Source organism: Kitasatospora misakiensis, from assembly GCF_042656005.1.
GTDB lineage: Bacteria > Actinomycetota > Actinomycetes > Streptomycetales > Streptomycetaceae > Kitasatospora > Kitasatospora misakiensis.
In genome coordinates, this window is record NZ_JBHSOF010000059.1 from 1 (window position 1) to 47367 (window position 47367).

45 protein-coding genes are annotated in these 47367 nt (G+C 73.0%); 20 read left to right on the forward strand and 25 right to left on the reverse strand.

The genetic code is table 11. The features are described 5' to 3' along the window. Positions 1–393 precede the first annotated feature (393 nt). On the reverse strand, positions 394–609 hold the full coding sequence (locus ACFP3U_RS31620; RefSeq protein WP_380229173.1) for a hypothetical protein: 216 nt from the start codon (positions 607–609) through the stop codon (positions 394–396). Positions 610–706: 97 nt separating this feature from the next. On the opposite strand from ACFP3U_RS31620, the gene ACFP3U_RS31625 reads away from it, so the two are divergent. Beyond that, positions 707–1282: an NUDIX hydrolase gene (locus ACFP3U_RS31625; RefSeq protein ID WP_380229174.1), complete on the forward strand. Its 576-nt coding sequence runs from the start codon at positions 707–709 to the stop codon at positions 1280–1282. Between the two features lie 65 nt (positions 1283–1347). On the opposite strand, the gene ACFP3U_RS31630 is transcribed toward ACFP3U_RS31625, so the two are convergent. The 5 genes from ACFP3U_RS31630 to ACFP3U_RS31650 form a co-directional block, all read right to left on the reverse strand. Continuing rightward, the gene (locus ACFP3U_RS31630) at positions 1348–1821 is read right to left on the reverse strand and encodes a carboxymuconolactone decarboxylase family protein (protein ID WP_380229175.1); all 474 of its coding nucleotides are present in this window, start codon (positions 1819–1821) and stop codon (positions 1348–1350) included. Between the two features lie 103 nt (positions 1822–1924). Beyond that, positions 1925–2170 (reverse strand): Rossmann-fold NAD(P)-binding domain-containing protein, encoded by a 246-nt coding sequence (locus tag ACFP3U_RS31635; RefSeq protein WP_380229176.1) that lies wholly within the window; start codon positions 2168–2170, stop codon positions 1925–1927. A 272-nt stretch (positions 2171–2442) separates the two neighbouring features. Further along, the gene (locus tag ACFP3U_RS31640) at positions 2443–2742 is read right to left on the reverse strand and encodes an SDR family NAD(P)-dependent oxidoreductase (protein WP_380229177.1); all 300 of its coding nucleotides are present in this window, start codon (positions 2740–2742) and stop codon (positions 2443–2445) included. A 74-nt stretch (positions 2743–2816) separates the two neighbouring features. Then, positions 2817–3926 (reverse strand): hypothetical protein, encoded by a 1110-nt coding sequence (locus ACFP3U_RS31645; RefSeq protein ID WP_380229178.1) that lies wholly within the window; start codon positions 3924–3926, stop codon positions 2817–2819. A 12-nt stretch (positions 3927–3938) separates the two neighbouring features. Beyond that, positions 3939–5309, reverse strand: a complete 1371-nt coding sequence (locus tag ACFP3U_RS31650) for a cytochrome P450 (protein ID WP_380229179.1) — start codon at positions 5307–5309, stop codon at positions 3939–3941. A 309-nt stretch (positions 5310–5618) separates the two neighbouring features. Between ACFP3U_RS31650 and ACFP3U_RS31655 the strand changes: the two genes are divergently transcribed. Next, a complete protein-coding gene (locus ACFP3U_RS31655; protein ID WP_380229217.1) occupies positions 5619–8138 on the forward strand; it encodes an ATP-dependent Clp protease ATP-binding subunit in 2520 nt (839 codons plus the stop codon). Between the two features lie 24 nt (positions 8139–8162). On the opposite strand, the gene ACFP3U_RS31660 is transcribed toward ACFP3U_RS31655, so the two are convergent. Then, positions 8163–9035, reverse strand: coding sequence for a metallophosphoesterase family protein (locus ACFP3U_RS31660; RefSeq protein WP_380229180.1), 873 nt, complete (start codon positions 9033–9035; stop codon positions 8163–8165). Positions 9036–9190: 155 nt separating this feature from the next. Here ACFP3U_RS31660 and ACFP3U_RS31665 point away from each other — a divergent pair, with 155 nt between their 5' ends. The 4 genes from ACFP3U_RS31665 (at position 9191) to ACFP3U_RS31680 (ending at position 14151) form a co-directional block, all read left to right on the forward strand. Further along, positions 9191–10102, forward strand: a complete 912-nt coding sequence (locus ACFP3U_RS31665) for a S1 family peptidase (protein ID WP_380229181.1) — start codon at positions 9191–9193, stop codon at positions 10100–10102. Positions 10103–10253: 151 nt separating this feature from the next. Continuing rightward, complete coding sequence (locus ACFP3U_RS31670; RefSeq protein ID WP_380229182.1) at positions 10254–11762, forward strand: S28 family serine protease; 1509 nt, start codon at positions 10254–10256, stop codon at positions 11760–11762. Positions 11763–11900: 138 nt separating this feature from the next. Next, positions 11901–12530: a TetR/AcrR family transcriptional regulator gene (locus ACFP3U_RS31675; protein WP_380229183.1), complete on the forward strand. Its 630-nt coding sequence runs from the start codon at positions 11901–11903 to the stop codon at positions 12528–12530. Then, the gene (locus tag ACFP3U_RS31680; RefSeq protein WP_380229184.1) at positions 12514–14151 is read left to right on the forward strand and encodes an acyl-CoA dehydrogenase family protein; all 1638 of its coding nucleotides are present in this window, start codon (positions 12514–12516) and stop codon (positions 14149–14151) included. The genes ACFP3U_RS31675 and ACFP3U_RS31680 overlap by 17 nt, the downstream gene beginning before the upstream one ends. A 43-nt stretch (positions 14152–14194) precedes the next feature. On the opposite strand, the gene ACFP3U_RS31685 is transcribed toward ACFP3U_RS31680, so the two are convergent. Both ACFP3U_RS31685 and ACFP3U_RS31690 read right to left on the reverse strand, forming a co-directional pair. Continuing rightward, positions 14195–14677, reverse strand: coding sequence for a DUF2269 family protein (locus tag ACFP3U_RS31685; protein WP_380229185.1), 483 nt, complete (start codon positions 14675–14677; stop codon positions 14195–14197). A gap of 136 nt (positions 14678–14813) precedes the next feature. Further along, entirely contained in the window at positions 14814–15518 is a 705-nt protein-coding gene (locus tag ACFP3U_RS31690) for a 4'-phosphopantetheinyl transferase family protein (RefSeq protein WP_380229186.1), read from the reverse strand. Positions 15519–15803: 285 nt separating this feature from the next. Between ACFP3U_RS31690 and ACFP3U_RS31695 the strand changes: the two genes are divergently transcribed. Further along, positions 15804–17264 carry a choice-of-anchor A family protein gene (locus ACFP3U_RS31695; protein WP_380229187.1) on the forward strand — a complete coding sequence of 487 codons (1461 nt, stop codon included), beginning with the start codon at positions 15804–15806 and terminating at the stop codon, positions 17262–17264. Positions 17265–17341: 77 nt separating this feature from the next. Here ACFP3U_RS31695 and ACFP3U_RS31700 read toward each other — a convergent pair whose 3' ends face one another. Next, a complete protein-coding gene (locus ACFP3U_RS31700) occupies positions 17342–17995 on the reverse strand; it encodes a TetR/AcrR family transcriptional regulator (protein ID WP_380229188.1) in 654 nt (217 codons plus the stop codon). A 74-nt stretch (positions 17996–18069) separates the two neighbouring features. On the opposite strand from ACFP3U_RS31700, the gene ACFP3U_RS31705 reads away from it, so the two are divergent. Further along, positions 18070–19023 carry a hypothetical protein gene (locus tag ACFP3U_RS31705; RefSeq protein ID WP_380229189.1) on the forward strand — a complete coding sequence of 318 codons (954 nt, stop codon included), beginning with the start codon at positions 18070–18072 and terminating at the stop codon, positions 19021–19023. A gap of 62 nt (positions 19024–19085) precedes the next feature. On the opposite strand, the gene kynU is transcribed toward ACFP3U_RS31705, so the two are convergent. Together kynU and ACFP3U_RS31715 are read right to left on the reverse strand one after the other, a co-directional pair. Then, positions 19086–20312: a kynureninase gene (gene kynU, locus ACFP3U_RS31710; RefSeq protein WP_380229190.1), complete on the reverse strand. Its 1227-nt coding sequence runs from the start codon at positions 20310–20312 to the stop codon at positions 19086–19088. A gap of 93 nt (positions 20313–20405) precedes the next feature. Then, a complete protein-coding gene (locus ACFP3U_RS31715) occupies positions 20406–21236 on the reverse strand; it encodes a tryptophan 2,3-dioxygenase (RefSeq protein WP_380229191.1) in 831 nt (276 codons plus the stop codon). A 248-nt stretch (positions 21237–21484) separates the two neighbouring features. Here ACFP3U_RS31715 and ACFP3U_RS31720 point away from each other — a divergent pair, with 248 nt between their 5' ends. Then, positions 21485–21919 carry an Lrp/AsnC family transcriptional regulator gene (locus ACFP3U_RS31720; protein WP_380229192.1) on the forward strand — a complete coding sequence of 145 codons (435 nt, stop codon included), beginning with the start codon at positions 21485–21487 and terminating at the stop codon, positions 21917–21919. A 99-nt stretch (positions 21920–22018) separates the two neighbouring features. On the opposite strand, the gene ACFP3U_RS31725 is transcribed toward ACFP3U_RS31720, so the two are convergent. After that, a complete protein-coding gene (locus ACFP3U_RS31725; RefSeq protein WP_380229193.1) occupies positions 22019–22654 on the reverse strand; it encodes a MarC family protein in 636 nt (211 codons plus the stop codon). A 181-nt stretch (positions 22655–22835) separates the two neighbouring features. On the opposite strand from ACFP3U_RS31725, the gene ACFP3U_RS31730 reads away from it, so the two are divergent. From ACFP3U_RS31730 to ACFP3U_RS31740, 3 genes are all read left to right on the forward strand, one after another. Further along, a complete protein-coding gene (locus tag ACFP3U_RS31730) occupies positions 22836–23396 on the forward strand; it encodes a DoxX family protein (RefSeq protein WP_380229194.1) in 561 nt (186 codons plus the stop codon). Between the two features lie 171 nt (positions 23397–23567). Continuing rightward, on the forward strand, positions 23568–24278 hold the full coding sequence (locus tag ACFP3U_RS31735; RefSeq protein ID WP_380229195.1) for an FxLYD domain-containing protein: 711 nt from the start codon (positions 23568–23570) through the stop codon (positions 24276–24278). Between the two features lie 321 nt (positions 24279–24599). Then, positions 24600–26411, forward strand: a complete 1812-nt coding sequence (locus ACFP3U_RS31740; protein ID WP_380229196.1) for a glycosyl hydrolase family 18 protein — start codon at positions 24600–24602, stop codon at positions 26409–26411. Positions 26412–26532: 121 nt separating this feature from the next. On the opposite strand, the gene ACFP3U_RS31745 is transcribed toward ACFP3U_RS31740, so the two are convergent. Continuing rightward, entirely contained in the window at positions 26533–27093 is a 561-nt protein-coding gene (locus ACFP3U_RS31745) for a MarR family winged helix-turn-helix transcriptional regulator (RefSeq protein ID WP_380229197.1), read from the reverse strand. A 171-nt stretch (positions 27094–27264) separates the two neighbouring features. On the opposite strand from ACFP3U_RS31745, the gene ACFP3U_RS31750 reads away from it, so the two are divergent. The 4 genes from ACFP3U_RS31750 to ACFP3U_RS31765 all read left to right on the forward strand — a co-directional run bounded on the left by ACFP3U_RS31750 (position 27265) and on the right by ACFP3U_RS31765 (position 32051). Beyond that, positions 27265–28608 (forward strand): MFS transporter, encoded by a 1344-nt coding sequence (locus ACFP3U_RS31750; RefSeq protein ID WP_380229198.1) that lies wholly within the window; start codon positions 27265–27267, stop codon positions 28606–28608. 172 nt (positions 28609–28780) lie between these two features. Further along, entirely contained in the window at positions 28781–30406 is a 1626-nt protein-coding gene (locus ACFP3U_RS31755; RefSeq protein WP_380229199.1) for a dolichyl-phosphate-mannose--protein mannosyltransferase, read from the forward strand. 3 nt (positions 30407–30409) lie between these two features. Then, complete coding sequence (locus tag ACFP3U_RS31760; protein WP_380229200.1) at positions 30410–31213, forward strand: ABC transporter permease; 804 nt, start codon at positions 30410–30412, stop codon at positions 31211–31213. A gap of 250 nt (positions 31214–31463) precedes the next feature. After that, positions 31464–32051 carry a TMEM165/GDT1 family protein gene (locus ACFP3U_RS31765; RefSeq protein ID WP_380229201.1) on the forward strand — a complete coding sequence of 196 codons (588 nt, stop codon included), beginning with the start codon at positions 31464–31466 and terminating at the stop codon, positions 32049–32051. Positions 32052–32135: 84 nt separating this feature from the next. On the opposite strand, the gene ACFP3U_RS31770 is transcribed toward ACFP3U_RS31765, so the two are convergent. Continuing rightward, positions 32136–33278 carry a peptidoglycan-binding domain-containing protein gene (locus ACFP3U_RS31770; RefSeq protein WP_380229202.1) on the reverse strand — a complete coding sequence of 381 codons (1143 nt, stop codon included), beginning with the start codon at positions 33276–33278 and terminating at the stop codon, positions 32136–32138. Positions 33279–33622: 344 nt separating this feature from the next. On the opposite strand from ACFP3U_RS31770, the gene ACFP3U_RS31775 reads away from it, so the two are divergent. Beyond that, complete coding sequence (locus ACFP3U_RS31775; RefSeq protein WP_380229203.1) at positions 33623–35719, forward strand: MFS transporter; 2097 nt, start codon at positions 33623–33625, stop codon at positions 35717–35719. A gap of 30 nt (positions 35720–35749) precedes the next feature. On the opposite strand, the gene ACFP3U_RS31780 is transcribed toward ACFP3U_RS31775, so the two are convergent. Further along, on the reverse strand, positions 35750–36238 hold the full coding sequence (locus ACFP3U_RS31780) for a MarR family winged helix-turn-helix transcriptional regulator (protein ID WP_380229205.1): 489 nt from the start codon (positions 36236–36238) through the stop codon (positions 35750–35752). A gap of 63 nt (positions 36239–36301) precedes the next feature. Here ACFP3U_RS31780 and ACFP3U_RS31785 point away from each other — a divergent pair, with 63 nt between their 5' ends. Then, entirely contained in the window at positions 36302–36673 is a 372-nt protein-coding gene (locus ACFP3U_RS31785) for a cupin domain-containing protein (protein ID WP_380229206.1), read from the forward strand. Between the two features lie 187 nt (positions 36674–36860). On the opposite strand, the gene ACFP3U_RS31790 is transcribed toward ACFP3U_RS31785, so the two are convergent. The 3 genes from ACFP3U_RS31790 to ACFP3U_RS31800 all read right to left on the reverse strand — a co-directional run bounded on the left by ACFP3U_RS31790 (position 36861) and on the right by ACFP3U_RS31800 (position 38735). Next, positions 36861–37025, reverse strand: coding sequence for a hypothetical protein (locus tag ACFP3U_RS31790; protein ID WP_380229207.1), 165 nt, complete (start codon positions 37023–37025; stop codon positions 36861–36863). A gap of 118 nt (positions 37026–37143) precedes the next feature. Beyond that, positions 37144–37986, reverse strand: coding sequence for a helix-turn-helix domain-containing protein (locus ACFP3U_RS31795; RefSeq protein ID WP_380229208.1), 843 nt, complete (start codon positions 37984–37986; stop codon positions 37144–37146). Beyond that, complete coding sequence (locus tag ACFP3U_RS31800) at positions 37983–38735, reverse strand: DUF6879 family protein (RefSeq protein ID WP_380229209.1); 753 nt, start codon at positions 38733–38735, stop codon at positions 37983–37985. Before ACFP3U_RS31800 ends, ACFP3U_RS31795 begins: the two co-directional genes overlap by 4 nt. 339 nt (positions 38736–39074) lie before the next feature. Between ACFP3U_RS31800 and ACFP3U_RS31805 the strand changes: the two genes are divergently transcribed. Beyond that, on the forward strand, positions 39075–39404 hold the full coding sequence (locus ACFP3U_RS31805) for an antibiotic biosynthesis monooxygenase family protein (RefSeq protein ID WP_380229210.1): 330 nt from the start codon (positions 39075–39077) through the stop codon (positions 39402–39404). 207 nt (positions 39405–39611) lie between these two features. After that, positions 39612–39938 (forward strand): hypothetical protein, encoded by a 327-nt coding sequence (locus ACFP3U_RS31810; protein ID WP_380229211.1) that lies wholly within the window; start codon positions 39612–39614, stop codon positions 39936–39938. A 200-nt stretch (positions 39939–40138) separates the two neighbouring features. Here ACFP3U_RS31810 and ACFP3U_RS31815 read toward each other — a convergent pair whose 3' ends face one another. From ACFP3U_RS31815 to ACFP3U_RS31840, 6 genes are all read right to left on the reverse strand, one after another. Further along, positions 40139–41137 (reverse strand): RICIN domain-containing protein, encoded by a 999-nt coding sequence (locus ACFP3U_RS31815; protein ID WP_380229212.1) that lies wholly within the window; start codon positions 41135–41137, stop codon positions 40139–40141. A gap of 71 nt (positions 41138–41208) precedes the next feature. After that, positions 41209–42141 carry an ECF transporter S component gene (locus ACFP3U_RS31820; protein ID WP_380229218.1) on the reverse strand — a complete coding sequence of 311 codons (933 nt, stop codon included), beginning with the start codon at positions 42139–42141 and terminating at the stop codon, positions 41209–41211. Beyond that, positions 42090–43706, reverse strand: a complete 1617-nt coding sequence (locus tag ACFP3U_RS31825; protein WP_380229213.1) for an ABC transporter ATP-binding protein — start codon at positions 43704–43706, stop codon at positions 42090–42092. Before ACFP3U_RS31825 ends, ACFP3U_RS31820 begins: the two co-directional genes overlap by 52 nt. Continuing rightward, positions 43703–44872: a CbiQ family ECF transporter T component gene (locus ACFP3U_RS31830; RefSeq protein ID WP_380229214.1), complete on the reverse strand. Its 1170-nt coding sequence runs from the start codon at positions 44870–44872 to the stop codon at positions 43703–43705. Before ACFP3U_RS31830 ends, ACFP3U_RS31825 begins: the two co-directional genes overlap by 4 nt. Before the next feature lie 52 nt (positions 44873–44924). Beyond that, positions 44925–45773 carry an SCO2322 family protein gene (locus ACFP3U_RS31835; RefSeq protein ID WP_380229215.1) on the reverse strand — a complete coding sequence of 283 codons (849 nt, stop codon included), beginning with the start codon at positions 45771–45773 and terminating at the stop codon, positions 44925–44927. Next, positions 45770–47047, reverse strand: a complete 1278-nt coding sequence (locus tag ACFP3U_RS31840; RefSeq protein ID WP_380229216.1) for a prenyltransferase/squalene oxidase repeat-containing protein — start codon at positions 47045–47047, stop codon at positions 45770–45772. Before ACFP3U_RS31840 ends, ACFP3U_RS31835 begins: the two co-directional genes overlap by 4 nt. Positions 47048–47367 lie beyond the last annotated feature (320 nt).

Consider the following 47367-nt stretch of genomic DNA (forward strand, 5'->3'; position numbering starts at 1 on the left):
CAAAGCAGATGTCGGCGGTTCGAAACCGTCCGCGCCCACCTCGTGAACAGGTGAACGCAGGCTGCGGCCCAGGCCAGGACAGATGTCCTGGCCTGGGCCGCAGTCGTGTATGCAGGTTGCCTGTAGGGCATCTGGGCCTGCTTGATGGCTCGCTCGGGGGAGTCGGCCCCTGAATTTCCCCCAAACGATCATGGCGTTCCCGCAGGTCAGGGGTCGGGCGGACATGGAAGCGCCCCCGGCCGGTTGGACGGCCGGGGGCGCTCACGTCGAGGGGGAGGGGTGGTCGTGGGCCACCTCGGCGCGCTCTTGGGCCCCGATGGTCAGATTCTCGAGGCGCGATCAAGGGTGTACGTGCGATCCTGGCCGGCGCTTCGCCAAGCGCCGGCCAGGGAGTCACTGGCCGCCGACGTGCCTCGACTGGATCCCGGCCGGCGGTTCACCGCCGCTGCCGACATTAAGGGCTGAGCTGTCCTCACCCTTGACCTCGCCGAGGTGCGGATCGCCCAAGGAGACCTCGACGCCGCGTGCGCCACCGCGCACACCGCCCTCGACCTCGCCGGAGCCACTGTCGTCCAGCCGCTCATCCTCCGGGCCCGGACGCTCCAGCAAGCCCTCGCTCCGTGGGCGGCAGAGAGGCCCGTGCAGGAGCTCGCCGCGCGCGTGAGAGAGTCGAGAAAGCAACTCGCACCTAGGTGAGGAGGGCCCGGTGGCGGCAGCGGAGTGGCAGGTCTACGGCCGACGGCAGGTCTACGGCTCGCCCTGGGTCGAGGTCTGGCTGGACGATGTCGAGATCCCCGGTGTCGGCCGGGTCGACCATCACGTGCTGCGGATGCCCCGGGCCTCCACCACCGCCGTCGTCACCGACGGCGAGAGTCGGATCCTCCTCATCTACCGGCACCGGTTCATCACCGGGCGGTGGGGCTGGGAGGTCCCGGCGGGCTGGGCCGAGCCCGGTGAGGAGCCCGCCGCGGCGATCGCGCGCGAGGTCGAGGAAGAGACCGGCTGGCGGCCCGGTCGCGTCGAGCTGATGACCGAGTACGACGCCATGGCCGGCATCTCCGACGCCCACTTCCGGAGCTACCACGTCACCGGCTGCATCCACGTCGGCGAGCCGCAGGACATCTCGGAGGCGGCTCGGGTGGAGTGGCTGCCGGAGTCCGAGGTGATCAAGCTCCTGGTCGGAGGAGAGGTCTCCGACGGCCCGTCACATGCGGCTCTCTCCTACTACCTGGGCCCGCGTCGGCTCGCCGCCGCCGACCGCTCTCGTACGCGGGAAGGTTGAGGGCCGACCCGGTAGGGGGGCGGCCCTCAACGTTGAGTGGCGCGGCGAGTTTGCGCCGTCCCGGGTTAGCCGAACTGGCCGGGCTGGTAGTCGCCGGCGGGCTGCTGGTTGATGACGTTGATGCGGTTGTAGGCGTTGATGACGGCGATCAGGGAGATGAGGGCGACGAGTTGGTCCTCGTCGTAGTGCTTGGCGGCGTTCGCCCAGGCCTCGTCGGTGACGCCGCCGGCCGCGTCGGCGATGCGGGTGCCCTGTTCGGCCAGCTCCAGGGCGGCGCGCTCCGCGTCGGTGAACACCTTGGCCTCGCGCCAGGCCGCGACCAGGTGGAGACGTTGCGCGTTCTCCCCGGCGTGCAGGGCGTCCTTGGTGTGCATGTCGGTGCAGAAGCCGCAGCCGTTGATCTGGCTCGCGCGGATCTTCACCAGTTCCTGGACCGTGGTCGGCAGGGTGGAGTCCGAGACCACCTTGGCGGCCGAGTTGATGTGCTTCAGGACCTTCCCCGCGAGGGGGTGGCCGAAGTAGTTGAGACGTGATTCCACGGTGATCTCCCTTGCCGTGTGGAGCGGATGCACCCTATTGACCGAGCGGGCCCACGATTTGTGACAGGAGAGTGGGTGTGACGTGTGACGTGTGGCGGACCGGTCAGGCGGTTCCGAACGCCGCCCCGGTCAGCCGCTCGGAGAGCTGCCAGAGCCGTGCCGCGTCCGCCTCGCTCCGGGCCGATCGGTAGATCGTCAGCTCGGTCGGGCCGCCGGTGAACTGGCCGAAGCCGTCAGGGCCGTAGAGGAGTCCGCCCTTGGCGTCGGGGCTCGTGGCCGCGTACAGCGGTGGAAGCGTCCCGGCGTCGGCCGAGTGGACGAAGACGCCCCAGCCGGCGAGTCGTCGCATGATCGCTTCATGGGGGGCGGGGCGGGGCGGCTGCGGCCGAGGTTCGGGCCGGACGCGTAGAGGTTCGTCAAGGTGGTCCCGGGGTGGGCGGCGTTGCTGACGATGCCCCAGTCGTTCGCGGTGCTGCGACGGTTCAGTTCGATGGCGAAGAGCAGGTTGGCCAGCTTGGAGAGGTTGTAGGCGCGTACCGGTGAGTGCCGCGTGGCCGAGATGGTTGGTCCCGAACTGCAGCTCGTGGCCGTCCGCGGTCGTGTGCCGGGTGGCCGGGGCCATCACTCCGCGTTGTTGATCAGCAGGTCGACGGGCCTTCCCTCCGCCAGCAGGGTGTCGGCGAGGTCCGCCACCGAGGCCAGGGAGGCGAGGTCGAGGACGCGGGTGGAGACCTTCGCCCCGGGCGCGTCGGCCCGGATCCGTTCAAGGGCTGCGGCACCTTTGGCCGCGTTGCGGACCGGGAGCACGACGTCGGCGCCGACGCGGGCGAGCCGTTCGGCCAGCCTGAGGCCGATGCCGTCGCTCGCGCCGGTCACCACGGCGAGTTTTCCGTGAAGATCGGGAACGGTCATGTCTTTCATCGCGCGCTCCTTGGTCGAGGTCCCGTCGGTACAGCCCTGTCGGTACAGGTCACCAGCGGCCTCCAGATGGCCTCCTAGCGGCCGCCGGTGAGGACGTCGTCCACGACGGTGGACAGGGTGTCGTTCATGGGGAGGCGGGCCATGTGGCGGCGTTCGATGTAGCGGTCCACGAGTCCGGCGTAGGAGAGGGAGACGCGGGAGTAGCGGTCGTAGACGGTGGCGGGGAAGTCGGTGGCGTCCTGGAAGTAGGCGGTCAGGCGCAGGAACGTGCGGTGGAGTTCGGTGCGGTGCCGTATGTTCTCCCGTTCGCGTCGGCCGGGGCGGACGCCGAAGTTGGTCGGTTCCTTCACGCCGACGCCGTACTGGTCCTTGGAGATGTCCATACCGAGGGTCTGGGCCACGCTGGCCGAGATGAAGGCCGCCCAGTCGCAGTCGTCGAAGGGGAGCCTGAAGTAGTACGCGATCAGGTGCATGACGGGCAGGGTCTCGGCCGCGTAGGTCCGTACGATGCTCGCGCGCAGCGTGTCCGGCTCACGGACGTACGCCTGGATGGCGTCGAGGTGGCCCGGCGGTGCCATGCTCGGTGCGGCGGTGGACCACTTCTCGTGGAACTGGATCCGCGCGCTGAACAGCGTTTCCTGGTAGGCGTGGGCGAGCCACCGCGCGTCCCGGTCGCCGCCCAGCACCTTCACCCGGTCCAGTACCTCGCCCAGGCTCTCGTCCCCGATCCGGTGCACGCCGCCGGCCACGTCCTGGGGCGGGACGACGATGTCGTCCAGGACCGCCATCAGCGCCACCGCCTTGGCGATCGCGTGCCACAGCGGATCCCGGCGGTACCCGGCCAGCCACAGGGTGAGCCACTGCACGGCGTCCCGGACGACGTACCGGTGCACGTCCTCCAGTGACGTGTCGCCCTTGCGCGTGCAGATCAGCTCGGCCGGCCCGGCCACGGCCAGCCACGAGGCGAAGGCACGGCCCTGCGCGCTGCTCCGGTACGCCTCGTCGGTGGCGTCGAGCAGCGCGAGCCGCTCCCGGCGGCAGTCGCCCTCGATCTCCAGCAACTCCGCCTTGTCCAGCGGCTCGGGCGCGGTCTCCGGGCGGAACCGGGTCAGTCCCCGCAGGCGACCGTCCAGCGTCCGCGCGGTGTCGAACAGACCGATCTCACTCAGATGGAACTCCAGCATCGACTCTCCTGTTCAGCCTGCTGCTCGCGGGGTGACGGACATCGGCAGGGCATCGGGGTGGATCTGCGCGTCCGCCACCGCCCGCACCCGGTGCCCCGGCGCGGGGTGCAGATGCCAGCGCCTGGTGACGGCGGAGAGCGCGGCGAGCATCTCGGCCCACGCGAAACCGTCGCCGATGCACTTCCGGTTGCCGGCGCCGAACGGCAGGTAGGCGCCGCGGGGCAGGCTCTTCTCCGGCCTGGCCAGCCACCGGTCGGGGTCGAAGCGCAGCGGGTCCGGGAAGTGGGCGGGGTCGCGGTGCAGCGTCGCGGCGCTGTAGACCACCTCGGCCCCGCGCGGGATCTCGTACCGCCCGACGCGCACGGTCTGAAGGGCGCGCCGCCCCATGAACCACAGGGGCTGGTACAGGCGCAGCACCTCCTGGACGAACCGCGCGGTGTACGGCAGGACGGCGGGGGTGACGACGCCCGGCTCGGCCGCCCGCGCCTCCTCGCTCATCCGGTCGGCCATCCCCGGATCGCGGGCGAGGGCGTGCAGGGCCCACGACAGGGTGGTGGCCGTGGTCTCGACGCCGGCGACCAGGAAGGTGAGCAGCTCGTCGCACGCCTCCTCGTCCGACATGCCGCCCTCGTACGCGAGCATGAGCGCCAGCACGCCATGGCTCTCCGGGTTGCCGCGGGCCTGCCGTACGGCCGACTCGGCGAGCCGGCGCAGGGCCGCCGCCGAGGTCAGGAACCTCCGCCGCGCCGGCGTCGGCAGGACGGCCAGCGCCGGCGGCAGGATGGTGGCCCGAAGGACACCGCGGACGAGAACCCCGAGGTCACCGCTGACGCGCGCGCCCAGATCCTCGATGGCCCGCCCGGTCTCCGACCCCTCGGCGAACGGGAAGAGCGTCGGCATCAGCATCGCGACGGCCAGCTCGCGCATCTCCTGGCTCATGTCCATGCGCCGCTTCGCCTGCCAGCCACCCACCCGCGCCCCGGCGACCTCCGTGAACATCTCCGAGTACCGGGCGACCCGCTCCCGGTGGAACGCCGGCTGCAGAGCGCGCCGCTGCCGGAGGTGGAAGGGCCCGTCGGACGACGCCAGGCCGTTGCCGATGTACGGCCGGACCCGGTCGAACAGCATGCCCTTGCTGAACCTGCCGCTCTGCGTCACCAGCACGTCATGAATGGCCTCAGGGGCATTGAGCACGTAGAACGAACGCCGTCCCAGCCGCATCTCCACAACGTCACCGCACCCCCGCAACCCCTGCAGAAACACCGCCCGCCCCCGCGCCAGCCCGGGCAGATGCCCAACCACCGGCGCTCCACCGGGCGCAAGGGGGATCCCACTCGCCCCTGTCTCGTTCAACCTGAACCTCTCTCTTCCTCCGATGCTCAACTGCCTGCGGCCGGGTCCTTGCTGACGGCATGGTCGCTGCTACTTGAGGAGCGGTACCTGAAGACGTCGTCGGCGCGATGGGTCGCACCGTTCGGTCATCCCCTAAGACCGGACAGCGGCCCGACTTGTGACAGCCGCCCTGCTCCCTCGCCCCGCCTCGCACTCGTGGGAGCGGGAGGCGGCGGGGCTGCCCCGAGGGTGCGGGAGTGGTTGTGGGGGTGGTGGGGGTGGTGGTGTTCGGGAGGCGGGGTGGGGTGGGGTGTGTTTGTGTGGGCGCACCACGCTTGGGAGAGGTGATCCTCCGTGACCATGCCGCCGTTCGGGTCGAACGACCCGTTCTCCGATCTGCTCAGCCGGTTCTTCGGGATGAGTCCGCTGGCCTCCCCGCCCGCGGTGCAGCGGGTGCCGATCGGGCGGTTGCTCAGTGAGTCGGCGCAGGAGCTGTTGGCGTCGGCGGCGCGGCGGGCGGTCGAGGACGGGAGCAGTGATCTCGACACCGGGCATCTGATGTGGGCGGCCACCCGGGTGGACCCGTCGCGGCGGATGTTGGAGCGGGCCGGGGTGGATCCGGAGCGGTTGGCGGGGGATCTGGACAAGGCGCTGCCGTCCGGGGCGCAGGGGTCGGTGGAGGAGGGGCGGCCGGCGTTGACGCCGGCGGCCAAGCGGGCGCTGCTGGCCGCGCACGCGCGCTCGCAGGCGGCCGGGGCCTCGTACATCGGGCCGGAGCACATCCTCGGGGCGCTGCTGGAGGAGGAGCGCTCGGGGGCGGGCGCGGCGTTGCGCAACGCGGCGCCGTCGCAGGACGCGCTGCGTACGGTGCTGGACGGGCGAGGGGTAGGCGGCGAGCGCGGTGCGGGCGGTGGTGCGCGGCCGAGTGCGACGCCGACGCTGGACGAGTACGGGCGGGACCTCACCGAGGAGGCCCGGGCGGGTCGGCTGGACCCGGTGGTCGGCCGGGCCGAGGAGATCGAGCAGACGGTCGAGATCCTCTCCCGCCGGACCAAGAACAATCCGGTGCTGATCGGCGAGCCGGGCGTCGGCAAGACGGCGATCGTGGAGGGCCTGGCGCAGCGGATCGTGTCTGGGGACGTCCCGCAGAGCCTCAAGGACAAGCGGGTCGTCACGCTCGACCTGACGGCGCTGGTGGCGGGCTCCAAGTACCGGGGCGAGTTCGAGGAGCGGCTGAAGAACGTGATCGACGAGGTCACGGCGGCCGAGCAGAGCGTGATCCTGTTCCTCGACGAGCTGCACACCGTGGTCGGGGCGGGCGGTGGGGGCGAGGGGTCGATGGACGCGGGCAACATCCTCAAGCCGGCCCTGGCCCGCGGCGAGCTGAGCGTGGTCGGCGCGACCACCCTGGACGAGTACCGCAGGCACGTGGAGAAGGACGCCGCGCTGGAGCGCCGCTTCCAGCCGGTGCTGGTGCCCGAGCCGAGTGTGGAGGAGACGGTCGAGATCCTCCGGGGCCTGCGCGACGCCTACGAGGCGCACCACCAGGTGCGGTTCACGGACGAGGCGCTGGACGCCGCGGCCGCCCTGTCGGACCGCTACGTCAGCGACCGCTTCCTGCCGGACAAGGCGATCGACCTGCTGGACCAGGCCGGCGCCCGGGTCCGGTTGCGGAGCCTGAGCGGTTCGACGGTCGCGATGCCGGTGCGGGACCGGATCACCAAGCTGCGCCGCGAGCTGGAGGAGGCGGTGGCGGACGAGGAGTTCGTCCGGGCCGCCAATCTGAAGACCGAGCTGCGGCAGACCGAGGACGAGCTGGCCGCGGTCGCCGAGGACCGGGAGGGGGTCGTGGAGGTCACCGCGGACGACATCGCGCAGGTGCTCTCCGGCCGGACCGGCATCCCGGTCGCCGAGCTGAACGCGACCGAGCGCGAGCGCCTGCTGCGGCTGGAGGAGCACCTGCACGAGAAGGTGATCGGGCAGGACCGGGCGGTCACCGCGGTCGCCCAGGCGGTGCGGCGCGGCCGGGCGGGGATGGGCGACCCGGAGCGTCCGACCGGCTCCTTCCTGTTCCTGGGGCCGACCGGCGTCGGCAAGACCGAGCTGGCCAAGGCGCTGGCCGCGCTGCTGTTCGGCGACCCGGACCGGATGATCCGCTTCGACATGAGCGAGTTCCAGGAGAAGCACACCGTCTCCCGGCTGGTCGGCTCCCCGCCCGGGTACGTCGGCTACGACGAGGCCGGCCAGCTCACCGAGGCGGTGCGCCGCAAGCCGTACAGCGTGCTGCTCTTCGACGAGGTGGAGAAGGCCCACCCGGACGTCTTCAACCTGCTGCTCCAGGTGCTGGACGACGGACGGCTGACGGACTCCCAGGGGCGCACGGTCGACTTCCGCAACACCGTGGTGATCATGACGAGCAACATCGGCTCGCAGCGGATCCTCGACCACGGGGGCGACGTCAGCGAGATCCGTGACGATCTGATGCGGGACCTGCGCGCGCGGTTCCGGCCGGAGTTCCTCAACCGGATCGACGAGGTGATCGTCTTCCACGCGCTCACCCGCGAGGACCTGCTCCGGGTGGTGGATCTCATGCTGGACCGCACCCGGCGCCGGCTCAAGGCCCAGGACATCGGCCTGGAGGTGACCGACGAGGCCAAGGAACTGCTGGTGAACCTCGGCTACCAGCCGGAGTTCGGGGCCCGGCCGCTGCGCCGCACGATCCAGCAGGAGCTGGACAACCGGATCTCCGACCTGCTGCTGGAGGGCACCGTCCGGGAGGGCGACACGCTGGTCGCGGAGGTGGCGGACGGTGAGCTGACGGTGGTGCCAGCAGGCAAGGACCCGTCGGAGGCGGGGACGGCGCCCCCGGAGGCGGAGTAGCCCCGGGAGCGACGTCCGCGCGCCTCACGCGTCCGGGAACACCTCGCGCAGCAGCGGGTCCGGCAGGCCGCGGCGGCCCCACTCGCGCGGGTAGCCGAGTGACACCTCCTCGAACGGGACCCCGTCGTAGCTGGTCCGCCGGGGGATGTGCAGGTGCCCGTAGATCATGGTGGCGGTGTTGAACCGGCGGTGCCAGTCCGCCGTCAGCACGGTGCCGCACCACTGGGCGAACTCGGGGTACCAGAGGATCTCGGTGGGCTGCCGGACCAGCGGGTAGTGGTTGACCAGCACCAGCGGCAGCTCGGGGTCGTGCGCGGCGAGGCGCTTCTCCGTCAGCCGGACGCGCTCGCGGCACCAGGAGTCGCGGTCCGGGTACGGGTCCGGGTGCAGGAAGCGCTCGTCCGCGCAGACCACGCCGGTCTCGTAGGCGACGGCCAGCGACTCCTCCTTGGTGGTGGTGCCGGGGGCCCGGAAGGTGTAGTCGTACAGCAGGAACAGCGGGGCGACCGCGACCGGGCCGCCCGCGCCGGTCCACACCGGGTAGGGGTCCTCGGGGGTCACCACGCCGAGTTCGCGGCAGATTTCCACCAGGTGCTCGTAGCGCTCGACGCCGCGCACCTGGACCGGGTCGTTGGGGTGGGTCCACAACTCGTGGTTGCCGGGCGCCCAGATGACCTTGGCGAAGCGCTCGGCGAGCAGGCCGAGCGCCCAGCGGATGGTGGTGGTGGACTCGGACACGTCACCGGCCACGATCAGCCAGTCCTCGGGTGAGCCCGGGCGCAGTTGTTCCACCAGGTCGCGGTTCTGCTGGTAGGAGACGTGCAGGTCGCTGACCGCGAGCAGCCGGCCTCCGGTCCGTTCGTTCCGCGCGTCGTCCGCGTGGGTGTCACCGGTCATGTCAGCCCCCCAGATGGTCTTCTCGCCGTTCCGGTCACAGTACCGGGGTCCGGCGGCCGGATCACGGTGCTCCTGCCCACGAGCGGCTGCCCGGCTCTTGACAAGGCGTCATGTCCGCGCCAGCTTTGGGGCACCCCCACACCGAGAGGTCTCTCATGAAGAAGCCGCTCATAGGCACGTTCGCCGCGCTCCTGCTCGCCGGGGCGACCGCCCTCGCGGGAGCCCCTGCCGCGACCGCCGTGACCGCCGCCCAAGCCGCCCCCGCCGCCGTCGCCGAGACCGCCGCCGTCGGCAGTGCCGCCGACGCGGCCTCGCCGCAGGCCGGCAAGCTCGCCGCCGTCACCTTCGCCGGCACGGTGGCGCTGAGCAACTGCTCCGGCTCGCTGATCCGGTTCGCCAGCTCCACCGCCAACGACCCGGCGCTGGTGCTCTCCAACGGCCACTGCCTGGAGTCCGGTATGCCCGGCGCCGGCCAGGTGGTCGTCAACCAGTCCTCCAGCCGCAGCTTCACGCTGCTCAACGCGAGCGGCGGATCGCTGGGCACCCTGCGGGCCAGCAAGATGGTCTACGGCACCATGACCGACACCGATGTGTCGATCTACCAGCTGAACACCACGTACGCCGCGATCCAGTCGCGCTACGGCATCGCCCCGCTGACCGTCGCGGCCACCCACCCCGTCCAGGGCAGCTCGATCAAGGTCGTCTCCGGGTACTGGAAGAAGATCTACTCCTGCTCGGCCGACGGCTTCGCCTACCGGCTCAAGGAAGCGGACTGGACCTTCAAGGACTCCCTCCGCTACACCTCCACCTGCGACATCATCGGCGGCACCTCCGGCTCGCCGGTGGTCGACGCCAACAGCGGGCAGGTCGTCGCGGTGAACAACACCTCCAACGAGGACGGCCAGCGCTGCACCCTGAACAACCCGTGCGAGGTGGACCAGAGCGGCGCGGTGACCGTCCGCAAGGGCATCGGCTACGCCCAGGAGACGTACACCATCCCCGCCTGCTTCACCACCGGGAACAAGCTCGACCTCACCAAGGCCGGCTGCACCCTGCCGCGCCCCTGACCGGCACTTCCTCCCCGATGGGCCATCCGCGACCGGCGGGTGGCCCATTCGGCCGTCTACCGGACGGCCGGTCCGCCCGGCGGCCGCGCGCCGACTGCCGGAGAGTACGGACCACAGCACCGCACAGTTCCGTTGACCCGATGGAGAGTTGATGACCACCTCGATCAGAAGACTGCTGGTCGCCGTTCTGCTCATACCGCTGCTCGGCCTCGGGCTGGCCCCGACCGCCCTCGCCCGGGGCGGCGCGGAGGGCACCGCGCAGGGCACTGCGGAGGCCACTGCGGAGGGCACCGCGGAGGGCACCGCCTCCTCGCTCGCCGACGACCCGTCGGCGGACATCAAGGTCCGCCTGGCCGGGATCCCCGGGATGACCGTCACCGAGGAGCAGCCCACCACCACCGGCCACCGCTACTTCCTGCTCACCTACACCCAGCCGATCGACCACCTCCGCCCCTGGCTGGGCACCTTCCAGCAGCGGCTGAGCGTGCTGCACCGCGGCTACGACCGGCCGACGGTCTTCTACACCAACGGCTACACGCTGCGGACCACGCCGTCCCGCACCGAGCCGGCCCGCCTGGTCGACGGCAACCAGGTCTCCATCGAGTACCGCTACTTCACGCCGTCCCGGCCCGAGCCCGCCGACTGGAGCAAGGCCGGCATCCGGCAGGCCGCCACCGACGCGCACCGGCTGATCACCGCGCTGAAGCGGATCTACCACCAGGAGTGGCTGTCCACCGGCGGCTCCAAGGGCGGCATGTCCTCCACCTATCACCGCCGCTTCTTCCCGGACGACGTGGCCGGCACCATCGCCTACGTCGCCCCGAACGACGTCGACGAGCGCGAGGACTCCGCGTACACCCGGTTCTTCCAGAACGTCGGCACCCCCGAGTGCCGGGCCGCGCTGACCGCCACCCAGCGCGAACTGCTGGCCCGCCGCGACCGGCTGGAGCCCCGCTACGCCGCGGACAACGCCGTCGCCGGCTCCACCTTCACCACCATCGGCAGCGCCGACCGGGCGTACGAGCTGGCCGTGCTGGACTCGGTCTGGGCGTTCTGGCAGTACAGCATGGCGGCCGACTGCGTGAACGTCCCGGGCGCCGCCGGCACCGACGACGCGCTGTACGCCTGGCTCGACACGCAGTCCGGCATCACCGGCAACAGCGACCAGGCGCTCGCCGGGTACACCGCGTACTACTACCAGGCCGGCACCGAGCTGGGCTCGCCCTCCTTCGACGTCTCGCAGCTGAAGGGCCTGCTGCACTACGACTACAAGGAGCTGTACGCGCCGCGCACCTACGTGCCGCGCAGCATCCCGATGCGCTTCGACCCCTCCGCGATGCGCGACATCGACCGCTGGGTGCGCACCTCGGCCGAGCGGATCATCTACGTCTACGGCCAGAACGACCCGTGGGGCGCCGAGCCGTTCCGCCTCGGCCGGGGCAGTGAGGACAGCTACGTCTACACGGTGCCCGGCGGCAACCACGGCTCCAACATCGGCAAGCTGCCCGCCGCCGAGTCCGCGGCGGCCACCGCCAAGGTGCTGGAGTGGGCCGGCCTCGGCGCCGACGCCTCGGCCCGCGCGCTGACCGGGCGGTACCAGGTGCCGCCGATCGGCCCGCTGGACGAGGAGGGCCTGAAGCAGGACCGCGTCCGGCTGTAGTCCGGACCGACCCCTTCCCGTACGCGAGGGCCGCCCGTCCACCGGGCGGCCCTCCGGCATTCCTGAGCGCGCAGGCCGCCGCGCCCGGAGCCGGCGCGGCCCCTCCCCGAAGCAGTGAATCAGTGCTTCAATACTTCCATGGCCTACCGACGCACCCCCGCCGTACAAGCCCGCCTGGACGCCCAGCGCGAGGCGGTGCTCCAGGCCGCGGTCGGCCTGCTCGCCGAGCGCGGCTACGGCGGCTGCAGCATGGCCGCCGTCGCCGAGCGGGCCGGGATCGCCACCGGCTCGATGTACCGGCACTTCGCGAGCAAGGCCGAACTCTCCGTCGAACTGTTCCGCCGGGTGGTCAACCGGGAGGTGGCGGCCGTCCACGATGCCGTCGCCCGGCACGACACCCCGCAGGAACGGATCGCGGCGGTCGTCGAGACCTTCGCCGCCCGCGCCCTGCGGGCCCCCAGGCTCGCCCACGCGCTGCTGGTCGAGCCGGCCGACACCGTGGTGAACGCCGAGCGCCTGGTCTTCCGCCGCACTTTCCGCGACGTGCTCGCCGCCGAGATCGCCGCCGCCCTCGCCGCCGGTCGACTGCCGCCCCAGGACCCGCAGCTGACCGCCGCCGCGATCGTCGGCGCGACCGCCGAGGCGCTCACCGGCCCGCTCGCCGCCGCACCCCCGGCCGACCCCCGGACCACCCCCGACGCCGTGGTCCCCGCCCTGGTCTCCTTCACCCTCCGAGCGCTTGGAGAACGCGATGACAGCGACGCATGAGGTCACCAACCAGGTCCCGCTCCCGTACGGGCACGACGCCGCCGCCGACCCCGCGCTGCTCGCCGCCCTGCACCGGGCCGGCGCCGGCTGGGCCGAGCCCGAGCTGCGCGAACTCGGCCGGCTGGCCGGCTCCGAGCAGGCCGCCGAGTGGGGGCGCCTCGCCAACGAGCACCCTCCGGTACTGCACACCCACGACCGCTTCGGCCACCGGATCGACGAGGTCGAGTTCCACCCGTCCTGGCACGAGCTGATGCGCACCGCCGTCGGCCACGGCCTGCACGCCGCCCCCTGGCGGGACGACCGGCCCGGCGCGCACACCGCCCGCGCCGCCAAGTTCCACGTCTGGGGCCAGGTCGAGGCCGGCCACACCTGCCCCGTCTCGATGACCTACGCCGCCGTGCCCGCCCTGCGCGCCACCCCGGCGCTGGCCGCCGAGTTCGAGCCGCTGCTCGCCGCCACCGCGTACGACTACGGGCTGCGCGAGCCGCACGGCAAGCGCGGTCTGATCGCCGGCATGTCGATGACCGAGAAGCAGGGCGGCTCGGACGTCCGCACCAACACCACCACCGCCGTCCCGCAGCCCGACGGCAGCTACCGGCTCACCGGGCACAAGTGGTTCACCTCGGCGCCGATGTCCGACCTCTTCCTCACCCTCGCCCAGGCGCCCGGCGGGCTCAGCTGCTTCCTGCTGCCGCGCGTCCTGCCGGACGGCAGCCGCAACCGGCTCCACCTCCAGCGGCTCAAGGACAAGCTCGGCAACCGGTCCAACGCCTCCGCCGAGATCGAGTACGACGAGGCCTACGGCCGGCTGGTCGGTGAGGAGGGCCGCGGCGTCCGGACCATCATCGAGATGGTCAACATGACCCGCCTCGACTGCACCATCGGCGCCGCCTCCGGCATGCGGCTGGGCGCCACCCGGGCCGTCCAGCACGCCCTGCACCGCCGGGCGTTCGGGAAGGCGCTGGTCGACCAGCCGCTGATGCGCAACGTGCTCGCCGACCTCGTGGTGGAGTCCGAGGCGGCCACCACCGTGGCGATGCGGCTCGCCCAGGCCACCGACGCGGCGCTCGCCGGGGACGAGCAGGAGGCGCTGGTCCGCCGGCTCGGCCTGGCCGTCGCCAAGTACTGGGTCTGCAAGCGCGGTCCGGCGCACGCCGCCGAGGCCCTGGAGTGCCTGGGCGGCAACGGCTACGTCGAGGAGTCCGGCATGCCCCGGCTCTACCGCGAGGCGCCGCTGGTCTCGATCTGGGAGGGCTCCGGCAACGTCGCCGCCCTGGACGCGCTGCGCGCCATGGCCGGGCGGCCGGAGACCGTCGACGCCCTCCTCGGTGAACTGGACGCCGCCGCGGGCGCGGACCGCCGGCTCGACGCCGCCGTCGCCGCCCTGCGCAAGCGGCTCACCGACCTCGACCAGCTGGAGTACCGCACCCGTCGGCTGGTCGAGGCGATGGCACTGGCGTTCCAGGGCTCGCTGCTGGTCCGGTACGGGGACCAGGCGGTCGCCGACGCGTTCTGCGCCTCCCGGCTCGGCGGCGACCACGGCGCCGCGTTCGGCACCCTGCCGCCCGGCCCGGACGTCGAGGCGATCATCGACCGCGCCCGGCCGGTGCCCGCCGCGTGAGCGGGCCCGGGGCATGACCTCGGAGGTGCAGGTCGCCGGGGCGTCAGGCGCCGGTGGTCGATCCCGGCCGGACGATCATCAGCACCACGACGGCCGCCCAGAGCAGGTTGAACACCCCGGCCGTCATCGGCAGCGGCTTCAGCCCGCGGACGGCCTTGCCGTGCTGCTCCGAGTCGGCGTCCAGGGCGAGGGCGTCCACCGCGGCCTGCTGCCCGGGCAGCACGAACAGCAGCAGCGCCAGGGCCGCGACGGCGGTCAGCACCATCGAGACGATCAGCCAGGACTGCCCGAGCACGTCCATCACCTGGGCCAGCCCGATGCCGAGCACCGGCACGGCGATCCCGAGCAGCGCGTAGACCTGGGTGATCCGGTGCAGCACCCGCAGCACGCCGGCGTCCGCCGCCTGCTCGGGCCCGCCGGCCAGCGCGGCCCGGGCCCGTCGCGGGAACATGCTGACGGCCACGGCCACCGGGCCGATGAACAGCACCGAGGCGAGGACGTGCAGGCTCAGCAGGAACTTGGCCATGGCGGGGCACCCTTGTGACTCAACGGGGGCGGCCCCGTCGGCGGTCGCGGCGCGGGCAGCCGGGGCGGACGGTTCTCCTCGCCCCGTCCAGGACGCTAACACCGCTTATCCGACCGGCCCCCACCCAGGTCAGGAGCTACAGGGAGGCCAGCTCCACCACCCGGGGCGGCAGCTCGCAGACCGCCGCGACGGCCGCGCCGTGCGGCTCGTCCACCCAGTCGAGCAGGTGCAGCCCCTCGAAGCGGCCGAGCAGCGGCCGGCCGCCGGGCAGGTCGAGCGGGAGCCCGGAGAGGTCGACGGCGGCGAGGCCGTCCAGGGTGGTCCGGCCGATCTTGATCAGCGCCTCCTTGCGGACCCAGAGCCGCAGGAAGGCGCGCGCCGGGTCGGTGTGCGCCTTCACCTGCCGCAGCTCCTCGGCGGCGAGCACCCGGGGGGCGACGTCCAGCAGGGTGCCGCCGCGGTCGGTCCGTTCGACGTCGACCCCGATCGGCCGGTGCCCGGCGGCGGCGGCGACCACGCCCTTGGTGTGCGAGAGGCTGACCGAGATCCCGGGACGGTCGGACAGGTACGGCTTGCCGTGGTCACCCTTGCCGCAGTCGGGGCACTGCTGTTCGAGGACCAGTGCGGCGGCCGGGACGCCGAGCAGCCGGGCGGCGCAGAGCCGGACCAGGACGTGCGCGGCGACGAAGTCGACCCGCCCCGACTCGTGCCGGAACCGGGCGGCGCGCTCCTTCTCCACGGCGGTGAGCAGGTGCTCGCCGGCCTCGGGGTGGCGCAGCACGTCGGCGCTCGTGGCGACGGTGGCGATCGCGTCGGAAGTCATGCCCGAGAAGGAAGTCATGCCCTCAACCTAGCGCCGCCGCGCGCGGCCCGGGAGGACACGGTCGGCTCGCCCGGCCGGAGGATTTTCGGCCGGGGTGCTGATGGTCTGTAGGGTGTGGATCGCCCGATTTGCTATTGGATATCCCGAATCTCTGGATTCTCCGGAAATGCACCGGGATGATCCAGGTCCAGGATCGACTGGAACCTGGCAGGTGCCGCTCCACCTGCCTTTTTCGCTGCGCGGAGGAATGTGTCGATGGGTCAGGGCCAGGCAACCGGTGCGCCGGGTCACAGCAGAACCGCCGTGGAGCGTCCGCCGGCCCCGCGCGGGCGGACGACCGTCCGGATCGCGGTGGCGACCGCCGTCGCGGTCCTGCCGCTGGCGGCGGTGCTGACGGTCGGTGCGGCCGCGCCGCTGGCCCCGCCGCTGGGCCCGTGCAGCGGGCCGGGCTGCTCCGGCACCTGGCTGTCGCCGCCGGACAACGGGGACTTCGGCGGCCGGGACGCCACCATCAACGTCTTCACCGGCGGCGACTACACGGTGACCGGCCGGGCCGCCGAGGCCGAGGGCAAGATCGTCGCCCTCGGGGACTTCACGGTCGACAAGAGCCAGGGCGGTGGCGCCTTCAACGTGGGTGTGGTCGGTGTCGGTTCGCGCGTCGTCCCGCCGAACGGCAGCGACTTCCTGACCGTCGGCGGCAGCGTCGCCGTGCTGCCCGGCAACCGCCTGCTGATCGGCGGCAGCGACTCCAAGGGCCAGGCCTTCGGCAACCTGCGGTACGCGGGCACGCTCACCGGCAGGGTCGCGATCGACCCGACCGGCCAGGAGATCCAGGACGCCGACGCCGCCGCGCCGTACCGGTCGGTGCTGACCCGGATCGAGGAGGTCTCGGCCTGCGTCGGCCGGGCCGCCGCCACCGGCACCGTCCTCGCCACCAGCAGCTCGGCGACCTTCCGTGGTGACGGGAGCAGCATGAAGCAGGTCTTCAACGTCGCCGGGAACCTCGCCTCGCCGACCGGCGGGCCGATCGGCCTGGTCTTCGACAACATCCCGGCCGGCGCCACCGTCGTGGTCAACATGCTGTCGGCCGCCCCGGTCATCAACACCTACACCGGCACCGGCCTCGTCGGCGACCAGACCACCGCGATGCGCTCCAGGCTGATGTGGAACTTCCCCACGTCGACCGGCGCGCAGATCCTCGGCAGCGCGCAGTTCCAGGGCTCGGTGATGGCGGGCAACCCCGCCGGCACCACGACGATCTCCATGCCGGGGATGAACGGCCGGGTCTACCTGGCGGGCAATCTGGTCCAGACCGGCAGCGGCGGCTACGAGATCCACAGCTACCCGTTCGACGGGGACCTGCCGGACTGCGAGGTGACGCCGAGCCCCTCGCCGACCTCGCCGACTCCGACCCCGACCCCGACTCCGACTCCGACCGAGACCACCAGTTCCGCGGCGCCGACCACGCCCACCCCGACCTCCCCGGCCCCGACCACCAGCTCCGCCGTGCCCACCGGTCCGACCACCTCGCCCAGTTCGTCCGGCTCGTCCAGCGCGGCGCCCACCAGCCACGGTCCGACCAGCCACGGTCCCAGCAGCCACCGGCCGACCGGTCACCACCCGGGGCCCGGCGGCGGGGGCGGTCAGCTGCCCTCGACCGGCGCGGGCAACGCCCCGGTGGTGTTCGGCCTCGCGGGCGCGGGCCTGCTCGCCCTCGGCGGCCTCGCCGTCCTGGCCGCCCGTCGCCGAGGCCGCCACAACTGACGGCTCACCGCGACCGCACTCGCCGTACCCCCGGGCCGCCCGGTCCTCCCGACCGGGCGGCCCCGGCGTCATTCCGCTCAGCCGCCCTGCCCGCCCTGCCCGTCCTGCCCCGCCGGCCACCCGGCGAGACCCGTGGCCAGCAGGCCGAAGGCCGCCGTCACCGCGGCCACCACCCGGTCCCGGACGGCGTCCACCGGTTCGCCGGCCACCACGCCCCGCCGGACCTCGGCCAGCGCCGCCCGGTGCGCCCCCGCGAGCGCGCCCGCCACCAGCCGGGCGAGCGGGTCGCCGGGGGCCGCGCCGGCCTCCTCGGCCAGGGTCGCCGCGAGCGCCTCCTCGGCCCGCTCGCCGAGCTCCAGCAGCCGGGCGCGCAGGGCCGGACTGTTCTCGACGGTCCGCCAGAACGCCGCGGCGTGCGGGCTCAGTCCGTACGTCGGCTCGTCGGCGTCGAGTCCGGCGAGGAGCTCCGCCCGGACGGCGCCGACGGGGGAGGCGCCCGCCGGCCGCTCCCGCACCACCCCGGCCAGCCGGGCGACCACCTCCTCCTGGCGGTCGAAGAAGAGGTCCTCCTTGGTCGGGAAGTAGTTGAACACCGTGTTGACGGCCACGCCGGCGGCCCGGGCCACGTCGGCCACCGTGACCTGCTCGAACCCGTGCTCGGCGAACAGTCCCGTCGCGGTGTCGGCCAGCAGGGTCCGGGTCTGCCGCTTCTTCTCCTCGCGAAGTCCCATACGGGAATCATAGGGAATCATAGTGCCGCACCAAACTTGCAGTGACACCAAAAATATCGGCTACGGTGGGGCCCATGACCTTCACCTTCGGCATCTACCCCGGTGGCCTGATCGGCGACGAGAGCCGCGTGATCGCCCCCGTCAGCCCGGACGACCCGGTGCGGATCACCGCCGCGCTGCGCGAACTCCAGGGCGCGGCACCCGCGTTACTCGTCCGCGCCTACCGCTCGTACCCGGCGGGGCCGGCCACTCCGCCCACCCCGGCCGAGCCGGAGCGGTACACGGGGGAGGGGCGCCGGCTCGACCTGGTGCTCCAGTTCCGCGCGCCCGGCGGCCGGCTGGACGGCTGGACGGACTTCGTCCGGCACACCGTCCGCACCGAGGGCGAGCGGATCGGCACGCTGCAGATCTGCGAGGAGCCGAACGTCGACTCGCCGATGCTCGACGGCTCCGTCCCGAACGTCCTCCGGGCGCTGGTCGAGGGCGTGGTCGCGGCCAAGGAGGAGGCGCTGGCGCTCGGCCTCGACCTCGCCGTGGGGTTCAACGCGGCCTTCAGCCCGGACCCGGCCGAGCCGTTCTGGTCCGAGCTGGGCGCGCTGGCCGACGAGCGGTTCCACCGCGCGCTCGACTACGTCGGCCTGGACTTCTTCCCGGACGTCTTCCGCCCGCTCCCCGGCGGGCAGCTCGGCGCGGCGGTCACGGCGGTGCTCACCGCCTTCCGGCGGGAGGCCGTCACCCGGGCCGGGATCGGCCCGGCGGTGCCGGTCCGGATCTGCGAGCACGGCTGGCCCACCGGCCCGGACCGCCCGGAGCGGCGGCAGGCCGAGGTGGTCGCGGAGGTGGTCCGGACGGTCGCGGGCCTGGCGGACGAGCTGAACCTCACCGGCTACGGCCACTTCGGCCTGCGCGACGCGGACAGCGCGGACCCCGGCCTGTTCCACCGCTTCGGCCTGCTCCGCGACGACTACACGCCGAAGCCGGCCTTCGCCGTCTACGGGCGGCTGGTCGAGGAGCTGACGGTGCTGTGACGCGGGCGGCCCCGCACCCGGGGGGATCGGGTGCGGGGCCGCTGTCACGGGAGCCGGAGGGCTCAGGTCACCTCGCCGCGGCGGGAGAAGCGCTCGTCCTTCCACTCGCCGCTCTCCAGCACCTCGGCCAGGTGCCGCGCGGCGTCCCACACCTCGGTGTGCGAGAGGTAGAGCGGGGTGAAGCCGAAGCGCATCAGGTCCGGTGCCCGGAAGTCCCCGATCACCCCGCGGGCGATCAGCGCCTGGACCACCGGGTAGCCGTCGGCGTGCCGCAGCGCCACCTGGCTGCCGCGCCGGTCGTGCTCGCGCGGGGTGACCACCTCGATCCCGTCGAGGTCCTCCACCAGGCTGATGAACAGATCGGTCAGCGCCAGGCTCTTCGCCCGGACGGCGGCCCGGTCGGCCCGCTCCCAGACGTCCAGCGAGGCCTCCAGCGCGGCCTGGCCGAGCAGCGAGGGCGAGCTGGTGAGGAAGCGGCCGATCCCGGCCTTCGGCTCGTAGCCGGGCTCGAAGGCGAACGGGCGGGCGTGCCCGAACCAGCCGCTCAGCGGCTGGAGCGGCCCGGCCGCCAGGTGCCGCTCGGCGACGTACAGGAAGGCCGGCGAACCGGGCCCGCCGTTCAGGTACTTGTAGGTGCAGCCGACCGCGAAGTCCGCGCCGCTCGCGGTGAGTTCGACCGGCACCGCGCCCACCGAGTGGCAGACGTCCCAGATCATCAGGGCCCCGGCGGCCTGCACCCGGGCGGTGATGCCGGGCATGTCCAGCAGTTCGCCGGTCCGGTAGTCGACGTGCGAGAGGACGACCGCGGCGACCTCGCCGTCCAGGTGCGCGTCCGGCTCCGCCGGGTCGACCAGCAGGCTGCGGGCGCCCGGGACCATGCCGGTCACGCCCTCGGCGATGTAGAGGTCGGTGGGGAAGGCCGCGCCGTCGCCGAGCACGGTCGACCGGCCCGGGCGCAGACGCAGCGCCGCCGTCAGCACCTTGAACAGGTTCACCGAGGTGGTGTCGCAGACCACCAGCTCCTCCGGCGCGGCGCCGACCAGCGGGGCGATCCGCCGGCCCAGCCGGTACGGCTGCTCGAACCAGCCCGCGTCGTTCCAGCTGCGGATCAGCTCCCGGCCCCACTCCTCCTCGACCACCGCCCGCACCCGCTCCGGGGTGCGGACGGGCAGCGCGCCGAGCGAGTTGCCGTCCAGGTAGATCACCCCCGGCGGCAGGGTGAAGTCCTCGCGGAACGCCGCCAGCGGATCGGCGGCGTCCAGCGCCGCGCACTCCTCGCGCGTGATCATGCCCTGCCCTTTCCCGTACTTCGTTCGTGCCCGCGGCCAGGTGCCCGCGGCCCACAGGATTCCGACGCCCGGTTCATGCCCGGGCGGCGCCGGTCACATCCCGTCCCGGATCTCCCACAGCTCGGGGAAGACGTCCTGCTCGGCGGAGCGGCGCAGCCAGGTCAGGCCGCTGGAGCCGCCCGAGCCGGGCTTGGCGCCCATCGTCCGCTTGACCGCCATCAGGTGGCGGTGGCGCCAGCGGGTCACCCGCTCGGCGACGTCCAGCAGCGCCTCGGCCAGCGGCTTCAGCTCGGCGTACCCGGCCTCGGTGTAGACCCGCCGCCAGGCGGCCGCGACGGCCTCGTCACGCTGGTGGCGCCGCTCGGAGACGGTGTCCGGCACGTCCAGGCCGTGCCGGGCCAGCAGCGCGAGCGCGTCGTCGTACAGGCCGGGGGAGCGCAGCGCCCCGGTCAGCTCGGCGAGGGCCGCCGGGCTGTCGTCGTACATCTTCAGCAGCGCGGCGTTCTTGTTGCCGAGCAGGAACTCCAGGTACAGGAAGGCCGAGGACTGGAAGCCCGAGGCCTCGCCGAACACCGAGCGGAAGGAGTTGAACTCCTGCGGGGTCATCGTGGCCAGCAGGTCCCAGGACTCCACCAGCACGTCCTGGGCGTGGGTGCCCCGGCGCAGCGCGGCCAGCGCGGTCGGCAGGTCGTCCTCGCGCAGCGCGTGCTGGGCGATCGTCCACTCGTGCCGCAGCAGGCCGAAGAGCAGCTCCATCACCTGGGTGGTGACGATGAACGACAGCTCGGCCGGCTCCTTGCTGAGCGGGTGCTGGAGGCTGTGCAGCTCGTCCAGCCGGGCGTAGCGCGCGTACGGGGTGCCCCGACCCGGCTGTCCGGCCCGACCGAACGACAGGTTGGGCTTCTCCACCGTGTCGTGCCCCATACCGATTCCCTCCTGAAGTCACCGGCGGACGGAACCACCGGACGGGCCCGGGATTCGGTCCCGTCGCCCCGGTCCTTGCCGGGACCCCATTGTGCGGTGCCCCGGTCCCGCATTTGAATGGGCGGCGGGCACGGCAACCGCAGCCGTGCCTGTCGTACAAGAGGTGTTTTTCCGATCCTCTTCACGATCGCAAAGCGGCGGGATCCGGCCAATCGGAGTACACCCGCACCACACCTTCAGGAGCCACCGTGGACGCCGTCGACCGCCGCCTGCTGGACGAGCTGCAGGGTGATGCCCGGCTCTCCTACAACGAACTCTCGCGCCGGGTGAGCCTGTCCGCACCCGCCGTGGCCGAACGGGTCCGCCGCCTGGAGGCCGACGGGGTGATCAGCGGGTACCACGCCCACATCGACCTCACCCGCGCCGGCCTGCCGATCACCGCGCTGGTGCAGATCCAGTGCTACGGCCCGCGCTGCGTGCTGCGCGACCCCGAGGTGGCCCGGTGGCCGGAGGTGCTCCAGCTGCACCGGGTCACCGGCGGGGCCTGCTGCGCCCTGCTGGTCGCCGTGCCCGCGATGGCCGAATTCGAGGCCCTCATCGACCGCCTCGGCGCCTACGGCCAGCCGGCCAGTTCGATGATCCTCTCCAGCCCCGTCCCCTGGCGCCCGGTCGTCGTGCCGTAGCCGGGCCCGGCACGGGCGGGGCCTGGGGCGCGGCCGGCCGCGGCCGGCTGGCCACAGCCACCCGCTCCCCGTTGTCCCCTGCCCTGCCCGGCGTGCGGCTCAGTGCCCGTCGGGCAGGTGCAGGCCGAGCCCGGCCAGGCCGTTCAGGAACAGTTCGACGCCGACCGCCGCGAGCAGCAGGCCGAGCAGCCGGGAGAGCACCTCCAGCGAGGTGCGGTGGGTGTGCCGCATCAGCGGGGCGAGCGCGGCGACGCAGAAGAAGTTGATCACCACTACGGCGACGTACGCGCCGGCCACCGTGGTCCACCAGCCCCAGTCGTCCTTGGCGAGCGAGGCGACCAGCACCGCGGTGACCGCGAGCGGGCTGGCCAGGTAGGGCAGCAGCAGTTCGCGGATACCGTCCACCAGCGGGTTGGCCAGGTGTTCGTCCGTCTCGTCGGCGCCCGCGCCGAGGTGGACGCCGAAGACCAGCGCGACCGCGTAGACGAAGAAGATCAGGCCGCCGGCGAGCTGCAGCGACTGGTCGCTGATGTGGAACAGCGAGGTGACGAAGTCGGCGCTGTAGGCCATGACCACGCCGATCAGCGCCGAGATGACCGTGCTCCACGCCGCGAGGCGGCGCAGTTCCGCGGTGCTCCGGGTGGTGGCCAGCCGGGCGAAGGACAGCAGGACCTTCGGCGGCCCGACCACGGCGAAGAAGGCGATGAAGGCGCTGCTCAGGTTGAAGACGAACATGGGCCAAGCATGGCCGCGACGATCACCGCCGCCGGGCCGCCACGCCCCCGGCCGGATATTCCCGTTCCCCCCGTCATTCGCCCGAACGGCCGCCCCGGGTCGAGTGGACCGGCGGTTTCCTGTGCCATGGAAGCCGGACCACTCCTCCGTCCGGCGGAGGGCTTCCGAAGGAGACTTCGACATGGCTCTGAACCGTAAGGACCTGGGTCTGCTGGCCCTGCGCGGTGCCGTCGGCGGGGTGCTGATCGCCCACGGCACCCAGAAGCTGTTCGGCTGGTTCGGCGGCGGCGGCCTGGACGGCACCGCCCAGGCGATGGAGGCGATGGGTTTCCACCCGGGGCGCCAGAGCGCCCAGGCCGCCGGCCTCGGCGAGGCCGGCGGCGGCGCGATGCTGCTGGTCGGGCTGGCCACCCCGGCGGCCGGCGCGGTGGTGGCCGGCACCATGGCCGGCGCCGTCGCGGTGCACGCGCCGGCCGGGTTCTTCGTGATGTCCGGCGGCTACGAGTACCCGGCGTTCCTCGGCGCGACCGGTCTGGCGCTGGGTCTGGCCGGTCCCGGCCGGTACTCGATCGACCACCTGACCGGGCACGCCTTCGACCAGGCGTGGGTCGGTGTGCTGGCCTTCGCGGCCAGCGCGGCCTCCGCGTACGGCGTGGTGGCCCGGCGCCGGCACGCCGTCCGGCTGGCGGAGGAGCGTGCGGCGGTGGAGGCGGACACCCAGGACGGTTCCGGGCTCTCCTGACCCGCGCCCCTGACCCGCGCCCCGGCACCGCCCGGCCGGGGCTGGCCCGAGGCCCTGAGACGGGGGCTCACCCGAACGCATCAGCCCTGTTGGCGGGCGTCTCCCGGCCCCCGGAAGGTGGGCGGGGAGGCGCGCCGGGCCCCCGGCGCCGGCCAGAATCGAGGACTCCCGATGGATCGCCAGCCGCCCCGCCGCACCGCGGCTCCGCCCCGCCGGACCGTGACCGCGACCGCCGCCACCCCGCGTCCGGCGGCCACCCCGCGTCCGGCGGCCACCCCGCGTCCGGCCGCGCCGCCGCGGGTGACCGCCGGGGACCCGCAGGCCCCCGCCGTCCACCGGCCGGGCCGCGCGCTGGCCGCGGTCGTGGGCGACGCCCTGCTGGGCGCCGACGCGCTGGCCGGCTGCTCCTCGGACAGTACGGCGGGCAGCGCGATCTCCTCGGCCGCCGGACAGGTCGGGTCGGGCATCGCGGGAGCGGCCTCGGCCGCGGCCTCGGCGGCGAGTTCGGCGCTCGCCTCGGCGGCCGGCGGGCTCTCCTCCCAGCTGGCCTCCGCGGCCTCCTCGGCCCAGGCGGCGGCCTCCTCGGTGCTGGCCGAGGTCAAGGGCGGCCTGGACGCGAAGGCCGATGTCGCGGTGGGGGCGGTGGCCTTCGTGGACGGCAAGGCGGAGGTGCCGCTGACCGTCACCAACCACGATCAGCAGAAGAGCAACCGGTACGTGATCCAGGTCAACTTCACCGACGACAGCGGCAATGTGCTGGACGCGACCGCGGTGACGGTGCAGGACGTCGAGGCCGGGAAGAGCACCGAGGTGAAGGCGCGCAGCAACCGGGACCTCTCGGGCTCGGTGAAGGCCGTGGTCGCCAATGCCCTCAGCTACTGAGCGGCCTGAGCCTGAGCCTGAGCGACCTGGGCCTGAACGGCCCGGCCCGGTTCCCGGGGAACCTTAACGGCGGCTCAAGGCGCGACAGCACCCCTTGACGGGTTAGTTGGTCTAGTCCATTTTAGTGCCCAGGTGCAGGGAGCCCCTGAACCGGCGTCAACGGTCCGCCGTTGGCGCCGGTTCGGCATACCCGGCGTCCGTCGAAGGCATGTCCCCGTTCGATTCCCCCATCCCGTTCTGTCATGTCCCGGTCGCATGGCCCCACCCGTGCGCGCGTTCCCGGGCCCGGCGGAATCCCCCACGACCAGGAGTCACGCACCCATGCTCCGTTCACGCATCGAAAGGGCCGGGGCCCCGGTTCAGGAGGGCGGCCGTCGCAAGCGGTCCAAGAGCCTGACCGCGATCGCCGCCGGTACCACGGCCTCCCTGCTGCTCGGCGCGGGTCTCGCGCTCACCGGCGGCGCCACGGCCAGCGCCGCCGTCACCAACTCCACCGGCGCGCCCGCCACCAGCGGCGGCATCAAGGTGGCCTACTTCGACCAGTGGTCGATCTACGCGAACGCGTACTACCCGAAGACCATCCAGGACACCGGCGTGGCCGGGAAGCTGGACTACCTGATCTACTCGTTCGCCAACATCCACCCGACCAACCTCTCCTGTTTCCAGGCCACCAAGGCGGCCAACCAGGACGACAACAACCCGAACGCCGGCGACGGCGCGGGCGACGCCTTCGCGGACTACCAGAAGAGCTTCGGCCCGGACATCTCGGTGGACGGCGCCGGCGACGTCTGGGGCCAGCCGATCGCGGGCAACTTCAACCAGCTGAAGAAGCTGAAGGCGAAGAACCCCAACCTCAAGATCCTGATCTCGCTGGGCGGCTGGACGTACTCCAAGTACTTCTCGGCGGCGGCCGCCACGGACGCCTCCCGCAAGAAGCTGGTCTCCTCCTGCATCGACATGTTCATCAAGGGCAACCTGCCGGTCGACGCCGGCTACGGCGGCCCGGGCTCGGCGGCCGGCGTCTTCGACGGCATCGACATCGACTGGGAGTACCCGGGCGGCGGCGGCCACACCGGCAACCTGGAGAGCCCGAACGACAAGCAGAACTTCACCCTGCTGCTGAAGGAGCTGCGCGAGCAGCTCGACGCGCAGGGCAAGGCCGACGGCAAGACCTACGCCACCGCGGCGGCGGTCGGCGCCGGCCAGGACAAGATCCGGAACGTCGAGACCGACAGGATCGGCCAGTACCTGACGTTCCTGGACATCATGACCTACGACATGCACGGTGCCTGGGACGCCAAGGGCCCGACCAACCACCAGGCGCCGATCTACTCCGGCCCGAACGACCCGATGACCCCGGCCAAGCCGGGCAACGGCAAGTACTCGGTCGACGCGGCCATCAAGGCCTACACCGCGGGTGACCCGGACTACGGCATCCCCGGCGGCTTCCCCGCGAAGAAGATCAACGTGGGCGTCCCCTTCTACTACCGCGGCTGGACCGGCGTCCAGAACAACGGCAAGAACGGCCTCTTCCAGCCCGCCACCGGCCCGGCCGCCGGCGCCGCGCTCTCGGGCAACGTCCCCGGCATCCAGATGTACAAGGAGCTGACCGGCTTCGTCGACAACCCGGCGAAGACCTTCTGGGACGACACCGCGAAGACCACGTACTTCTACGACGGCTCGACCTTCTGGACCGGCGAGGACTCCCGCTCGATCCAGGCGAAGATCGACTACGCCCACTGCAACGGCCTCGGCGGCTCCTTCGCCTTCTCGCTGTACGACCTGGGCACCAGGACGGCGCTGTTCGACAAGATGGTCGAGGCCACCAACGGCTCGGCCGCGGGCTGCCCGGCCCCGCCGGTGACCACCCCGCCGACGACGCCGCCCACGACGCCGCCGACCACTCCGCCGACCACTCCGCCGACCACTCCGCCCACGACCCCGCCGACGACGCCGCCGACCACCCCGGCCGGTTGCGCCGCCGCCCCGAGCTGGGACGCGGCCGCCACCTACGCGACCTCGACCAAGGTCTCCTGGAAGGGCCACTACTACACCAACAAGTGGTGGACCAAGGGCGAGGACCCGTCGCTGAGCGGCCAGTGGGGCGTCTGGGCCGACAACGGCCCCTGCTGACCGGAGCCCGATCCGCCGAGGGCCTGACGGACCCTCGCACCCACCGCACGAAACGCGTCCGGCCCGCCGGGGGAGTCCCCCGACGGGCCGGACGTTCTGCCGTGCGCGACCGCGGGCCGCGTCAGCTCTGCTCGCCGGCGCGCCCCGGGGCGTCCGGCCGGCTCTCCTCGATCCGCCGCAGCATCCGGGCCAGCATCCCGGAGAGCACCGCGCGGTCCTCGCCGACGACGTCCTGGAGCAGTTCCTCCTCGAAGACGGCGGCCATCCGCATCGACTCCAGCCACTTGTCCCGGCCGAGGTCGGTCAGCTCGATGATCACCCGGACCCGGTTGGCCTCGTCCCGCTCCCGGGTCACCAGGCCCTCGGTCACCATCCGGTCGATCCGGTGGGTCATCGCGGCCGGGGTGAGCCCGAGCCGCTTGGCCAGCTCGCCGGGCCCGAGCCGGTACGGGCTCCCGGACACCACCAGCGCCTTGAGCACCTCCCACTCCGCGGAGGTGATTCCGAGCACAGTGAGCTGCCGGTCGTAGGCGACGGCCATCCGCCGGGCGACCCGGGAGAGGGTCTGCACGATGGTCTCCACCTGCGGGTCCACCATGGGGAACTCCCGTTGGTAGAGAGCCACTTGCTCGGCGATGCCCAGCTCGCGGGCGGTGGCCGGCGCGGGCTTCTCTGCAGTCATGCGGACCAGTGTCGCACGCGCGCTGCACCCCTTAAGCCTTTGACTCCGCACTCTTCCGATGCTAAAACTTCAATGTCGAACTTTAGCTCTTAAGTCTTCCGGTCTTAAGAGTATCCAGTGAAAACTGACGAAGCCCTGACGGGGCGGAGTCCACGGGAAGGGATGTGCACGGTGACCGGCACGGTGAAGCAGCAGAGGCAGCAGCGACGCGGGGCGGGCGGCCCGCTGCGCCGCGTCCAGATCGGGAACGCGCTCAGCGCGTTCGGCAGCGGCTTCACGATGCCGTACATGTTCGTGTACGTGGACCAGGTGCGCGGGCTGGGCTCGCTCGCCGCCGGGATGGTGTTCACCGTCTTCGCGCTGGCCGCGCTGGCCGTCCTGCCGTTCACCGGCCGCGGCATCGACCGGTACGGGCCGCGCCCGGTGCTGCTGGCCGGCGCCGCGCTGGCCTCCGTCGGCGCGTTCGCCTTCGGGCATGCCACCGGCACCCCGGCGCTGCTGGTCTCCTCGTTCCTGTTCGGCGCGGGTGTCACCACCTGCCAGCCGGCGCTCGCCACGATGATCGTCCGCTGCTCGACCGCCGCGACCCGCTCGCACGCCTTCGCGCTCCAGTTCACCCTGGTCAACCTGGGGATGGGCATCGGCGCGCTGGTCGGCGGGCAGATCGTCGACGTCGCCGACCCGGCCAGCCTGACCCGGCTGTTCACCATCGAGGCCGCGACCTTCCTCGGCCTCGCCCTGGTGACCGGCACCGCCCGGATCCCCAACGCCGCGCCGGTGCTCGTCCAGGACGCGGCCGACGGCCCGCAGGGCCTGCGCGCCCTGCTCGCCGACAAGGCCATGGTCCGGCTCTGCGTGCTCGCCGGTCTGATCTTCTTCACCTGCTACGGCCAGTTCGAGTCCGGCGTCGCGGCCTTCGCCACCGACACCGTTGGCACCGCCCCGTCCACCCTGGGCATCGCCATCGGCGCCAACGCGCTGACCATCGTGGTGCTCCAGATGTTCGTGGTGCGGATCACCGCCCGCCGCCGGCGCACCACCGCGATGGCCGCCGCCGGTGTGGTCTGGCTCGGCGCCTGGGCGATGGCCCTGGTCGCGGGCCTGATCCGGACCGAGGCGATGGCCGCCACGGTCGCGATCGTCTCGATCTACGCCCTGTTCGGCGTCGGCGAGTCGCTGCTCGCGCCGACCATGGGCCCGATCGTCGCCGATCTCGCCCCGGCCCGGCTGCTCGGCACCTACAACGCCGGGTACGCCCTGGTGAAGCAGATCGCGATCGCCGTCGGCCCCGCCGTGGGCGTCCTGCTGGTCGGTTCCGGCACCTGGCCGCTCTACCTGGCGGCGATGGCCGGCTGCACCGTGCTGATCGTCGTCCTGGCGCTGCGCCTGCGGCCGTACCTCACCGCCGCCCAGGACAACGCGCCGCAGGGCGCCCCCGCCGCGGACGAGCGGACCCCCGCGGCCCCGGTCCGCACCCCGGCCCGGCCGGTCCGGGAGCTCCAGACCGCCGCCTGACCCGCGCGGCGGAACAGCCCCGAACGGGCGTCGGACAGGTCACCTGTCCGGCGCCCGTCGCGCTTGGTTTCGCGCCCACCGGCACATAGTGTCGGTGGCTGTTGACCGTCCGGGCCGACCCCACCGGGGCCGGTACCGGCGAGAACGGCGAATCGGCGAGGCTACCGAGACCATGACGCAAGCGGCGCTCACCCACCCTCCGTCGGCGGCCCCCGCCGTCCCGGCGCCGGAGCGGCGGGGGCCGCTCCGCCTGGCGGCGGCCCGCTCCGACTGGCTCGGGCCGATCGCCGTGGCGCTCTTCGCCGGTCTGCTGCGGTTCTGGAACCTCGGGTACCCCAACGCCTTCGTCTTCGACGAGACCTACTACCCCAAGGACGCCTGGTCCCTGCTGAAGCAGGGGTACGAGGGCACCTGGCCGGAGCACGCGAACGAGCAGATCCTGGCCGTCCCGCAGCAGATCCCGCTCACCCCGGCGCCCGAGTTCATCGCCCACCCGCCGCTCGGCAAGTGGGTGATCTCCCTCGGCGAGTGGGGCTTCGGCCTGCACCCCTTCGGCTGGCGGTTCATGACCGCGCTGCTCGGCACCGTCACCGTGCTGATGCTCGCCCGGATCGGCCGCCGGCTCTTCGGCTCCACCCTGATCGGCTGCACCGCCGCCCTGCTGATGGCCGTCGACGGCCTCCAACTGGTGATGAGCCGGGTCGGCCTGCTCGACGGCGTCCAGATGTTCTTCGTCCTGGCCGCCTTCGGCGCGCTGCTGATCGACCGCGACCACGCCCGCGCCCGGCTCGCCGCCGTCCTCCCCGACCGCGGCGGCGACACCGTCCGGCTCGGTTGGCGGCCCTGGCGGATCGCCGCCGGGGCCTGCCTGGGCGCCGCGGCCGGCGTCAAGTGGAACGGCGTCATGGTGCTGGCGGCCTTCGGCGTGCTCACCGTCCTGTGGGACCACTCCGGCCGCCGCTGGGCCGGCGCCCGCCGCCCCTGGCGCTCGATGCTCCGCCGGGACGCGCCGCCCGCCTTCCTCGCCACGGTCGGCACCGCGTTCGTCGTCTACCTCGGCGGCTGGGCCAGCTGGCTGTCCACCGGCGGCGGCAGCGGCGCGACCGGCGGCGGCTTCGACCGGCACTGGGCCGACGACCGGGCCGGCCTGTCCCCGGACAGCTTCCTCGGCGTCCCGCTGCCGCGGTTCCCGATGGGCTGGGTGCCCGCGCCGCTGCGCAGCCTGTGGCACTACCACTCGCAGATGTACGACTTCAACACCGGCCTGAGCAGCCCGCACACCTACCAGTCCAACCCGTTCAGCTGGCTGGTCCAGGGCCGGCCGGTCTCCATGTACTGGGAGCAGGTGCCGGCCGGCCAGCGCGGCTGCACCGCGTCCGGCGGCTGCGCGGCGCAGATCCTCGGCCTCGGCACCCCGCTGCTCTGGTGGACGGCCTGCTTCGCGCTGGTCTACCTGCTCTGGCGCTGGGCCTTCCGCCGGGACTGGCGCTCCGGCGCGGTGCTGTGCGCGGTGGCCGGGATCTACCTGCCGTGGTTCCAGTACCAGGAGCGGACCGTCTTCTCCTTCTACATGGTGGTGCTCGTCCCCTTCCTCTGCCTGGCCGTCGCGCAGATGCTGGGCGCGATGCTCGGGCCGGAGGGCTGCCCGCCCGAACGGCGGCGGATCGGTGCGGCCGGCGCCGGGCTGGTCGTGCTGGCGATCATGGCCTGCTTCGCCTTCTTCTACCCGCTGTACACGGCGGAGGTGATCCCGATGTCGTCCTGGCAGGACCGGATGTGGTTCACCAGCTGGATCTGACCCGTGCCGCAGCGGGCGGCCGCCGCCCCGTTGGCCGACGGGGGACAGCTGCTGCCGGTCACCCCGGGGCTCGGCGCGGCCACCGCCGTGCTGCTGCTGGCCGCCGTCACCGTCGCGGGGTGGGGCCGGCTCGGGCACGGGCGCGCCGTCCTGCGGGCCGGGCTGCGTGCGGTGGCGCAGCTCGCCGCCGTCGCGCTGGTGATCACCTGGGTGGTCGACTCGCGGTGGTGGTCGGCGCTCTTCGTGCTGCTGATGTTCACCGTCGCGGTGCGGACCGCCGGGCGGCGGATGGCGCCCGGTGACGGCCGGGACTGGCTCTGGGCGGCCGCGCCGATCGGCGCCGGGGTGCTGCCGGTGCTCGTACTGCTGCTCGGCAGCGGCCTGTTGCCGCCGAAGGGCCTGTCGGTCATCCCGGTCGCCGGCATCCTGATCGGCGGCGCGCTCACCGCCACCTCGCTGTCCGGGCGGCGCGCCCTGGACGAGCTGCGCCAGCGGCACGGCGAGGTCGAGGCCGCGCTGGCGCTCGGCTTCGAGGAGCGGGACGCCCGGATGGAGATCTGCCGCACCGCCGCCGCCACCTCGCTCGTCCCGGCGCTCGACCAGACCAGGACGGTGGGGCTGGTCACACTGCCGGGCGCCTTCGTGGGCATGCTGCTCGGCGGTGCCTCGCCGGTCCAGGCGGGCGCGGTGCAGCTGTTCGTGCTGGTGGGGCTGCTGGCGGTGGAGACGACGGCGGTCGTGGTGGTGCTGGAGCTGGTCGGCCGGGGGCTGGTCCGGGCCGGACGGGTGGGGGAGGTGATCGGGTAGGCTGGGCGGCGTTGAAGGGGAGTAGCCCTCCACCGGACCGTCGACATACTGGCCCCTCGGGGCCCGGCGCCCGGGGCACCACGATCGCGACACGGTCCGACGGGTGCCGGCGAGACCTTCGGCCGCAGTGCTGTGAGCGTGGGCGCGTCCGTGCCTCCACGCCGCTTTCCACCAGCGCTGTCGGGCCGGAGCGACCCCTGACGGAGCTGCCCGCGGTCCGGCAGCCCCAACCCGAGGGACACCACCCCCGATGAGTCTGACCGTCGCCGCGATCACCTTCGGCATCGTCTTCCTGGCCGAACTGCCCGACAAGACCGCCCTGGCCAGCCTGATGCTCGGCGCCAAGTACCGGGCGAGCCACGTCTTCGCCGGGATCGCCGCCGCCTTCGCCCTCCAGGTGGGCATCGCTCTGGTCGCCGGGCACCTGCTCTCACTGCTGCCGCAGCGCTGGGTGGAGGGTGTCACCGGAGTGCTGTTCCTGGCCGGCGCGGCGATGCTGCTGTTCCACGGCGGGGGCGAGGAGGAGGACGGGCACGCCGCGAAGGAGCCGTCCGCGAACAGCTTCTGGAAGGTCGCCGGGGCCAGCTTCGTGGTCGTGGCGATCGCCGAGTTCGGCGACCTGACGCAGATCATGACCGCCAACCTGGCCGCCAAGTACGCCGACCCGCTGGCCGTGGGGCTGGGCGCCTGGCTGGCGCTGTGCGCGGTCGCGGGGATCGCGATCCTGGGCGGGCAGAAGCTGCTGAAGCACGTGCCGATGAAGGTGATCATCCGGGTCGCGGCGGGGGTGATGGTGCTGATGGCCGGGGTGAGCATCGTCCGGGCGATCACGGGCTGACGGGGCGTTCGGGGTCGTTCTTCCCGTTCTTTGCGTCTGGCGTTCTTTGTGTCTGGCGTTCTTTGCGTCTGGGCCGTCCTGGGGTCAGCAGCCGGTGCGCTTCTCCAAGGCGGCCCGGGTGTTCGGCCCGTAGACGCCCCTCTTGTCGCCCCGGACACCCTGCACGCTCTGGAAGTACCCCACGTAGAACTCGGTGTCCCCGTCGAAGTAGCCGTCCACCGGGATGTTCGAGGCCATCCAGCACAGCACCAGGGCGAGCTTCTGCTGCATGGCCTGGACGTCGGCGCCCTGCATACCGGCCTGCAGCACGCGCACGGTGGGGGTCGGGGCGGGCGTGGCGGTGGGGGGCGGCGTCGCGGGCGCGGTCGTGGTCGGCGCGGGGGTCGGGGTGGTGGGGCTCGGGGCCGTCGGCGGGGTGACCGGGTCCGCGGGCGGAGCCGGGGCCGGGGGTGCGGGGGCCGCCGTGGTGGCGGGGCCGGTCGGGGCGGCCGGAGGCGGGGTGCTGGCGGTCGACCGGGTCGGCGAGGGCTTGGCGCTCGTCCGGCTCGGCGTGGGCGTCGGGGTGTCGCTGGTGGGCGGCGGCGAGCTCGGGCTCGGCGGGGCCGGGGCGGTCGGGTCCACCGGCGCGGGGCCGAGCGTCGTGCTGGGCGCGGGCGCGGCCCGGTCCTCCGGGTCGGCGGACGAGGTGACCGCGTACGCCAGGCCGACGGTGAGCGCCAGTAGGCCGGCTCCGGCCGCGACCAGCAGGCCCTTGCGGCGGGTGAGCGGGCCGCGGTCGTTCTCCTGTTCCGCCGCGCGCCGTGCGGCCCGGCCGGCGAGGGGTGCCGCGTCGTCAGGGTCGCCGGGGGTGAACGGGAACACGCCGAGCTCGTCCTGCGGCTGAGGCTTCATCGGTGGCTGCGTCTGCGGCTGCGGCGGGAACTGCGGGGCGGCGACGACCGGGGGCAGCACGGTGGTCGCGTACGCGTCGGCGTCCGGCCCGAGCGGGGGAGCGGCCGGGGGCAGCACCGCGGTGCCGAACGGGTCGGCCGCCGTCGGGCCCGCGGCCGGTTGGTCGGGCGGGCCGTCCACGACCTGGTCGACCGCCTGCGCCACGTACGGACGGACCAGCGGCGGGCCCTCCAGGTGCGGCAGGACGGCGGTGTCGTCGAGGCCGCGGTCCGTCGGGAGGCAGCCGCACCCGGTGGATCGTGCGGTGCCGCACGTCGGGCAGTGCTGGTCCGGCATCGGCCGGCCCTCCTCGGTTCGCGGTCGGTCGCGGTCGGTCTCGGTCGCGGTCTCGGTCAGTCGTGCGGTCGTTCGTCGGCCGATCGGACTCGTGTTCAGGTGATGGACGGGCCTGATTATGCAGGACGTCCCCGAGGGGGGACAGGGGTGTACGGACCGGTGTGGGGGCCTTGTGCCGGTTGGTGGGGGTTGGGGTTTGATGAATGATCGGTGTGCGAGTGTGAAGGCCCTGTCACCGATTGCACTTACGTTCGGCTCAACTGAACGGAGCAAACCGGTGCATTTCTGACAGCATGGTGGCTGGGACTGATCATCTGTCGACCTGTGAGGGATACGGAGACGCCATGACGGATCCGATCGCCGCGTCCGAGCGGGGTCCCGGCGGCGGCTCCGTGCCGGGCCCGGGGGGCGAGCCGGGACCGCCCGGGGTCACCGCGGGCAACCTGTGGGTGCCGATCGGAGCCCTGCTGCTGGCGATGCTGCTCGCCGCGCTCGACCAGACCATCGTCTCCACCGCCCTGCCCACCATCGTCAGCGATCTCGGCGGGCTGGAGCACCTGTCCTGGGTGGTCACCGCCTACATGCTCGCCTCCACCGCGGCCACCCCGCTCTGGGGCAAGCTCGGCGACATGTACGGCCGGAAGGTCTTCTTCCAGGCCTCCATCGTGATCTTCCTACTGGGTTCGGTGCTGTGCGGCATCGCCCAGAACATGGGGGAGCTGATCGCCTTCCGCGCCGTCCAGGGCCTGGGCGGCGGCGGTCTGATCGTGCTCTCGCAGGCCATCGTCGGGGACCTCGTCGCGCCCCGGGACCGCGGCAAGTACCAGGGCCTCTTCGGCGCCGTCTTCGGGGTCACCAGCGTGCTCGGCCCGCTGCTCGGCGGCCTGTTCGTCGACAACCTCAGCTGGCGCTGGGTGTTCTACATCAACCTGCCGATCGGCGTGGTCGCCCTCGTGGTGATCGCCGCCGTGCTGCACGGGGTGGAGGTCCGGCGCAGCCACCGGATCGACTACCTGGGCACCGTGCTGATCGCCGCGGTGGCCACCTGTCTGGTGCTGATGACCTCGCTCGGCGGGACGACCTGGGAGTGGAGCTCCTGGCAGATCGTCGGGCTGGGGGTGCTGGGCCTGGTCCTGCTGGTCGCCTTCGTCCTGGTGGAGCGGAGCGCGGAGGAGCCCGTCCTGCCGCTGCGGCTGTTCCGCTCCCGGACGTTCAGCCTGGTGGCCGTCATCTCCTTCGTGGTCGGCTTCGCGATGTTCGGCGCGCTCACCTATTTGCCGACCTTCCTCCAGGTGGTCATGAAGGTCTCGCCGACGATGTCCGGCATCCACATGCTGCCGATGGTGATCGGCATGCTGGTCACCTCGATCGGCTCCGGTCAGATCGTGGCCCGCACCGGTCACTACCGGATCTTCCCGATCGCGGGTACCGCCGTCACCGTCGTCGGCCTGCTGCTGCTCTCCCTGCTGGACGAGCACAGCAGCACCTTCACGATGAGCTGCTACTTCCTGGTCTTCGGCCTCGGCCTCGGCCTGGTGATGCAGGTGCTGGTGCTCATCGTGCAGAACTCCGTCGGCTACGAGGACCTCGGCGTCGCCACCGCCGGCGCCACCTTCTTCCGCTCCATCGGCGCCTCCTTCGGGGTCTCCGTCTTCGGCACGATCTTCGCCTCCGGGCTCAACGACCGGCTGAACGACGTCCTGGCCGGCGTCCCGCTGCCGCCCGGCTTCAGCCCGGGGGCGATCACCTCCGACCCGCGCGTCATCGACCGGCTCCCCGCCGGGATCCAGGGCGAGATCTACCACGCCTACGCCGAGTCGATCACCCGGGTCTTCCTCTACGCGGTGCCGGTGGCCGTGGTCGCCTTCGTCCTCTCGCTGTTCCTGCGGGAGCAGAAGCTGCGGACCACCGTGACCGCCCCCGACCTCTCCGAGTCCATCGGCCTCAACCCGGTCGAGCGCTCCTCGCTGGACGAGATCAGCCGGGCCCTGTCCGTCCTCACCACCCGGGAGGCGCGGCGCGACCTGTTCAAACGGATCACCGCCGCCGCCGGGCTCGACCTCAAGCCCGCGTCCAGCTGGCTGCTGCTCCAGATGCACCACCACGGCTCGGTGGAGCCCGCTGAACTGGCGGAGCGCCGGATCGTCCCGTTCGCGGTGATCGAGGAGGCGGTGCGCGAGGTCGAGGGCCGCGGCCTGGCCTCCCGCACCGGCGGCCTCCCGCTCCGCCTCACCGAACCGGGCGAGGCGGCGGCCGTCCAACTGGTCGCCGCCCGGCGGGCCCAGCTCGCCGAACTCCTCGGCGACTGGGACGAGAAGCAGTTCGACGACCTGGCCGAGCTGCTCACCCGGCTGGCCTCCACCCTGTGCGCCGACCGCCGCGACCGCCCCGACCCGGTCGTCCACGAGCCGCCGTATCAGGGCGAGGGCCGCTCCTTCTGACGCCTTCTCTCCTCTCTTCTCTCCTCTTCCTCACGTCGTCCCGAGCCACCTCGGCGTGTCCAACCGGAACGGATCTCCGGGTGCCAGCACCCGCAGGGCGTCCTCCAGGCCCCGGAGTTCCTCCTCCCCGCCCAGCTGCCCGACCCACTCACGGCGCAGCTCCTCGAAGATCCGGGCCGAGCGAACCAGGCAGTCCACCCCGCGTGCCGTCAGTCGGACCACCTTGCGCCGCGCGTCCGCCGGATCGCTGCCCCGTTCGACGTACCCGAGCCGCTCCAGCTGTTCGACGGTCTTGCCGGCCGCCTGCTTGGACACCCCGAGCCGGCGGCCGAGCTCGACGGCGGTGGTGCCGTCCGGCCCGATCGCCTGGAACACGAACCCGTGCATCGGCCGCAGCTCCGGATGCCCCTCGCCGGCGAGCCGCTCGTGCAGCTCGTCGATGATCGTCCGGAACGCGAGGAGCAGCCGCAACGGCAGTTCGTAACCCGGCGTCACGTCTTGCTGGTGATCCCTTGACACGATCGACAACCTCATTGACTATATAGACAACCTAGTTGTCCATCATAAAGGGGCTACCCACTCTTGTCCGTCATCCGCAGCACCGACGCCCGCCGCACCGAGACCCCCAACGCCGTCATGACCACCCACGCCTCGCCCACCCAGGGCGGCACCGGCCTCGCGATGTGGCGCGTCGAGATGCAGCCGGCCCGCTCGGGCCCGCGTCACGCCATGGACACCGAGCAGGTGTGGACCTTCCTCACCGGCTCCGCCGTCGTCGACCTGAACGGCGAGGAACTCACCCTCACCGCCGGCGACACCCTCGTCCTCCCCGCCGACACCCCACGCCGGCTGCACACCACCGAAGGCTTCACCGCCGTCGTCGCCTCCCCCGCCCCGTCCACGGCCCACAACCTGGACAGCGGCGACAAGGTCGCACCGCCGTGGATCGTGTGAGGTGTAGCTCAGAGGCTCGGGTGGTTGGCCTCGCGGACCCGGGCGAGCAGCGCCGAGCGTCGTCGGCGCTGCTCGGTCGTCAACGGCGCATCGCTGAATTCCTCGGGGGTGAGGACCGGCCGACTGCCGGCGGGCCGCTCAGGGGGCCACGGGTCCGGTGCTGACTGTGGGCCGTCCTGGGCGCCGTTCACTCGGCACCGGCCGGGTTCAGGCACTCCCCGGACTCGGCGTGGCGTCGGCGCAGCACCCGGACGTCGGTCAGTGCCGAGTGGTCGCACCCTTCCGGGGCGCGGAACGCCTCCTGGGCCCTGCCGTCCAACCACATGCATACGGGGCACATGTCGGTGCTCATCGCTCAACTCCCGCGCCGGTAGAAGTCCTCGGCCAGCACGTTAGGCATGCGGGAATCGCCGATGGGTCCGCGATTCTCGAATATTCCAGCACCTGCGATCGGTGTTCGCGGGGATTCCTCAGGCGGCCCCGAGTGCCCTACGGCACCGCGTGAGGACCCTGTGGGCATCCGAGCCGAAGACGGCTGCGCCGGCCAGCCGCTCCCACACGCGGGAGTACAGGGCCACGTGCTCCGTCTCGTCCAGCCACAGCTCCGCGTGCCAGTCCTCGACGATGACGAGCCGTTCGTCGTATATCCAGAAGCCGTTGGCGGGCGGCAGAGTGAGCTGAGCCTCGAACGGCACGATGCCCAGGGTGACGGTGTCCAGGCCGATCACGCCGCTGAGCCGGTCGAGCTGGGCGGCCATCACGGCGGGTGGGCAGAGCTGGGCGCGGAGCGCGGCCTCCCACATGAGGATGCGGTACTGCTTGCCCGGCCGGTAGAGGCTTTCCTGCCGTCGGACCCGGGCCCGTACGGCCTCCTCGACATCGCGCGGCGACTGGTGGAGGTCGACGTATGCGTTGAACACGTGGCGGGCGTAGTCGGCCGTCTGGAGCATGCCGACGATCATGGAGCCTTCCCAGGCGCGCATGACCGTCGACCGCTCGTACTCGACCGTCAGCGTGTCCTGTACGGGCCTGTGCCCGGCCGCGAGTTGCCGTCGCCAGGAGCGCGAGTGCGACTCGAACGCCCGTAGCCTGGCCGCCAGTTCGGATGCCGTACCGGGCTGGCCCACCCCCGCCGCCCACGCCTTGAGGTCCTCGTGGGTGGCGGTCTGTCGGCCGGTCTCCAACTTGCTGACTTTGGACTGTGTCCAGCCCAGGTGCTCGGCCAGTTGCCGCCCTGTGAGACCACCCTCGGCGCGCAGTTCGCGAAGCCGCAGACCGAGGGCGATTCGGGCCTGTTGGAAGTCGGTGCTCACACGCCGGACGGTACCTCAGCGCTGAACGCCCGGTGCGGTGTGGCGAAGTGCCAGGCGGCGTCGCGCACCTGGCAGGCGCGCGCCACCTGAAGCGGGTCGGTGATCAGCTCCACGCCGGTCAGATCGTCATCGGGGTCGAAGTGCAGCAGGGCGATCACGCGTGAGTCGAACAGCCAGGTGTCCTCTGCCGGAAGGCCGAGGCGATCGGCGTCGGCGCGCCAGAGGTACCGGATGTCCTCGCCGACGGCACTGTTCCGCTGGGCGTTGTCGAGCAGGTACCGCTGCCCCGGGGTGGGCGGGCCGTCCATGACCCTCACCCGCTCGAACCGCTTGCCGAGGGCCACCTGCTCGCGGCGCGAACGGCACCAGGAGTCCTCCAGATCCCATCCGGCCGCCTGCCCGGCAGCGAACCGGCGGTAGGTCTCGGTCCGTTCGTCGGACCTGTACCTGCGACGGGTCTCAAGCCGAAAGGCGGTGTGCTCGAAGTTCTCAAACATGCTGTCGAACTCTTCGAAGCCGATCAGCACGGGCTCTCGGCCCACGTCTCGCGGAGCGAAGTCGGCGAGCAGCACGCGGGGCACGACTACGAACCCTTCGCCGGGCTTGATGTTGCGGAGCTGAGCCACTTCGTCGGGATCGGTGACGGCCTCGCCCTGCACCAGCACCTCCCCGGTCTCGACGTCCTCGTAGAGCGTCGGGCATCCGTTGTTCCCCGAGTTGCTTCCGATGTACCGCAGTCGTCGGCTCACAGCCGCTCCCCTCGCTGTCGATCGGGCTGGTTCAGGATGCCGTGGGATCGGCCCGAGGTGGGCGCTGATTCTCGAATATTCTCCCGAGCCAACAGAACGCCCCCGCCTGTCCGAGGTCGGGTCGGCGCCGGAATCCCGCTCGGAGCGGCGGATGCTTCGACTGGAAGTCCTGCCCAACCGGGCTTGCCGATGTCCTCGACATGTCCGGTGTTGCCCCGGTCTCGTGACGCATAGAGGCGTTGGTCTTCGTACGCTGTGCCTCGGGCGAGACCTTCGAGCTCGCACGTGATCAATGTTGGGTCGCCACCCAGGCTGACCATTGATTTTGAGAGGTGTCATGTGGGTAGCGTGGTAAAGATCAATGTTCTGACCGTCCCCGCTGAGCGGCGGGAGGAGTTGGAGAAGCGCTTCGGGGCGCGGGCCGGTGCGGTGGAGAACTCCGACGGCTTCGAGTACTTCGAGCTGCTCCGGCCCGTTGAGGGCACCGACCAGTACCTGGTCTACACGCGGTGGCGGGACGAGGAGTCGTTCCAGGCCTGGCTGGCCGGTCCGATGCAGGCCGCGCACCGGCCGGCGGCCGAGGGTGGTGAGGCTCCTCAGCGGCCCGCTTCCAGCGGCTCCACGTTGTGGTCCTTCGACGTGGTGCAGTCCGCCACTCCGAAGGGCTGAACCCCCATCTTGTAAGACGGTGCGCCCCGGACCGACCGGTCCGGGGCGCACCGCGGTGTCGTGCATGTGCCGGGGTGCGGGTGGCTGGTGTGTTTGGGAGACTGGGGGTGGTGCCCGTAGAGGGTCAAGTTTCGATGTGTCAGTCGACCTCGTGTCGAGGTCACCGTTTGTGAACCCCACTGCATGAGATCTGATAGGGGAGCGCGCATGTCCAGGTCCGCGCGAGTCTTCATCAGGAACTTCCAGGGCAGGGCAGCGCACAATCTGAACCTGCCCGGCTTCAAGATCACCCCGAAGTCCGCTGTGTTGGCCACGGCCGGTCTCTGGGAGCCGGGGGACGGATTCTTCGATCCGAACGTCAGGTTGCGTGTCCATGGGCCGGATGTGTTCGTCACTACTGTCGTTCCGCACGGTAGCGACGACGAGGCCGAAGGCGTCGAGTTCATGCTGCACGCGGACTCGCCGACGCCCGTGAACGTCGCTGTGACCATCACTGTGTTCGAGGAGTTCGAAACGCACGCGCTGATTGAGTGAATCCGCATCCGAACTCTTCCGACGCCCGCCCTCGCCGCCCCGGCGAGGGCGGGCGAGGAGTTCGTGCTCCCTGCCGGCGACACCCTCGCGCTGCAGGCTGTCCCCAGCTTGCTGGAGTTGCTCAGGCCATACGCGAGGTAGGGGGCGTGCGGGGCGGGGGAGCTGTGTGTCGGCTGCCGCCCGCCCCGTGCAGGGGTGTGTCAGAGGGTGTCGCGGACCTTGATGTAGCCGTCTTCGACCAGGAACTTCTGGTTGGGGTTGGTGGCGCCGCAGGTGTACAGGAAGACGTTGTCGTTGTTGTTGCGGGCGTTGCCGACGTCGAGGCACATCTCGTGGGCGGTGCCGAGTGTCGACTCCAGGACGACCGAGCCGCGGCGCAGCAGCCAGGTCTGGTTGGTGTCGGCCGCCTGGGAGTACTCGCAGGCCCAGATGCGGACGTTGTCGCCGTTGGTGCCGGTGTTGTCGGCGTCGAGGCACATCTCGGGGCCGCCGGTGCCGAGGGTGTCGGCGACCTTGATCCGGCCCTCGTCGAGGACGAAGCGCTGGTTGGTGTGGTCGAGGCACCGCCAGATGCGGACGTTGTCGGCGTTGTTGCGGGTGTTGCCGACGTCCAGGCACATGCCCTTCGGGCGGCGGGGCGGGGTGGCGACGTTCAGGGTGCCGTCGGTGATGGTGTACTCGGTGCCGTTGTTCGGGTCCGTGTACGTGAAGCTGCCGTTGCCGCGCGGGAGCGTGGTGTTACCGGGCGCGCCGGCGTCCACGGTGACCTGCGGGAAGAAGCGGAAGTAGCCGTTGGACGGCCAGCCGCTGCGGCCTCCGTTGCGGCCGTAGCCCTCGCAGGTGAGCGTCCGGTTGCCGTTGCCGAGCGCGCAGTTGCGCAGGCCGACGTTGTTGCTGCCCCAGTTGGCGCCGTTGGCGCTGTATTCGGTGGGGACGGTGGTCTGCGGGGTGAACGTGGTGCTGCCGGGGGCGGTGAAGGTCGCGGTCATGCCCGTGGCGGGGAGGGTGCCCGGGCCGCCGGTGTTCTGGTAGGTCCACGGGACGATGTCGGTCGCGCCCGGGGCGATCGTCACGGTGGTCGGGACGTCGCGGCCGATGAAGGTCACCGCGGCGGCGGGTTGGGCGGTGACGGCGGCGAGGGCCAGGGCGGTGGTGGCGACGGCTGCCGTTCGGGTGAGACATCGGGTGAGGGTGGGCACGGGTTCGACTCCACTTTCTTGAGGGGGCGGTGGAGATCTTCGTGTGCGGTGGGATCGCCCGGGGGCGCCCGTCACGGGCGGGGGGTGTGGTTCACCCCTTCGGTCGACGGGGTGCTGCCGGGTGGGGGAGCCGGCGGCCGGAAGGCGACCGGGGCGGCGAAGGCGGCGCGGCGGGTGGCCCGGCGGAGGGCGCGCAGGACGGGGGTGCCGAGGGTGAGGCAGAGGACGACGGTGAGCACGGCGCGCGGGAGGTCCCAGCCCAGCGAGGTGGTGAGGCAGTAGACGGCGAAGCGGACCAGGTTCTCGGGGAGCGGGTCGCCCGGGACGAAGGAGATCGAGCTCGCCAGGCCGGCGATGTACGGCCAGCCCTGGAGGTTCATGATCACGCCGTAGAGGAGGGCGGCCACCGCGCCGTAGGCGGCGAGGAGGGCGAGCTCGGGGCGTCCGCGCAGTCGGGCCGGGCCGGGCAGCAGGCCCGCGCCGAGGCTCACCCAGCCCATGGCGAGCATCTGGAACGGCAGCCAGGGCCCGACGCCGCCGGTCAGCAGCGCGGAGGCGAACATCGACAGTGCGCCGAGTACGAAGCCGAAGCCCGGCCCGAGCACCCGCCCGGCCAGCACCATCAGGAAGAACATCGGCTCCAGCCCGGCGGTGCCCGCGCCGAGCGGGCGCAGCGCGGCGCCGGCCGCGGCGAGCACGCCGAGCAGGGCGACCGACTTGGCGTCCAGGCCCGGTGCGCCGCCGCCCGCCGCGCGGCCCTCGGAGATCTGGGCGACGAGGACGGCGAGGAGGAGCGGCAGGAGGAGGGCGAACAGCCAGGGGGCGTCGGCGGAGTGGCCCACCAGCGCCGAGCGGGTGGAGGCGAGCAGCGGCCAGCCGAAGCCGGCCACGCCGACCAGGGAGACCAGGGCGAGGGCGGCGATCGAGCGGCGGCCGAGGGGAACGGGGCGGGTCACGAGGCCTCTCCCGCGAGCGCCTCGGCGACCTGGTGGACGGTGAGCCAGGGCCCGGGCGCGAGGATCTTGGCGACCTGCGGGGCGAACGCCGGTGAGCCGAGCACCACCTCGGGCGTCGGCCCGTCCGCGACGATCTCGCCGTCGGCCAGTACGGCCGTGCGGTCGGAGAGTTCGGCGGCCAGCTCGACGTCGTGGGTGGCGAGGAGGACGGCGTGGCCCTCGGCGGCGAGGCCCCGCAGGATCGCGACCAGCCGGGCCTTGGCCGCGTAGTCGAGGCCCCGGGTGGGTTCGTCGAGCAGGATCAGCGGCGGGCGGGCGGTGAGCACCACCGCCAGGGCCAGGGTCAGGCGCTGGCCCTCGGAGAGGTCGCGCGGGTGGACGGCGTCGGGGAGGCCGGGCAGCAGCCGTTCGACCAGGGCGCGGCAGGTACCGGGTTCGGCGCCCGCGTCGCGGTCGGCGGACGCGCACTCGGCGGTGACGCTCTCCCCGTACAGCAGGTCGCGCGGGTCCTGCGGGACGAGGCCGACGTGGCGGATCAGTTCGGCGGGTCGGGTGCGGTGCGGGGTGCGGCCGCCGACGGTCACCGAGCCGGAGGCCGGTGCGTGCAGGCCGACCAGGGCGCCGAGCAGGGTGGACTTGCCGGCGCCGTTGCGGCCCATCAGGGCGGTGATCTCGCCTGCGTGGAGGGCGAGTTCGACGCCGCGCAGGGCCGGGACGGGGCCGCGGCGGACGACCAGCCGGGAGGCGGTGGCGAGGGGCGTGCCGGTGGTGGTGGGCGCGGGTGCCTCCGCCGGGCGGTGGCCGTCCAGTCGGGCGCGGAGGCCGGCGGCCCGGCGGCGGGCGTCGCGGACGGTGAGCGGCAGCGGGCGCCAGCCGGCCAGCCGGCCCAGTCCGACCACCGGTGGGTGGACCGGCGAGTGCGCCATCACCTCGGCCGGCTCGCCCAGCACGGGCGGCGCGCCGGGGGTCAGCAGCAGGACCTGGTCGGCGTACTGGACCACGCGCTCCAGCCGGTGCTCGGCCATCAGCACGGTGGTGCCGAGGTCGTGCACCAGCCGCTGGAGCACCGCCAGCACCTCCTCGGCGGCGCCCGGGTCCAGCGCGGAGGTCGGCTCGTCCAGGACCAGCACGCGCGGGTGGACGGTGAGCACCGAGCCGATGGCGACCCGCTGCTGCTGGCCGCCGGAGAGGGAGCCGAGCGCCCGCTGCCGCAGGTCGGCCAGGCCGAGCAGGTCGAGGGTCTCCTCGACCCGGCGCCGCATCACGTCCGGCGGCAGGCCCAAGGACTCCATGCCGTAGGCGAGTTCGTCCTCGACGGTGTCGGTGACGAAGTGCGCCCGCGGGTCCTGGCCCATCGTGCCGACCAGGTCGGCGAGTTCGCGCGGGCGGTGGTCGCGGGTGTCGCGTCCGCCGACGGTGACCCGGCCGTGCAGCACGCCGCCGGTGAAGTGCGGCACGAGGCCGCTCACCGTGCCCAGCAGGGTCGACTTGCCGGAGCCCGACGGGCCGACGAGCAGGCAGAGTTCACCCTCGGGGACGGTCAGGTCGACGCCGCTGAGGGTGGGGGCCGCGGCGTCGGCGTACTGGACGCCGACCTGGTCGAAGGTGATCACGAAGTCCTCCCGGGCTCGGTCGGGGCGGTGCGGGCGGCCGAGGCGAGGGCGGTGGCGGCTCCGGTGGTGCTCGGGGGCACCGGAGTGACGAACGCGGGCAGCAGGCCGAGCAGGACCGCGACGGCGGCGGCCACCGGCAGGACCGGCGCGGTCGGCGGGACGACGGTGGGGGCGAAGGCGAGCGGGTCGAGCGCGGCCAGCCAGGTCGTCGACGCCGCCACCGCGACCCCGGACCCGGCCGTGAGCCACTCCGGCAGCGCCCACGGATCCGGCCGGTGACGGGTCCGGACGGAACGCCGGCCGCCCAGCAGCAGCCCGGCGAAGGCGGCGGCCAGGCCGACCAGGAGCACCGGCACCGCCCACCCGGCGCCGCCCGCCGTCAGCAACCCGTACGCGGCCAGGCAGATGCCGAGCAGGCCGGCCAGGGTGAGCGTGGCGGTGAGCACCGCGATCCGGCGCGGCACCTCGGCGGTGCGCCCGAACCCGCGGGTGTCCATCGCGGCCGCCAGCGCCACCGAACGCTCCAGGGCGCCCTCCAGCACGGGCAGTCCGACGCTGAGCACGGCGGCGACGCCGCGGTCGGTGCGTCCGCGCAGCCGGCGGGCGGCGCGCAGCCGCTGCACGTCGGCCACCAGGTTCGGGGCGAAGGTCATCGCGACCACGACGGCGACGCCCGCCTCGTAGAGCGCGCCGGGGAGGGTGCGCAGCAGGCGGGCCGGGCTGGCGAGGGCGTTCGCGGCGCCCACGCACACCAGCAGGGTGGCCAGCCGCAGCCCGTCGTACAGCGCGGCGAGCAGCCCCTCGGCGGTGACCCGTCCGCCGATCCGCACGCCCTGCGCCCAGGCGGGCAGCGGGACTTCGGGGAGCGTGAACAGGGCGTGCGTGCCGGGGATCGGCGAGCCGAGGAGGACGGCGAAGAGCAGGCGGATGCCGAGCACCAGGAGGCCGAGGCGCAGGAACGCCCCGTAGGAGCGCGACCAGGGCGCGTCGCCGCGCCGGGCGGCGACCACGTAGCCGGCCACCGCGGCGAGGAGCAGCAGGACCAGCGGGTTGGTGGTGCGGGTGGCGGCCGCGCCCAGGCCGAGCGCCCACAGCCACCAGGCCCCCGGGTGCAGCTGGCGGGGGCCGGCGGCCGGGCGGCGGCGGGCGGGGCGGGGTGGGGGCACGGTGGGTCCAGGGGGTCGGGCCGGAGGGGTGGACGGGAGAGGGCGGGTGTTCCTAGCGGCGGCGGCGTACCTGCCGGGCGGCGCCCGCGGCCACGACGAGGACGAGGGCGAGGCCGGCGCCCACCCCGAGGACGGGGCCGCCGGTGGCGGGGGAGGCGCCTGCGGCGGTCGGAGCGGCGCTCTCCGAGGGCTGTCCGCCGTCGGTCGGCCGGTCGCCCGCGCCGAGCTGGTCGCCGCAGCCCGCCCGCGGGTAGCCGGCGATGGCGCAGAGCAGCCCGTTGCCGTCGTACCGCAGCGGTGGTGCGACGGTGGCCAGGACCTCCGCCGAGCTGGCCCGGGGCTGGACGACGGCGCAGACGGTCCGCGGTTCCGGCGGGGTCTCCCGGCCGGGCGCGTCGGCGGCGGCGCCGAAGTCCAGGACCACGGCCACCCGCTTGCGGCCGGGCTCCGCCGGCGTACCGGCGCAGACGGCGGCGAAGTCCCCGGCCGTCCCGGGCCGGGCGGCGTCCCGCCCGCCGTCCGGGCTGACGGCGAACCGCCAGCCGTCGACCGCGCCGTCCGCCGGGACGTGCACGGCGGGCCCCTGCTGCTGGTACGCCCAGCCGCCGTCGGACCAGCGCCAGAACGACCAGTAGCGGTACCCGGCGGCCTGGGCCTGCGCGGCGCCGATCAGCAGCAGGATCAGCACCCCGGTGATCAGCCCGGCCAGGAACCGCACGGCCGCCCGCACCACCCGCCGCTGGGCCTCGGCCGCCGCCGCGTCGCTACCGGCGGCAGCGGTGTCACCGGGGGCGGCCGGAACCGTACCGGCCGGGCCCGAAGCCGCACCGGCCCCGGCGGTCGGGGCCGGGCCCGCCGCCGTGGCCGGAGGCGGTTCCGGGGGCCGGCCGGGGGTGGTCACAGCTTCGGGCCGCGCTTGCGCTGCAGGCTCAGCACCAGACCGCCGCCGATGCCGATCAGCAGGCCGATCCCGAGCGTCCAGTAGGTGCTGATGCCGCCGTCCTTCTTCTTCGCCGCGGCCGAGGGGCTCGCCGAGGCGGGCGCGGAGGCCGCGGCCTTGGGGGCCGGGCCGAGCGTGGTCAGCTGCTTGACCAGGTCGGCCCCGCCGAAGGCGGCCGGGTCGCGCTGCGCGGCCTGGGCGACCAGCACCAGGGTGGCGGTGGCGGCGGCGTCGGTGCCGCCCTTGGTCCAGGTGCCGCCCTGCTCGGCCAGCCAGTCGACGGCGGCCGCGGCCTGCTGCGGGTGCCCGCCCTGGACCAGGCCGAGCGCGGCCCAGGCGGTGGCCGTGTAGTCGGGGGTGGGGGGCGCGCCGGGCGTGGTCAGCGTCAGGTGCCGGTCGCCGCCCGCGAGCTGCGCGGCGAGGTACGCGCCGACCGCCTCGCCGGAGTCGGCGCGCGGGACGGCCGTGGCGGCGCCGTCCGCGCAGGCCAGGGCCTTGGGGGCGGCGTCGCTCCGGTTGGCGCCGGCGACCGGCAGCCTCCCGCCGGTCGCCGCGAGCGAGGCCTGCCCGCTGGCCAGGGCGTTCACCTCGGCGGGGGTGCCGTCCGGCGCGCTCTGGTAGACGAAGGCGCCGCGCCGGTCGGCGGGGGCGGCGCAGCCGAGCTGGAAGGCGGCGAGCCCGTCGAAGGCGTTCTTGCCGGCCTTGGCGACCGTCGCCGGGTCGACCTTGGCGGCGAGCAGGGCGTTGACGGCGAGGCCGGTGGAGTTGGCGTCGCCCGGGTTGCCGGGGTTGTAGGCCCAGCTGCCGTCCGCGTTCTGGGTGGTCCTGAGCCACTGGACGCCCTTGTCCACGGCGTCCTGGTGCCCGCCGAGGGCGATCAGCGACTGGACCGCCAGCGCCGTCGCGTTGCTGTCCTCGAACACCGGGTCGCAGGCGGCCGAGGCGTCGGCGCGGTACGAGGGCCAGCCGCCGTCCGCGCACTGCTGCCCGGTCAGCCAGGCGACGGCGGAGTCGGCCGGGGTCACCTTGGCGGCGCTCAGCGCGGTCAGCGCGAGGGACTGCCGCCACACCGCGTCGTAGGTGGGGTCGCCCTTGCCGTACAGGCCGTCGGGGAGCGGGGCGGCGCCGAGGGTCGCGGTGGGGCTCGGGACGTCGGCGAACGCCGGGGCGGCGGCGGTGCCGGCGAGCAGCGCGGCGGTCAGGGCGGCGGCGCCCAGACGGGCGGCGGTCAGCATGATCGGAGATGTGCCTTTCGATGAGCGGGGCCGGCCGGGGGCCGGCCGTTCCGTAGACCTCGACGGTGCCCGGCGGTGGTCCGCCCGGCGTGGGCCGCTCGCTTCTCCCCGGGCACTCCGGCTCGCCGGCGGACGGGGCGCGCCGGGCTCACGGTTGCGGGTCAGCGCCGGATTCGCACCGGCTTTCCCCGGAAGGAGAAGCGGGATGGAGTTGTCCTGCCCGTCGACTCTATCCGCCGGGCCGACCGGCCCGGCGCGGGCCGGGTGAGAACAGGTTCCAGTTCGACGGACGCCTGCCGGGTGCCGGGACGGCGAGGACC

Bases quoted from the DNA above. Each gene is read 5' to 3' on its own strand.
- kynU (WP_380229190.1), bottom strand. From the start codon at position 20,312: ATGATCACGCGCGAGGAGTGCGCGGCGCTGGACGCCGCCGATCCGCTG.
- ACFP3U_RS31730 (WP_380229194.1), top strand. From the start codon at position 22,836: ATGGCTCTGAACCGTAAGGACCTGGGTCTGCTGGCCCTGCGCGGTGCC.
- ACFP3U_RS31675 (WP_380229183.1), top strand. From the start codon at position 11,901: ATGGCCTACCGACGCACCCCCGCCGTACAAGCCCGCCTGGACGCCCAG.
- ACFP3U_RS31770 (WP_380229202.1), bottom strand. From the start codon at position 33,278: ATGCCGGACCAGCACTGCCCGACGTGCGGCACCGCACGATCCACCGGG.
- ACFP3U_RS31635 (WP_380229176.1), bottom strand. From the start codon at position 2,170: ATGCGACGACTCGCCGGCTGGGGCGTCTTCGTCCACTCGGCCGACGCC.
- ACFP3U_RS31680 (WP_380229184.1), top strand. From the start codon at position 12,514: ATGACAGCGACGCATGAGGTCACCAACCAGGTCCCGCTCCCGTACGGG.
- ACFP3U_RS31745 (WP_380229197.1), bottom strand. From the start codon at position 27,093: ATGACTGCAGAGAAGCCCGCGCCGGCCACCGCCCGCGAGCTGGGCATC.
- ACFP3U_RS31685 (WP_380229185.1), bottom strand. From the start codon at position 14,677: ATGGCCAAGTTCCTGCTGAGCCTGCACGTCCTCGCCTCGGTGCTGTTC.
- ACFP3U_RS31775 (WP_380229203.1), top strand. From the start codon at position 33,623: ATGACGGATCCGATCGCCGCGTCCGAGCGGGGTCCCGGCGGCGGCTCC.
- ACFP3U_RS31655 (WP_380229217.1), top strand. From the start codon at position 5,619: ATGCCGCCGTTCGGGTCGAACGACCCGTTCTCCGATCTGCTCAGCCGG.
- ACFP3U_RS31725 (WP_380229193.1), bottom strand. From the start codon at position 22,654: ATGTTCGTCTTCAACCTGAGCAGCGCCTTCATCGCCTTCTTCGCCGTG.
- ACFP3U_RS31810 (WP_380229211.1), top strand. From the start codon at position 39,612: ATGTCCAGGTCCGCGCGAGTCTTCATCAGGAACTTCCAGGGCAGGGCA.
- ACFP3U_RS31670 (WP_380229182.1), top strand. From the start codon at position 10,254: ATGACCACCTCGATCAGAAGACTGCTGGTCGCCGTTCTGCTCATACCG.
- ACFP3U_RS31660 (WP_380229180.1), bottom strand. From the start codon at position 9,035: ATGACCGGTGACACCCACGCGGACGACGCGCGGAACGAACGGACCGGA.
- ACFP3U_RS31665 (WP_380229181.1), top strand. From the start codon at position 9,191: ATGAAGAAGCCGCTCATAGGCACGTTCGCCGCGCTCCTGCTCGCCGGG.
- ACFP3U_RS31740 (WP_380229196.1), top strand. From the start codon at position 24,600: ATGCTCCGTTCACGCATCGAAAGGGCCGGGGCCCCGGTTCAGGAGGGC.
- ACFP3U_RS31755 (WP_380229199.1), top strand. From the start codon at position 28,781: ATGACGCAAGCGGCGCTCACCCACCCTCCGTCGGCGGCCCCCGCCGTC.
- ACFP3U_RS31705 (WP_380229189.1), top strand. From the start codon at position 18,070: ATGACCTTCACCTTCGGCATCTACCCCGGTGGCCTGATCGGCGACGAG.
- ACFP3U_RS31715 (WP_380229191.1), bottom strand. From the start codon at position 21,236: ATGGGGCACGACACGGTGGAGAAGCCCAACCTGTCGTTCGGTCGGGCC.
- ACFP3U_RS31735 (WP_380229195.1), top strand. From the start codon at position 23,568: ATGGATCGCCAGCCGCCCCGCCGCACCGCGGCTCCGCCCCGCCGGACC.
- ACFP3U_RS31765 (WP_380229201.1), top strand. From the start codon at position 31,464: ATGAGTCTGACCGTCGCCGCGATCACCTTCGGCATCGTCTTCCTGGCC.
- ACFP3U_RS31790 (WP_380229207.1), bottom strand. From the start codon at position 37,025: ATGAGCACCGACATGTGCCCCGTATGCATGTGGTTGGACGGCAGGGCC.
- ACFP3U_RS31700 (WP_380229188.1), bottom strand. From the start codon at position 17,995: ATGGGACTTCGCGAGGAGAAGAAGCGGCAGACCCGGACCCTGCTGGCC.
- ACFP3U_RS31640 (WP_380229177.1), bottom strand. From the start codon at position 2,742: ATGAAAGACATGACCGTTCCCGATCTTCACGGAAAACTCGCCGTGGTG.
- ACFP3U_RS31645 (WP_380229178.1), bottom strand. From the start codon at position 3,926: ATGCTGGAGTTCCATCTGAGTGAGATCGGTCTGTTCGACACCGCGCGG.
- ACFP3U_RS31690 (WP_380229186.1), bottom strand. From the start codon at position 15,518: ATGACTTCCTTCTCGGGCATGACTTCCGACGCGATCGCCACCGTCGCC.
- ACFP3U_RS31840 (WP_380229216.1), bottom strand. From the start codon at position 47,047: ATGCTGACCGCCGCCCGTCTGGGCGCCGCCGCCCTGACCGCCGCGCTG.